42 protein-coding genes, 5 tRNA genes and 1 pseudogene (1 of these 48 only partly in view) are annotated in these 43871 nt (G+C 37.0%); 33 read left to right on the plus strand and 15 right to left on the minus strand.

The genetic code is table 11. The features are described 5' to 3' along the window. From BUL40_RS14835 to BUL40_RS14845, 3 genes are all read left to right on the plus strand, one after another. A protein-coding gene (locus tag BUL40_RS14835; protein WP_080319889.1) for an RluA family pseudouridine synthase crosses the window boundary here: on the plus strand, window positions 1-1028 show its 3' portion. The gene continues 1 nt to the left of window position 1, outside the view; only the last 1028 of its 1029 coding nucleotides appear in the window; only part of the start codon is in view: it crosses the left edge, with 2 bases visible at window positions 1-2; its stop codon occupies window positions 1026-1028. Between the two features lie 89 nt (window positions 1029-1117). Then, a complete protein-coding gene (gene yaaA / locus BUL40_RS14840) occupies window positions 1118-1879 on the plus strand; it encodes a peroxide stress protein YaaA (protein ID WP_080319890.1) in 762 nt (253 codons plus the stop codon). A gap of 45 nt (window positions 1880-1924) precedes the next feature. Next, window positions 1925-2284: a hypothetical protein gene (locus tag BUL40_RS14845; RefSeq protein WP_080319891.1), complete on the plus strand. Its 360-nt coding sequence runs from the start codon at window positions 1925-1927 to the stop codon at window positions 2282-2284. Here the strand turns inward: BUL40_RS14845 and BUL40_RS14850 are convergent, their stop codons facing one another. Beyond that, entirely contained in the window at window positions 2285-2413 is a 129-nt protein-coding gene (locus tag BUL40_RS14850; protein ID WP_010519843.1) for a 30S ribosomal protein THX, read from the minus strand. A gap of 65 nt (window positions 2414-2478) precedes the next feature. On the opposite strand from BUL40_RS14850, the gene BUL40_RS14855 reads away from it, so the two are divergent. Both BUL40_RS14855 and BUL40_RS14860 read left to right on the plus strand, forming a co-directional pair. Continuing rightward, window positions 2479-3138, plus strand: a complete 660-nt coding sequence (locus BUL40_RS14855; RefSeq protein ID WP_080319892.1) for a uracil-DNA glycosylase family protein — start codon at window positions 2479-2481, stop codon at window positions 3136-3138. A 197-nt stretch (window positions 3139-3335) separates the two neighbouring features. Continuing rightward, entirely contained in the window at window positions 3336-5882 is a 2547-nt protein-coding gene (locus tag BUL40_RS14860; protein WP_080319910.1) for a phosphoenolpyruvate carboxylase, read from the plus strand. A 60-nt stretch (window positions 5883-5942) separates the two neighbouring features. Here BUL40_RS14860 and BUL40_RS15780 read toward each other — a convergent pair whose 3' ends face one another. From BUL40_RS15780 to BUL40_RS14925, 13 genes are all read right to left on the minus strand, one after another. Continuing rightward, window positions 5943-6086 carry a hypothetical protein gene (locus tag BUL40_RS15780; RefSeq protein ID WP_010519840.1) on the minus strand — a complete coding sequence of 48 codons (144 nt, stop codon included), beginning with the start codon at window positions 6084-6086 and terminating at the stop codon, window positions 5943-5945. Between the two features lie 153 nt (window positions 6087-6239). Continuing rightward, window positions 6240-7742 carry a M20/M25/M40 family metallo-hydrolase gene (locus BUL40_RS14865; protein WP_080319893.1) on the minus strand — a complete coding sequence of 501 codons (1503 nt, stop codon included), beginning with the start codon at window positions 7740-7742 and terminating at the stop codon, window positions 6240-6242. A 277-nt stretch (window positions 7743-8019) separates the two neighbouring features. After that, window positions 8020-8781 carry a tryptophan synthase subunit alpha gene (gene trpA / locus BUL40_RS14875; RefSeq protein ID WP_080319895.1) on the minus strand — a complete coding sequence of 254 codons (762 nt, stop codon included), beginning with the start codon at window positions 8779-8781 and terminating at the stop codon, window positions 8020-8022. A 74-nt stretch (window positions 8782-8855) separates the two neighbouring features. Next, on the minus strand, window positions 8856-10037 hold the full coding sequence (trpB, locus tag BUL40_RS14880; protein ID WP_080319896.1) for a tryptophan synthase subunit beta: 1182 nt from the start codon (window positions 10035-10037) through the stop codon (window positions 8856-8858). Further along, window positions 10018-10647 carry a phosphoribosylanthranilate isomerase gene (locus tag BUL40_RS14885; protein WP_010519836.1) on the minus strand — a complete coding sequence of 210 codons (630 nt, stop codon included), beginning with the start codon at window positions 10645-10647 and terminating at the stop codon, window positions 10018-10020. The genes trpB and BUL40_RS14885 overlap by 20 nt, the downstream gene beginning before the upstream one ends. Window positions 10648-10650: 3 nt before the next feature. Beyond that, a complete protein-coding gene (gene trpC / locus BUL40_RS14890; RefSeq protein WP_080319911.1) occupies window positions 10651-11439 on the minus strand; it encodes an indole-3-glycerol phosphate synthase TrpC in 789 nt (262 codons plus the stop codon). Between the two features lie 95 nt (window positions 11440-11534). Then, the gene (trpD, locus tag BUL40_RS14895; protein ID WP_010519834.1) at window positions 11535-12527 is read right to left on the minus strand and encodes an anthranilate phosphoribosyltransferase; all 993 of its coding nucleotides are present in this window, start codon (window positions 12525-12527) and stop codon (window positions 11535-11537) included. Between the two features lie 119 nt (window positions 12528-12646). Then, complete coding sequence (locus BUL40_RS14900) at window positions 12647-13213, minus strand: anthranilate synthase component II (protein ID WP_010519833.1); 567 nt, start codon at window positions 13211-13213, stop codon at window positions 12647-12649. Between the two features lies 1 nt (window position 13214). Then, a complete protein-coding gene (locus tag BUL40_RS14905) occupies window positions 13215-14615 on the minus strand; it encodes an anthranilate synthase component I family protein (protein ID WP_080319897.1) in 1401 nt (466 codons plus the stop codon). Window positions 14616-14822: 207 nt separating this feature from the next. After that, the gene (locus tag BUL40_RS14910) at window positions 14823-15320 is read right to left on the minus strand and encodes a hypothetical protein (protein ID WP_010519831.1); all 498 of its coding nucleotides are present in this window, start codon (window positions 15318-15320) and stop codon (window positions 14823-14825) included. Window positions 15321-15500: 180 nt separating this feature from the next. Further along, window positions 15501-16070, minus strand: a complete 570-nt coding sequence (locus tag BUL40_RS14915) for a YceI family protein (RefSeq protein ID WP_080319898.1) — start codon at window positions 16068-16070, stop codon at window positions 15501-15503. Window positions 16071-16097: 27 nt separating this feature from the next. Then, on the minus strand, window positions 16098-16730 hold the full coding sequence (locus tag BUL40_RS14920) for an NAD(P)H-dependent oxidoreductase (protein WP_080319899.1): 633 nt from the start codon (window positions 16728-16730) through the stop codon (window positions 16098-16100). A 1-nt stretch (window position 16731) separates the two neighbouring features. Next, window positions 16732-17178, minus strand: a complete 447-nt coding sequence (locus BUL40_RS14925; RefSeq protein WP_010519828.1) for a MarR family winged helix-turn-helix transcriptional regulator — start codon at window positions 17176-17178, stop codon at window positions 16732-16734. Between the two features lie 160 nt (window positions 17179-17338). Here BUL40_RS14925 and BUL40_RS14930 point away from each other — a divergent pair, with 160 nt between their 5' ends. The 27 genes from BUL40_RS14930 (at window position 17339) to BUL40_RS15060 (ending at window position 40878) form a co-directional block, all read left to right on the plus strand. Beyond that, window positions 17339-17836, plus strand: a complete 498-nt coding sequence (locus tag BUL40_RS14930) for a TlpA disulfide reductase family protein (RefSeq protein WP_080319900.1) — start codon at window positions 17339-17341, stop codon at window positions 17834-17836. Between the two features lie 17 nt (window positions 17837-17853). Continuing rightward, window positions 17854-18471 (plus strand): thioredoxin family protein, encoded by a 618-nt coding sequence (locus BUL40_RS14935; protein WP_010519826.1) that lies wholly within the window; start codon window positions 17854-17856, stop codon window positions 18469-18471. A gap of 56 nt (window positions 18472-18527) precedes the next feature. After that, window positions 18528-18839 (plus strand): rhodanese-like domain-containing protein, encoded by a 312-nt coding sequence (locus BUL40_RS14940; RefSeq protein ID WP_010519825.1) that lies wholly within the window; start codon window positions 18528-18530, stop codon window positions 18837-18839. A 51-nt stretch (window positions 18840-18890) separates the two neighbouring features. Beyond that, window positions 18891-20171 carry a DUF2851 family protein gene (locus BUL40_RS14945; protein ID WP_080319901.1) on the plus strand — a complete coding sequence of 427 codons (1281 nt, stop codon included), beginning with the start codon at window positions 18891-18893 and terminating at the stop codon, window positions 20169-20171. Between the two features lie 8 nt (window positions 20172-20179). Beyond that, a complete protein-coding gene (locus BUL40_RS14950; protein WP_010519823.1) occupies window positions 20180-20407 on the plus strand; it encodes a PspC domain-containing protein in 228 nt (75 codons plus the stop codon). Between the two features lie 2 nt (window positions 20408-20409). Continuing rightward, window positions 20410-21420 carry a potassium channel family protein gene (locus BUL40_RS14955; RefSeq protein ID WP_080319902.1) on the plus strand — a complete coding sequence of 337 codons (1011 nt, stop codon included), beginning with the start codon at window positions 20410-20412 and terminating at the stop codon, window positions 21418-21420. 94 nt (window positions 21421-21514) lie between these two features. Then, entirely contained in the window at window positions 21515-23584 is a 2070-nt protein-coding gene (locus BUL40_RS14960) for an amino acid carrier protein (RefSeq protein ID WP_010519821.1), read from the plus strand. Window positions 23585-23707: 123 nt separating this feature from the next. Continuing rightward, window positions 23708-24472, plus strand: a complete 765-nt coding sequence (locus BUL40_RS14965) for a ComEA family DNA-binding protein (RefSeq protein ID WP_244901886.1) — start codon at window positions 23708-23710, stop codon at window positions 24470-24472. Between the two features lie 10 nt (window positions 24473-24482). Beyond that, entirely contained in the window at window positions 24483-25652 is a 1170-nt protein-coding gene (locus BUL40_RS14970) for an acyl-CoA dehydrogenase family protein (RefSeq protein WP_080319904.1), read from the plus strand. A 92-nt stretch (window positions 25653-25744) separates the two neighbouring features. After that, window positions 25745-25939 carry a 30S ribosomal protein S21 gene (gene rpsU, locus BUL40_RS14975; RefSeq protein WP_010519818.1) on the plus strand — a complete coding sequence of 65 codons (195 nt, stop codon included), beginning with the start codon at window positions 25745-25747 and terminating at the stop codon, window positions 25937-25939. Between the two features lie 75 nt (window positions 25940-26014). Further along, complete coding sequence (locus tag BUL40_RS14980) at window positions 26015-26899, plus strand: tyrosine-type recombinase/integrase (protein WP_176465496.1); 885 nt, start codon at window positions 26015-26017, stop codon at window positions 26897-26899. Window positions 26900-26951: 52 nt separating this feature from the next. Then, the gene (gene hpf, locus BUL40_RS14985; RefSeq protein ID WP_010519816.1) at window positions 26952-27254 is read left to right on the plus strand and encodes a ribosome hibernation-promoting factor, HPF/YfiA family; all 303 of its coding nucleotides are present in this window, start codon (window positions 26952-26954) and stop codon (window positions 27252-27254) included. 102 nt (window positions 27255-27356) lie between these two features. Beyond that, window positions 27357-27430 (plus strand) — tRNA-Thr (locus BUL40_RS14990). A gap of 26 nt (window positions 27431-27456) precedes the next feature. After that, window positions 27457-27538: transfer RNA gene (locus BUL40_RS14995), tRNA-Tyr, on the plus strand. Window positions 27539-27608: 70 nt separating this feature from the next. Beyond that, window positions 27609-27681 (plus strand) — tRNA-Gly (locus BUL40_RS15000). 76 nt (window positions 27682-27757) lie between these two features. After that, a tRNA-Thr gene (locus tag BUL40_RS15005) sits at window positions 27758-27829 on the plus strand. Between the two features lie 47 nt (window positions 27830-27876). Continuing rightward, window positions 27877-29064, plus strand: a complete 1188-nt coding sequence (gene tuf / locus BUL40_RS15010; RefSeq protein ID WP_010519815.1) for an elongation factor Tu — start codon at window positions 27877-27879, stop codon at window positions 29062-29064. A 68-nt stretch (window positions 29065-29132) separates the two neighbouring features. Then, window positions 29133-29205 (plus strand) — tRNA-Trp (locus BUL40_RS15015). Window positions 29206-29221: 16 nt separating this feature from the next. Next, on the plus strand, window positions 29222-29521 hold the full coding sequence (secE, locus tag BUL40_RS15020) for a preprotein translocase subunit SecE (RefSeq protein ID WP_010519814.1): 300 nt from the start codon (window positions 29222-29224) through the stop codon (window positions 29519-29521). Between the two features lie 5 nt (window positions 29522-29526). After that, on the plus strand, window positions 29527-30078 hold the full coding sequence (nusG, locus tag BUL40_RS15025) for a transcription termination/antitermination protein NusG (RefSeq protein ID WP_010519813.1): 552 nt from the start codon (window positions 29527-29529) through the stop codon (window positions 30076-30078). A 67-nt stretch (window positions 30079-30145) separates the two neighbouring features. Beyond that, entirely contained in the window at window positions 30146-30583 is a 438-nt protein-coding gene (gene rplK, locus BUL40_RS15030) for a 50S ribosomal protein L11 (RefSeq protein ID WP_010519812.1), read from the plus strand. Window positions 30584-30600: 17 nt separating this feature from the next. Further along, the gene (gene rplA, locus BUL40_RS15035) at window positions 30601-31290 is read left to right on the plus strand and encodes a 50S ribosomal protein L1 (protein WP_010519811.1); all 690 of its coding nucleotides are present in this window, start codon (window positions 30601-30603) and stop codon (window positions 31288-31290) included. A gap of 25 nt (window positions 31291-31315) precedes the next feature. Beyond that, the gene (gene rplJ, locus BUL40_RS15040; RefSeq protein ID WP_010519810.1) at window positions 31316-31831 is read left to right on the plus strand and encodes a 50S ribosomal protein L10; all 516 of its coding nucleotides are present in this window, start codon (window positions 31316-31318) and stop codon (window positions 31829-31831) included. Window positions 31832-31883: 52 nt separating this feature from the next. Next, complete coding sequence (rplL, locus tag BUL40_RS15045) at window positions 31884-32264, plus strand: 50S ribosomal protein L7/L12 (RefSeq protein WP_010519809.1); 381 nt, start codon at window positions 31884-31886, stop codon at window positions 32262-32264. Window positions 32265-32394: 130 nt separating this feature from the next. After that, on the plus strand, window positions 32395-36204 hold the full coding sequence (gene rpoB / locus BUL40_RS15050) for a DNA-directed RNA polymerase subunit beta (RefSeq protein WP_010519808.1): 3810 nt from the start codon (window positions 32395-32397) through the stop codon (window positions 36202-36204). 61 nt (window positions 36205-36265) lie between these two features. After that, the gene (rpoC, locus tag BUL40_RS15055) at window positions 36266-40564 is read left to right on the plus strand and encodes a DNA-directed RNA polymerase subunit beta' (RefSeq protein ID WP_080319906.1); all 4299 of its coding nucleotides are present in this window, start codon (window positions 36266-36268) and stop codon (window positions 40562-40564) included. Between the two features lie 2 nt (window positions 40565-40566). Beyond that, window positions 40567-40878 carry a DUF3467 domain-containing protein gene (locus BUL40_RS15060; RefSeq protein ID WP_080319907.1) on the plus strand — a complete coding sequence of 104 codons (312 nt, stop codon included), beginning with the start codon at window positions 40567-40569 and terminating at the stop codon, window positions 40876-40878. A 46-nt stretch (window positions 40879-40924) separates the two neighbouring features. Here BUL40_RS15060 and BUL40_RS15065 read toward each other — a convergent pair whose 3' ends face one another. Then, entirely contained in the window at window positions 40925-42511 is a 1587-nt protein-coding gene (locus tag BUL40_RS15065) for a peptide chain release factor 3 (protein ID WP_080319908.1), read from the minus strand. 416 nt (window positions 42512-42927) lie between these two features. On the opposite strand from BUL40_RS15065, the pseudogene BUL40_RS15070 reads away from it, so the two are divergent. Then, window positions 42928-43871, plus strand: a pseudogene (locus tag BUL40_RS15070) (hypothetical protein); the annotation flags it as partial.

Genomic DNA, 43871 nt, shown 5'->3' on the forward strand with positions numbered 1-43871 from the left:
TGGAGACAGAAGCATTTGGTCCGTCTCAAGAAGACGACTTATTTGAACACCATAAATTTGTTGCTTCTAAAGGGCAAGAACCGTTAAGGGTAGATAAGTTTTTAATGAACTTTATTGAAAACGCTACACGTAATAAAATTCAACAAGCCGCAAAAGATGGCCATATTTGGGTAAACGGTGCCACGGTAAAACAAAACTATAAAGTTAAGGCTGGTGATGTGGTTAAAGTTTTGTTTGAGCATCCACCCTACGAGTATTTGCTTACCCCAGAAGCTATTCCTTTAGACATTGTCTATGAAGACGACCATTTAATGGTTGTGAACAAACCGGCAGGTATGGTGGTGCACCCCGGTCATGGTAATTATTCGGGTACCTTGGTAAATGCCTTGGTGCATCATTTTGAATCTTTACCTAATAATAGTTCTGGTAGGCCTGGTTTGGTGCATCGTATAGATAAAGATACTTCAGGTTTATTGGTTATTGCCAAAACAGAAGAGGCTATGACACACCTGGCCAATCAATTTTTTGAAAAAACCTCTAAAAGAGAATATATTGCCTTGGTGTGGGGTAATATAGAAGAGGATGAAGGGACCATAGAGGGCCACCTGGCCAGAAATCCTAAAAACCGCCTGCAAATGATGGTTTTTCCTGATGGTGACCAAGGGAAAGAAGCAGTAACCCATTTTAAAGTATTGGAGAGGCTAGGTTACGTAACCTTGGTGTCTTGTAAATTAGAAACAGGAAGAACCCACCAGATACGTGTTCATATGAAATATATAGGACATACTTTATTTAATGATGAACGTTACGGTGGCGATAAAGTACTTAAGGGTACTACCTTTACCAAGTACAAGCAGTTTGTAGAAAATACCTTTAAAGTGTTGCCTAGGCAAGCATTACACGCCAAAACACTTGGTTTTGTGCATCCAGTTACGGGAAAAGAACTCAATTTTGATTCTCCAATACCAGAAGATATGGTTGCAGCTATTGAAAAATGGAGAGGTTACAGTCAACATTTAAAAGCATAAGAAAATTTAATCGTACTATTTAAAACAGCATTAGAAGTAAGTTTCTAATTGATGCTTTATCCGTTATTTTTGATTAAAAATAATTTCCAATGAAAATTGTTATTTCTCCAGCTAAATCTTTAGATTTTGAATCTAATTTGCCAACTACGCATTACAGTCAACCGCAATTTATAGCACAGGCAGAAAAAATAAATAAGACTTTGGCCAAGAAAAAGCCAAAGGCCCTAATGGAGTTGATGTCTATATCCGATAATTTGGCGCAATTAAATTGGGAACGAAACCAACAATTCAGCACTCCGTTTACTACAGAGAATGCAAGGCCCGCGGTTTTTGCTTTCAATGGAGATGTGTATCAAGGTTTAGATGCCTACAGTTTACAAGATATTCAGATAGAACAATTACAAGATAAATTAAGAATCCTTTCTGGTCTGTATGGAATATTAAAACCGTTGGATTTAATACAACCTTATCGTTTAGAAATGGGTACGCAATTAAAGGTGGGCAGGAATAAGAACCTATATGAATTTTGGAAGAAAGAAGTAACCAACCATCTAAACTCAGAACTTGAAGAAGATGAATTGTTCATTAATCTGGCAAGTAATGAATATTTTAGTGTTCTGGATAAAAAAGCTTTAAAAGTACCTGTAATTACGCCTGTTTTTAAAGATTGGAAGAACGATAAATTAAAGGTTATTAGCTTTTTTGCCAAAAAAGCGAGAGGCGCTATGGTACGCTATATTGTAGATAACAACGTAGATACCATGGAAGGATTGAAGTCTTTTGATTATGACGGTTATGAATTTAGCCAAGCCCATACTGTTAAAGCTAATGAGCCTGTCTTTATTAGATAGAATAAATGGAGCGATAAAGCGTTAGAAGATAAAAGCGTATTTGGTATGAAAAAGCTACTCTTGTTCCTCATTGTTTTATCAACAATTTCTACTTCTTGCAATGACCGTGACGATAACCTAGAATCGGTAAACATTCGTGTTGAAAATGTTTCTGCAATAAATTTTAATACGGTCACGGTGGGCGATGAGGCCCTTTTATTTGAAAACGTAGCAGCAGATAGTTACTCAGGTTATCAAGAGGCGGTTACTGGGTTTATGGAAGATATTATTACGGTAGAGGCAGATTCAACTTCTTATACCTACAAACCAGAAATGCGTACAGATTCTTTACCTATAGGTTTGTATACCTACAAATTATCCATAACAGAAGAGGGCGCTTTGGAAATGGAGTTTATTATTGATTAATTACTTAGCCCTTTCCAACCCAATTTTTTCTTCTGGGGTTGTATGCTTTTTAATTTTTCGTTTGCGTCTGGCACCATAAGATTTGTTGGCTATTTTGCCTCGCTTACTTTTTACATCACCTTTACCCATATCAATTAATTTTACTAGAAGGTACTAATTTTTAAAAATGCTAGCAAAAGCTATCTTTGTTAACTATGTTTTTGCACACCCATCCGTATCCACCTTATTTATATCCAGGAGTAGAAAAATTAATTGTTGGCACATTGCCACCTCCAAGGTTCACGATAAAACAATTAAAGGAGGGCGATGTTGATTTTTGTTATGGAAGTAGGGACGGCCAACTGTGGCCAATACTGGACCGTATTTTTAATCTAGAATTACTTTACGAAACTACAGAAGCAGCCATTGCGCAACGCAAACTTTTTTTAAAGAGTAGAAATATTGGCATCTGTGATATTGTAGATAGTGCAGAAAGAGAAAAAATAGACGCATCTGACTTAGGCATGCAACATGTTAAACTTAGAAATATCTTTGGGTATTTAGAACAATACCCTACCATACATACTTTACTGTTTACTGGCGGCAATAGTAAAAACGGACCAGAATATTTTTTTAGAAAATTAGCTAGAGCGCACTCGGTCATTTATACTGCAGTAGAAACTTCGGTGCCAAGAATTCATCAGTTTGCACATCCTAAAACCAAAAAAATAATTTCTACCATTAGTTTAACCGCACCAAGCGGGGCAGCAAATAGGGCGGTAGGTAGTTTAATGGAATACAAAAGGCTAAAATCTAAAAACCCAAATTTTAACACGCTAGATTTTAGGGTTAAGCAATACAAGCCCTTTTTCTAATTTCATTTCCTAATAAGAAGATAAGTTATGCTTTCAATTTATTAGGCAAAGCAATGGTTAGGTTTATAACCAATACTTATTTTGTTAGGTTTGTATTTCGGTCAATATAAATTGTGATAGGATTATTATCAGTAGTTTTCTAGCGCTATATTACCGAGATTTGAAATTCATCTAGAAAAAAGAGCTTAATGAACAAAATGCAACAAGTAAAACGTCTGGCAGAGTTTAAAAAGTCTGTCACCAATAGGTACAACATCTATAACAGTTTGTTCCTTAGTCTGCCCTATGCAGATATGGAAAACGTTGCCACCTTGGTTCCTTTATTATTTGAGCAGTGCGAAAAAGGTTTAAATGCTGGTAAAAAACCTGAAGAAATATTAGAGAATTTCTTTACCAGTGTAGCAGGTATAGAAGATGAGAAACAGCGTATAGATTTCATGTTTCGAATTATACAATACGTAGAACGCCAAGTGGTGTTGTATGATAGTGTAGAAGATGCCGCATTTCCAAAATTGCAAAAATATACCAACTCTCTTGGGATTAAAGATTACTTTGAATTGGTAGACCAAAATAAAAATTGGGACAAGATTTCTAAAAAGCTATCTACGTTTAGTGCAAGAATAGTACTTACGGCGCACCCAACCCAATTTTATACACCTGCGGTTCTAGATATCATTTCAGAATTAAGAAGAATGATAGAGGATAACCGCATCAATGATATTGATACCACCTTACAACAATTGGGTTTAACATCTTTGGTGAATTCAAGGAAACCAACCCCGTTAGACGAAGCAAAAAACATTATCCATATTCTAAGAAATACATATTATGATGCTATAGGAGATTTGTTCTTAGACATAAAGCGTAATATTAGGGACGAGAAATTTGATAATTACGACATAATTAAACTTGGTTTTTGGCCCGGTGGTGACCGTGATGGTAACCCTTATGTTACGGAAGACATCACCAAAAAAGTGGCAGACGAGTTACGCCTTACCCTTATGAAGTGTTATTACAATGATATAAAGGCCCTTCGTAAAAAATTAACGTTTAGAGGTTTGTCTGAGCCATTGGAGTTGTTGAGCGACAAACTATACAAAGCTATGTTCCAAACAGAGTTTTTGGTTACTTATGAAGAAATCATCGAAAGCTTGGAGCAAGTAAAAGAAATTTTGGTTGCGGATTACCATGGTCTGTATTTAGAAGATTTAAATAACATGATAGACAAAGTGCATATTTTTAAAGTGCATTTTGCAACCCTAGATATTCGCCAAGACCACAGTAAACACTATTTAACGGTTACAGAAGTGCTTAAAAAGCAAGGTGTAATTAAAGATAATTTAGAAGAATTATCCCAAGAGAACTTAATCGATTGTTTACTACATAAAGATATATCTGTTAACGCTACAGACTTTGATGAAGATATTGTAGTACAAACCTTAACCAATATTTCTAGATTAAAAGAAATACAAAGAAGAAACGGTGAGGCTGGCTGTAATCGTTATATTATAAGTAATAGTGAGGATATCTATTCGGTACTTTTTGTATTTGGATTGTTTAGGTGGTGTGGTTGGAAAACCGAGGACATTACTTTTGATATTGTACCACTATTTGAAACCATGAAAGGTATGGAGGCCGCAGAAGAAGTAATGCAAGCTCTATTTGATATACCAATGTACAAAGAACATCTAGCACGTAGAAAAGATGTACATACTATTATGTTGGGCTTCTCTGATGGTACAAAGGATGGCGGGTATTTAAAAGCCAACTGGTCTATTTTAAAAACCAAGGAAACTTTAAGTAAAGTGTGCAAGAAAAACGGTATCAAAGCTATTTTCTTTGATGGTAGAGGTGGACCGCCAGCACGTGGTGGTGGTAAAACACATCGTTTCTATGCCGCACAAACCAAGGATGTTGCCAACCATGAAATTCAATTAACCGTACAAGGACAAACCATTACCAGTACGTTTGGTACCAAAGAGCAATTTAAACACAATGCGGAACAATTACTTACCGCTGGGCTAAGCAATAACCTGTTTGGAAAAGAACACAAAATTTCTGGAGAGCAACGTAGGTTAATAGAAAAACTTTCTCAGCTTAGTTTTAATAAATATGACGCGTTAAAACAACATGAGAAGTTTATACCTTATTTGGAGCATAGAAGTACGTTAAAATATTATACCAAGGCAAATATTGGTAGTAGACCAGGAAAACGTGGTAATAAAAAGCAACTGACCTTATCTGACCTTAGGGCGATTTCCTTTGTTGGCTCTTGGAGCCAGTTAAAGCAAAATGTACCAGGCTATTTTGGTTTGGGTACGGCCATTGCACAGCTTAAAGAAGAAGGTAAGATGAACGATGTGAAAAAACTGTTCAAAGAAGTGCCTTTCTTTAGAGCTTTGATGATGAATAGTATGATGTCTCTGGCAAAAACCAACTTCAATTTAACCAGTTATATGAAGGAGGATAAGGAGTTCGGTGATTTTTGGAAGATTCTACACCAAGAGTTTGAACTGTCTAAAAAGATGCTATTGCAAATTTCTGGACATAAAATCTTAATGGAAGACGAGGCGGTTTCTAGAGAATCCGTTAAGATTCGTGAGAAAATTGTTCTGCCGTTATTGGTAATTCAGCAGAATGCGCTCTTCCATATAACCAAAGATTCTGAATTTAAAGAATTGTATGAGAAGATAGTGACGCGCAGTCTCTACGGTAATATTAATGCCAGTAGAAACTCGGCTTAAATAATAGAAAAAGCCCCTGAGAAATCAGGGGCTTTTTTATGCTTATAAAAAGAGATATTATTATCCTTTATTTTGTTGCTTTTTAACGGTATCCTCGTCAATATCAAAATCGTTGGTTTTGATGTTGGTATTCCCAGTTGGGTTGGTAGGATTGGTTTGTTCTACTTTTCTTTTAAACTTCTTCTTATCTTCAATAATTCCCATAGTTTCTTTTTTTAATTATTTACTAGTAAGATACAGATTGCTATAGGCAAACTTCGTTAATAGCCTACTAAAACTATGTTATTGGTTGTTAATGCATTACCAATAATTGCTTTAGCGCTAAGCTTAGGCAAGATTCAACGCTTTAAAGCCTATTTATTTCTGCAAGGGTGTGCTTAGTATGTTGTAAAAAGCACGAATTCCGTAGGCCAATTGTCCAATTTTTAAATTCTCATTTGGGCTATGCTGGTTGTTATCCGGATTTACCATAGGAACAATAAAAGCAGGAATCTTTAATTCGTTTATAAATGGAGAAATAGGAACAGTACCACCCATTATGCGTATTTGTACCACATCTTGCCCAAAGGTGCTTTGTAGGGTATTGGCTAGGAACACCCCGTAAGGATTGTCTAAATCTGTACGAAAAGCATCGGTAACCCCACGTTCGGTAATGGTAATCAATTTGTCAAATTGTAAACGCTCCGCATTTGTAGGTACGTGGTCTAGTACTTTAAAGCCTTGTTTGGCAATGTGTTCTTTTACTAATTTTTTTAGTCGGTTGCCATTGCTCTCTGGTACTAAGCGTAAGTCCAATTCGGCCGTAGCACTTTCTGGGACAATAGTTCTGGCGGCATCGCCTGTCCATCCAGAGCTTAGGCCACGAATGTTTAAACTAGGGAACTGTAAAGACTCTTGATAATAACTGCCAACTTTTTCCGCTGTTTTAAACTGAAGTTTTTCTTTGATTACAGCATCGTCATCCGGCACTTTTTTCAAAACCGCTTGGATGTCATCATTTATAAAAATTCCATCATAGTACCCAGGAATGGTCACTTTGCCGTCCGTATCCTTCATACTTGCTAATAAATGGGCTAACCGGAATCCAGGATTGGGAGCATAGTTTCCATAATGGCCACTATGTTGGGGTTTTATTGGTCCGTAGGTAGTTAAACTTAATGTGGTTATACCGCGGCAACCGTAAACCATAGTAGGTAATCCAGAGCCATGGCTTGGCCCATCTGAAATCACTAAAAAATCGGCAGCCAGTAGTTCTCTATATTGCTTTACCGCGTTAGGAAGGCTTTTGCTACCTTTTTCTTCTTCGCTATCTAAAATAATTTTGATGTTGTACGGAAATTCCTTGTCATCTTTTTTAAGTAAATCCAAGGCATGCAAAAACATCACTATGGGTCCTTTATCATCAGAGGTAGAACGGCCAAACAGGCGCCAATCATAATTTATATCCTCATTTAGCGCAGAAAAATCTACAGTTTCAAAACCATTCTCAACAGGTTTCTTAAGAACCGTATTGTACGGATTTGGTTGGTCCCACTTACTGGCGTCAACACCTTGGCCGTCTAAATGCATATAAAATAAGATTGTGGTTTTACCATCTTTCATTGGGGTGTTGGCAAAAAATAGCGGTAAACCTTCTGTGTCTAAGATAGCCGAATTAAATCCGCGTTTATCAAACTGTTTTTTTAACCAAAAGAGATTGTTGTCTATATCATCTGGGATTAGGGCATCATTGGGTATGGCTACAAATTCACGTAAATCTGTAATGGCAAGGGCAACCTCAGATTTTACTTTTGTAGAATCTTGGGCGGCTAATGTTGATGAAACACCAATGACAAGTAAGGCTAAAATAGTTCTGAACATGAAGAATAAATTGGTTAGTGAAAAATATCTCAAATTGTAACCTTATCCAATTTATCCTGACTTTTTCTTTACAAGAGTAAGTGCAATTCTTCTTAGGAGTAACAAAAAAGGAAATCCGTGTAGCAGAATATCAAACCAATCCATGAATTTCATTCCTATGCCACCGCCTGAAACCCATTTAATTTTACCCCAAAGATGTGGTTCAGGAAAAAACGGGGCTAGCCCAAGCGTTAAGCATAGGAGTAATAGAATACGGAAATCGTCAATCCATTTCATATTACCTAATCCCCTTCACAAAAGAATCAATTTCAGTAGTGCCGTGAGTGGTTAAATGTTTTATGAAGGCCGAGCCAATAATAGCCCCTTTAGCTCTAGAAGTGGCAGCTGTAAACGTTTCGTTATTGCTTATGCCAAAACCAACTACTTGAGGGTTTTTAAGCTTTAATCCATCAATTCGTTCAAAGTATTCTGTTTGTTCGTTTCCAAATCCGCTTTTAGCACCCGTGGTACTTGCAGAACTTACCATGTAAATAAATCCTTCAGAAGCTGCATCTATCTGGCGAATCCTAGCTTCGCTGGTTTGTGGTGTTATTAAGAACACATTGATTAAACCGTGTGCTTTAAAAATTGCTTCATATTCTTCCAAGTATACATCCAAAGGTAAATCTGGGAGTATGAGTCCATCAATCCCCAGCTCCTCACATTTTTTACAGAACGCCTCTACACCATATTGCAAAACTGGGTTAAAATACCCCATAATAATCAGAGGAATGGAAACCCTTTTTCTGATATCCTTTAATTGCTCAAAAAGTTTGCTCGTAGTCATACCGTTTTTAAGAGCAGCGGTAGAGCTTTCTTGTATGGTAGGGCCGTCTGCTAAGGGGTCGCTAAACGGTAGTCCAATTTCTATCATGTCTACCCCGGCTTTTTCCAGTTCTTCAATAACCGTTACGGTATCCTCTAATTTTGGATAGCCAGCAGTGAAATATATAGAAAGTAACTTTTGTTCTTCTTGTAATTTTTGGTTTATTCTATTCATCTAAAATAGTTTTAGGTATGAAGGTTTGCCTTTTTATTCCTAAGTTTTTGTTCCCGAAATCTTAAGTGGGATAACTACAGTTTAAAATAATCTATATACGTCTGTAAATCTTTATCCCCACGTCCAGATAAACTAATGACCACAACATCATCGGGTTTAAACGTTTTATACTTAAATAGTGCTAAGGCATGAGAGGTTTCTATAGCGGGAATGATACCCTCTAGTTGGGTTAATTCTAAGCCCGCTTCCATGGCTTCATCATCTGTAGCCGAGTAAAATTCGCCCCGTCCAGATTTGTACAAATGCGAATGTAAGGGCCCAACTCCGGGATAATCTAGACCTGCAGAGATAGAATAAGGTTCTGTAATTTGCCCGTCTTTCGTTTGCATTAATAGTGTTTTACAACCGTGAATAATACCTTCTTTACCCAATTTGGAAGTAGCGGCACTTTCACCAGAATTTACACCTTTGCCAGCCGCTTCTACTGCAATAATGCCTACTTCTTTTTCATCTAAAAAGTGATAGTACGTGCCAGCAGCATTACTACCGCCACCAATACAGGCTACTACATAGTCTGGAAGTTCGCGTCCTTCTTTTTCTTTTAATTGCCATTTTATTTCTTCGGATATTACCGATTGAAATCTGGTAACCATATCCGGGTAAGGGTGTGGACCAATGGCAGAACCAATTATGTAGTGGGTGTCTACTGGGTTGTTAATCCAATCTCTAATAGCTTCATTGGTAGCATCCTTTAAGGTTCTACTACCAGACAATGCAGGTTTTACCGTAGCGCCAAGCATTTTCATACGGGCTACGTTGGGTGCTTGTCTTGCAATGTCTATCTCTCCCATATACACCACACAATCAATCCCCATTAGGGCACAAACCGTTGCCGTAGCTACCCCATGTTGGCCAGCGCCAGTTTCTGCAATGATACGTTTTTTACCCAGTTTTTTGGCCATTAAAATCTGACCTATGGTATTGTTAACCTTGTGTGCCCCGGTATGGTTTAAATCTTCTCGTTTTAGATAAACCTTACAATTGTATTTTTCTGATAAACGATTGGCGAAATACAATGGACTAGGACGGCCCACGTAGTCTTTCAAAAGCTGATGAAATTCTTTTTGAAAATCATCTTGGTACATCAACTTTAAATAATTTTGGCGTAGCTCTTCTACGTTAGGGTAGAGCATTTCTGGAATAAATGCGCCGCCAAAATCCCCGTAATATCCGCGGTCATCTACGTGATACTTCATCGTCAATTCTTTTTTTAAATGCTATTAGTTTTTCAATGTCTTTTTTTCCAGGTTTGGTTTCAAACCTACTGTTCACATCTATGGCATAACAGTATTTGGCCTCTGGCCGATATAAAAAAGTTAATACTTCATCTATATTTTCTAATCCTATACCGCCGCTTAAAAAATAGGGTTTGGTAGACGGATAGTTCTCCAAGACTTCCCAATCAAACGTGTAACCGTTGCCTCCTGGATTTTTCCCTTTGGTATCAAAAAGGTAATAGTCGCACACGTCCTCGTACGGTTTCAATACAGAAAAATCAAAGCTATCTGCAATACCAAATACCTTAATTACTTTAATGTTGAGGTTGCTTATGCGCTCACATAATTCTGGTGGTTCTTGACCATGCAATTGCACCATTTGCAACCCATGTAGGCTTACTTTTTTTAAAATTTCTTCTATGGATGCATTTACAAAAACACCTACTTTGCTCACCTTTCTGGTGATTGTGGGGATAACCCCAACAAGATTACGAGGCGATTTATCATAGAATATAAATCCCATATAGTCTGGCGCTATAGCCGCTACTTCTTTGGGGTTATATTTCATTCCGCAAACCTTTAGTTTCATGGCCTACACGTTTTGTAAAGCATTAATAAAATCTAGGGCGCTTTGCCCTGGATTTTCGGTTTTCATAAAGTTTTCACCTATTAAAAAACCTTGGTAACCGTATTGTTTTAGCTCATTTATGGCAGCTACGGAACTAATACCGCTTTCAGAGACTTTTACAAAATCGTCTGGTATTTGTGTAGCAAGTTCTTTACTGGTTTCTAAGCTAACCTCAAAGGTTTTTAGGTTACGGTTGTTTACGCCCAACATATCTAAACTAGGCATGATGGATTTTTGTAATTCTGCCTCATTATGTACTTCTAGCAATACGTCCATTCCTAAACTTTTTGCCAGTTCTGATAGTGATTTAATTTCTTTTTGCGAAAGCACTGCAGCTATTAAAAGAATAACATCTGCGCCGTGTGCTTTGGCTTCTAGCACTTGGTATTCATCTATCATAAATTCCTTGCGAAGCAGTGGCATGGTAACACATGCTCTAGCCAATAACAAATCTTCAATAGAACCTCCAAAGTATTTAATATCCGTAAGTACACTCATACCACACACGCCAGCATTTTCATAACCTTTGGCAACCATTCCTACATTGGTACTTTGGTTTATTGTCTGCTTGCTGGGCGAGCGTCTTTTGTGTTCTGCAATAATACCAGATTGGCTATTTCTCAAGGCGGTAGACAAGGATGCACCGGTTCTATTAAAAAGAACGGATTTTTCCAATTGGGTAGTAGGAATCAACCCTTTTTTTAAATCAACTTCTTTTTTTTTGTCAGCAACTATTTTATCTAGGATGTTCATGTTTTCTTTATTTATTTCTTCTTTTTCTATGGACGAAAAAGAATTTGATAATCTAGCTTTATTAAACAATTATTTAAAGCATCAACCAGTAATCACTAATTACTCAATGCCCTTAACTTGTTTAAAGCCAAAAGTCCCTTGCCGTTTAAAAGCGATTCTTTTGCTTTTTCAAAACCTTCTTTAGGCGTGCAATTCTCTACCGTAGCAATGGCCACGCCTGCGTTGGCGCAGACTACATTATTTTGTGCTTCTGTACCTTTGCCATTTAGTATATTCAGGAAAATTTGAGCAGAATCCGCAACATCATCGCCACCAACAATTTCAGAAGCTTTTACCGCTTGTATGCCAAAATCTACGGGTTCTAGCATGCTTTCTGTACCATTAGAAATGGTCTTGGTAGCACCTGTTAAACTAATCTCATCATAACCGTCTAACGCATGTAATACGGTAAAATTCTTATCTGTGTTTTGATACAGATAGCCGTACATACGCGCTAGCTCTAGGTTAAAAACCCCTACCATTTGGTTTTTAGGAAAGGCAGGATTTACCATAGGGCCTAGCATGTTAAAAAAAGTTTTAACGGCCAATTCTTTACGGATTGGACCAACATTTTTCATGGCTGGGTGAAACAATGGGGCATGGAGCACGCAAATACCCGCTTCCTCCATGGATTTTTTAAGAAAATCGGCTTCATTGCTAAATTTAATACCTAAAAACTCCATGACATTACTACTTCCACATTTGGAAGAAACCCCATAATTACCATGTTTGGTTACATGAATACCCGCACCAGCGGTAACAAATGAGGCTAGAGTAGAGATGTTAAATGTGTCTTTGCCGTCTCCGCCTGTTCCACAAAGGTCTATGGGATTGTAATCGCTTAAATCCACAGCAACGCACAATTCTAACAAGGCGTCTCTAAAACCTTCTAATTCCTCTATTGTGATGCTACGCATCATGTAAACAGTTAGGAAAGCCGCTATCTGACTGGTGTTATAATCGCCCTTGGCAATATTGACCAGGATTTGTTTGGCATCGTCCTTAGACAGGATTTCGTGATTAATTAATCTATTTAGTGTCTCTTTCATTCACTTTACTTTTTTTCCGCTAGGCCGGAACTTGCTTTTAGCTATTTCTTCAATTGTATGTCAAAACTTGGAGTTACGTAGCTCCTTTAAAATGACCTTATTTATATCTTTTTACCTTGCTATGAACCTACTAACCAGTTCTGCAACATTTGTTTACCTTCTGGAGTTAAAACGGATTCTGGGTGAAACTGAACCCCTCTAACATCATGGGTTTTATGTTTTAGGGACATAATTTGACCATTTTCATCAAAAGAGGTGGCTTCCAAACATTCTGGTAATTCTTTGTTCACTACCCAAGAATGGTACCTGCCAACTTGTATTTTTTTAGGTAATCCTTTAAAAATATAGTCTTCTCCCGTAATTTCTATTTCTGTAGCAATACCATGGTAAACTTGGTCTAGATTCACTAAGCTACCACCATAAACTTCTCCAATGGCTTGTTGCCCCAAACAGACCCCAAATATTTTTTTGGTGGCCCCGTACGTTTCAATAATAGGTTTTAACAAACCAGCCTCGTCTGGGATACCAGGACCTGGAGAAAGCACAATTAATTCATAATCAGCAACCTCTTCCAGGGTTAATTGGTCATTTCGTTTTACAATTACCTCGCAATCCAATTCTTCTAGATAGTGCACTAGGTTATAGGTGAAACTATCGTAATTGTCAATCATTAATACTTTCTTCATCTTAGATAGTTTCTGCAATTTCTAAGGCTTTATTTAAAGCGCCAAGTTTGTTGTATGTTTCTTGTAACTCGTCTTCTGGGTTAGATGCAGCAACCAAACCGGCACCAGCTTGGTAATACAATTCGTGATTTTTGCTTAGGAACGTTCTAATCATAATAGCATGATTAAAGTTGCCGTTAAAATCCATGAATCCAATTGCACCACCATAATAGCCTCTACTGGTTTTCTCATATTTTTCTATGAGCTGCATGGCCATATGCTTGGGCGCGCCACTTAAAGTACCTGCTGGGAAAGTGTCTGCAACTATTTTTAAAGTTGGTATATCTTCCTTTTTCATCCCAGTAACCTTGGAAACCAAATGGATAACGTGAGAAAAGTATTGTACCTCTCTATAGGTTTCTACATTTACCGTATTGCCGTTTCTACTTAAATCGTTACGGGCCAAATCTACTAGCATTACATGTTCGCTGTTTTCCTTGTCGTCTGCTGCTAGCTTTTTGGCTAGTTCTGCGTCTCTTTCATCGTTGCCTGTACGCTTGTACGTACCGGCTATGGGGTGAATTTCTGCTTTGCCATCTTTAACGATAAGCTGTGCTTCTGGGCTACTTCCAAAGATTTTAAAATCGCCATAATCAAAAAAGAAAAGGTACGGGGATGGATTTATGGAGCGTAGCGCACGGTATACGTTAAACTCATCTCCCTTAAATTTTTGGGTGAACCGTCTTGATAGAACCAATTGAAAAACATCTCCTCTTTGGCAATGTTTTTTGGCTATCTCTACATGCTTTTTGTACTCAACGTCTTCTAGATTAGAGATAGGAGCGCCAACTCGATTAAAATTGTACGAAGCAAAAGTTCTGATGTTGAACAAACGCTCAATCTCTTCTAAGTTGTTTTCAGATTCGTAACAATGGGCAAATAAATAGGCTTCGTTTTTAAAGTGGTTAATGGCAATGATATTCTGGTATACCGCATAGTAGATATCTGGAATATTTACGGAATCATCTTTTTTTCTAAGTGCTAAATCTTCAAAATATCTTACAGCATCATATGCCATAAAGCCAAACAGCCCGTTGGTTATAAATTTGAAATCATGTTCTGGCGCCTTAAAACTTTTTGCGAAAGCATCTACTTCTGCTACAACATCTGTTTCTGGGGTAATATTGGTTACGGAAATGGTGCCATCTGGATATTGTTTTTCCAAAACTTCATTTTCTACCTTAATATGTGCAATAGGGTTGCAGCAGATGTAAGAAAAGCTATTATCGTTGGCGTGGTAGTCACTACTTTCTAATAATATGCTATTAGGAAACTTATCCCTAATTTTTAAATACACACTTACCGGCGTAATGGTGTCTGCCAGTATTTGCTTGTAGTGTGTTTTAAGTTCAAATTGTTTCATTTTTAGGGTTCTTTGCGGTATGCTGTTAAAATTTTAGTTGTGATGTAAAATGGAAAAAGGCCTGTCGTGATGACAAGCCTTTTTCTAATATTATTATAGGTAGGACTAGCTCACGACGTTATTCGTAAGATACTCCACCACCAATTATTTTTTGTAAACATTTTCATTGCCGTAAATATAGGAATGAAAATTTAATTGACCAATAAATTAATTTATGGAACGCAACTGAAATTTATCTTCTATTGTATTTAATGCTTCGTCATGATTAGGTTTTTCTAAAAATACGAGTAGGTCTGCATTGTTTTGCCAGTTCTCGTCTCTAGCTAATGCTACTTCTACTTTTCTAATAGATTGTATTTCTTCAAAGTTTAAGTTTATCATGGCATCTTGTAAATACCAATGGTATTCGATATTACCATTGTCATCAAAAATGGCAAATGCTTTTTTTATGTTGGTAGAACGTGTAATATTTAAACTTAGATATTCTTCAATTTGTGCTTGTATGTCCATTTCTTCCCTAAAACTTTCTAGTTTAAAAGGAGAGAAGTTAGAAGAAACGGTAAATTTTAAGTGCCAAGGAAAGTTTTGTCTTAAAGATGTCTCCAAAGAATCTTCATAGGTGGCAAAGAATACCGGAGCTTTATTTTCTTTTAAAGTTTGATTGATTTGATGATAGTCTTGTGCTAGATTATTGTCTTGGAGCATGATTTTTAAATTTATTTACCCCAAAGATGCATATGGAGAATTAGTTTTTAATGGCTTGTAAGATTAATGCAGGTTCACTTTAGTTAAAATTGAATTATCTGTAGGTGAGTTGTTTTCATAAAAAAACCTGCTCTTTTAAGAGCAGGTTTTCTAACACTAACCAATTTAGTTGTATATGGATTAGAATTCCAAATCAACAACTAAGTCAAATTCGTCATAAATGGTTTTATCACCTAAATTGTCAAAAAAGCTTCCAGAACCATAACGAATATCGTATGCGGCTCTATCTACTTTTAAAGATGCAGTAGCTTTGCTGCCATAAACAGACATTTCAAAAGTTATTGGTTTTGTAGTTCCTTTAATGGTTAAATCTCCAGTAACTTCATAAGCATTTTTTCCTTTTGCCTTTACATCGGTAATTTTTAAAGTAGATGTCTTGTGTTCTTCTACTCCAAAGAAATCTGCAGAATTTAAATGGCCGTCTAATTTTCCTTTCATATCGCCAGAAAGGTCTGTTGTATTAATGGTAGTCATATCTACTACAAACATCCCACCAGTTAATTTTTCCCCTTCAAAATCTAAATAACCTTCTTTTAAAGATATTGTGCCTTCGTGAGAGCCGGTTACTTTGTAGCCTTTCCAAGTTACTTTACTTTTTTCTACGTCTACTGTTTTTTTCTCATCTATTGGATTGGCAGAAACTACACCAAAAACAAGAGCAAATGCTAAGCTGAATAATTTAGTTTTCATGATTTTAAAAATTTAAAGTGTTTAGATTTATATAAATGTAAATAGTTCTTCTTTTGACTTACGCACCTTTGCGTAGTGTTGTGTTTGGTCTTCTTCTGAGCGGTATCCAATAGGTAATACCACAGCAGCATTTAGTCCTTTTTCGGTTAGTCCCAAGATTTCATTGTAGGCCTCACTTTCAAAACCTTCCATGGGGCAGCTATCTACTTCTAGTGCTGCGCAAATATCCATGGCATTGCCCAAGGCAATATAAACCTGTTTGGCTGCCCATATGCTCTTTACCTCTTGCGATAATTCCGTTATTTTGGATTTCATAAAATCACCATAACCGGACAACGCTTCTGGTGGTAAATTTCTCGTATTGCCTACATTTTCTAAGTAGGAATCAATATAAGCACTGTCAACATTTGTTTTATTGGCAAAAACCAACAAATGGGAAGCGTCTACAATTTGTGTTTGCCCCCAAGATACGGGTTGTAATTTTTCTCTAATCGCATTGTCTGTAATTACAAATACTTCGTAAGGTTGAAGTCCGTAAGAAGAAGCACTTAATTGTATTGCCTCCAAAATTTTATCTAAGTCCTCTTTAGAAACTTTTTTGGTGCTGTCAAATTTCTTTACAGCGTAGCGCCATTTCAAAGGCGATAGTATATCACTCATCTTAAAATTTATCTAATATTTGATTTAACTTTATTAATTCTTGATCCGTTAGGTTTGCGGTTAATTCATTTTCTGCCTGTAACATTGCTGCATCCATATGCTCTAGGGCTTCTATTCCTTTTGTAGTTATTGAAATTTCTACCTTTCTCCGGTTTTCTGGGCAAATTTTACGTTCTACGTATTCTTTGGCAAGTAACTTATCTACTAGTCTTGTGGTATTACTCATTTTACTTACCATGCGTTCACTTATAGTAGATAAATTTGCGGGTTTGCCATTTTGACCTCTTAAAATGCGTAGAACGTTAAACTGCTGGGTGGAAACATCAAATGGCTTTAAAACCGCAGTTATTTTTTCAGATACACTATTGACTATTAGTTGCATGTGTATTAATGTTCGTGGTCTTAACGGTATTTCCTTTTTTGTTTTTATAATTTTCTCTACATTCATGTTTCTACAACAATTGTATATACAAATGTATATTTATTTTGATTGTAAACGTTTATATCAAGGCTAATTTTTTGTTAAAGATTCACAGTCACACTTGTACTAACCTTAATTTTAAAATTGAAATACCTTGAATATGAGAATATTGTTGACTCTTATAGTGATGTCATTTTTAATATCCTGCAAACAGGAAAAAAAGCAATTAGTAAAGACGAATGTAGATGAACCAGTAAAAGAGGAAGAATTTAAAGCCTTTCCCGTATATGATTTTCAGGGGTTAAAACCACTATTGAGTAAAAATAACGATACGGTTTATATCGTAAATTTTTGGGCCACATGGTGTAAACCTTGCATTGCAGAATTGCCAGATTTTGAAAAAACCTATGCCGAAAGAAAGGAGAAAAAAGTAGAATTGGTTTTAGTTAGTCTAGATATGCCCAACCTATGGGAGAAGAGATTAGTGCCATTTGTGAAAGAGAAAAATTTAAAAGGTAAAGTTGTAATTTTAGATGACCCCAAGATGAATAATTGGATACCACAAGTTGATGAAAATTGGGGAGGTGGGATTCCGGCTACTTTAATTTACAATAGGAACAAGCGATTGTTCTTTGAAGAAGGACTCACTTATGAAAAGCTTAATGAAGCATTAAATACTTTCTAATAATAAAAAATGGAACTATGAAAACACGTTTAACTTTAAAGGCAATTGGCATTCTTGGTTGCTTTATTTTGTTATTTGCAGGTAAAGTTTCTGCACAAGAAGGCCTCAAAATAGGGGATATGGCCCCTGATTTTAAACTAAAAAATATTGATGGCAAATTAGTATCCTTGGCAGACTATAAAGATGCCAAGGGATATTTAGTTGTTTTTACCTGTAATACCTGCCCCTACGCACAGGCCTATGAAGACCGCATTATAAAATTACATGCTAAATACGAGTCGCAAAATGTGCCTGTTATAGCTATTAACCCAAACAATCCTACGGTTAAGGCAGGAGATAGTTATGAGGCAATGATGGATAGGGCCAAGGATAAAGGGTTTAAGTTTCCTTATTTAGTAGACGAAGGCCAAAAAGTGTATCCTAAATATGGAGCTACTAGAACACCCCATGTTTATTTGTTGCAAAAAACAGCTAAAGGGAATAAAGTGGCTTATATAGGTGCTATTGATGACAACTACCAAGATGCGTCACAAGTAGAAGACCGTTTTGTTGAAGATGCGGTAGATGCTATGCTTAATGGAACACCAATAAAAGTTACTACTACAAAAGCTATTGGGTGCTCTATAAAGGCGTAATAAATGATATTATTTAGGCGTAATGCTTAAGTTTGTGCAGCTTTAAAAAAATAAATATGGCAGATTTATCTCAAGAAGAATGGGCAGAAAAATTAAAAAACGATTCCAATTCTTTTTTACTAGATGTTAGAACACCAGAAGAAGTAGAAGATGGTTATATACCAGGTGCAACCAATATAGATATTTATTTGGGTCCAGAATTTTTAACTGAAATTGAAAAACTGGATAAAAGTAAGAACTACTATGTGTATTGCCGTTCTGGGGCCAGAAGTGGCCAAGCTTGTGCAATAATGAATAATGCCGGTTTTGAAACCACTTATAACTTAGAAGGCGGTTTTATGAATTGGGATGGAGAAGTTGCAGAATAACCTTCTGTAGACTATTGGTTACTTTTTTAGAATATTTTCTAAATTAGTTCCATGCGAGAGGACTTTCTCCACTACGTTTGGAAAAATTTTAAGTTCAAGGGTAACACTTTGAATACACATCAGGGCGAGCTAATTGAAGTACTCCATTTGGGTACACATAACAAATTAGCTGGCCCTGATTTTTTTAATGCTAAACTAAGAATAGGAGGCCAGCTTTGGGCCGGTAACGTAGAAATACATATAAAATCATCAGATTGGTATTTGCATGGTCATGAAAATGATGTTAACTATGATAATGTTATACTTCATGTAGTCTGGGAACATAATGTAGAAGTCTTTCGAAAAGATGGCAGTATAATTCCTGTTTTGGAAATTAAAGATTTGGTGTCCCCATCTTTACTAAATTATTACAAGCAATTACTTGCTAAATCGGGTAGTCGGTTCATCAATTGTGAAAATGATATTTCGGAAATAGATGACTTTCTATGGGAAAATTGGTTAGAGCGTTTGTACATAGGTCGCCTAGAAAAAAGACACCTCGAAATAGCTGGTTTATTAAAATCCAATCAAAACGATTGGGAAAAAGTGTTGTTCATCTTACTTATGAAAAATTTTGGTCTCAACATAAATGGGCCTAAGTTTTTTCAATTTGCACAAGCATTACCGTTTTCTATTGTCCGTAAGGTATCTAACCAACCAATGCAATTAGAAGCTTTGTTATTTGGCGGATTGGGTTTATTGTCAAAAGATTCTAAAGATAATTACGAGTTAAGGCTATTACAAGAATTTACGTTTCTAAAACAAAAGTTTAGTCTAGAGCTTAAAACAGGGCAAAAAGTAGATTTCTTTGGCTTGCGCCCCATGAATTTCCCTACTATTAGATTGGCGCAAATAGCAGCTTTGTATAGTCATCATCAGAATTTGTTTTCGGTTTTAATGCGGTTAAGAACTATTGAAGAGTTAAATACTTTAGTTAAGGTAAAAACAAACAAATACTGGGATAATCATTACAACTTTGGTAAAGAAAGTGCTTACAAGAAGAAAACTGTTTCTAACTCGTTCATAGCGTTATTGGCCATCAATACCCTAATCCCCCTAAAGTTTTCCTATCAAAAAAGTCAAGGAAACCCAGATGTAGAAAGATTGCTAAAATGGGTTATGGAACTTTCAGAAGAGAAAAATAATGTTACAAAAGGGTTTAAGGCCTTAGGTAAAAAAGTAGATAATGCTATGCATAGCCAAGCAATATTAGAATTAAAGAAAAATTACTGCGACAAAAATCAATGCCTACAATGTGCTATAGGTGGTAAGCTATTGAATAGAATTAAGTAATTTTGGGTATGGATTGGTTCTACAACCTTTTATATTATTTTCAAAAGCGTGGCTTTGAAGTTTGTGAACGTATTGCGGAACGTATCGGTATACGGGCTAGGGTAGTGCGTACCACTTTTATATACTTAACTTTTGTAACGTTAGGTTTTGGCTTTGCATTATACCTCTTTATAGCTTTTTGGTTAAAAATAAAGGATTTAGTGTATACAAAAAGAACCTCTGTATTTGATTTATAAGAATGGAAAGGATATTTAAATCCCGTTTGGCAATAGCACTTTCGCTTATGTTATCCATTTTTGTAATTGGGGTCTTTGGATACCGTTTGCTAGCCAATTATTCTTGGATAGAAGCCGTTTATATGACTATCATAACGGTTACCACCGTTGGTTTTTCTGAAGTTAGACCGCTGGATGCTAATGCTAAGGTGTTTACCGTTTTTTTAATTGTTACCAGTGTATTTATTTTTGGTTTTGCCATATCGGTAGTTTCTGAATATATTTTAAGTAGAAATTCCCTTCAACTCCTAAAGAAAAAGCGTGTGAAAAATAAAATTGATAGTTTGGAGAACCACGTAATTGTATGTGGGTACGGGCGTAATGGGCAGCAAGCAGCAGAAAGGTTGCAGGCTTACAAGAAACCATTTGTGGTTATCGAAAAAGAAAAAAGCATCATAGAAGCTAATGAAGATGCGGTGCTCTTTGTTGAAGGCGATGTAAACGACGACGAGATTTTATTGGCAGCGGGCATACAAAAAGCCCAATATTTAGTAGCGGCCTTACCAGATGACGCTTTAAACCTGTTTGTAGTTTTATCTGCAAGACAATTGAACAAAAAGTTATTTATAATAAGTAGGGCTTCATTGGTAAGTTCTGTAAAAAAATTACAGTTTGCTGGGGCGGATAAAGTTATAATGCCAGATAAAATTGGAGGTGATCATATGGCTTCATTGGTTGTAATGCCAGATTTAATCACTTTTATGGATAAACTTTCTATTGAGGGTGAGAATACTACCAATTTAGAAGAAGTAGAAATTACGGATTTTACGGACCAAATAGATTGCCAATCCATAAGGGATTTAGATTTAAGGCGCAAAACAGGATGTACCATAATTGGTTACATAGATCCCGTAGGTAATTATATAATTAATCCAGAAGCAGATCAACAATTAGAACCTAAAGGAAAGGTAATAGTTTTAGGTAGACCTGAGCAAATACAAAAACTAAATCAAATGTTCCAAATAGGAGAGTAATCCTCAACAAAATTTGATTGACTTGTATTTTTTTAAGATATTGGCACCTTAACGATTATTTAATCTTAAGATACCAAAAACCAATAATCAAAATATGAAGAGAATAATTAGTGCATGTTTCATGCTGCTGGGTATAATGGCAAGTTCCCAAGACCTAACGGTAAAGCCGGGGATTTATAATCCGTCTAAACAGATTAATGATGGGGTTATAGATTTACAAGTTTTGGGTGGTACACCTCCATATAGTTATAAATGGAGTAATCAAAGTACCCCGCTATCTTCAAAGAGAGCTACTGGTTTGGTAGAAGGAATACCCTATACCGTTGTGGTATCAGATGCGAATGGTAATTCGGTCACAAAAGTATATAAGGTAGAAACAAGTACAATTGCTGAAGTTTTTAATGGAACCATGACACCTGCAGTACAGGCGCTTGGTTCTGTTTTGTTTTGGGACCCATTTGCCGCAATAGGCATTTATGATCCTGTGGCATACGCAGATAAAAAGTTGGTTAGTACCCCAGGTTGGTCTGCAGAAGTAGAAGATAAATTTGTACTAAAAGAATGGCTCAAAAAAGAAGGGCAAAATGTTGCCAAAGGAGATCAAATTGCAATTATCTCTAGTGAAAAGAATGGAGACCAAACGGTGATTGCTTCTGCTACTGGTACACTTAACTATTTGGTAAAAGAAGGAAATGTTATTTACAACTCTGACAATGCCGAACATGTTATTGAACAAGGAGCCCACTTCTTGGCAGAAATAGTTTACGATGATCCAATTGTTATGACACATCCAAATGGGGATCCGTTAACAAAAGGAATTCCATTTATTGTTATATGGTTGGTGTTGGGAGCATTGTTCTTTACCATTAGAATGGGCTTTATAAACATAAGAGGTTTTAGACACTCAATTGATTTAGCTAAAGGTAAGTATGATGACCCGGATGCTCCAGGGCAGGTAACCCATTTTCAAGCATTGGCAACAGCAGTTTCTGGAACCGTTGGTCTTGGAAACATTGCAGGTGTTGCTGTTGCGGTTTCATTAGGTGGTGCAGGTGCTACTTTCTGGATGATCGTTTGTGGTTTGCTTGGTATGTCTTCCAAATTTGTAGAATGTACGCTTGGGGTAAAATACAGGGATATATTACCAGATGGTCGGGTTTTTGGCGGGCCTATGAACTATTTAAGATATGGTCTTGAAAAAAGAAATCTAAAGGGCTTTGGTAAAGTGTTGGCAGGTGTTTTTGCCATCTTGGCAATTGGTGCCTCTTTTGGTGGTGGTAACATGTTCCAGGCCAATCAATCTTTTGAGCAATTGGCAGGGCAATTCCCGGCTTTAGCAGGAAATGGTTTTTGGTTTGGTGTGGTAACGGCTGTATTAGTAGGTGTGGTTATTATTGGAGGTATAAATAGTATTGCAAAAGTAACGGGCCGTGTTGTTCCAGTTATGGCTTCTGTTTATATTATTGCTGCATTGGCCGTTATTCTAATGAATATACAAAATATTGGCCCTGCATTTTCTGCAATAGTAGAAGGTGCTTTTAGCCCATCTGCACTAAAAGGTGGTATTGTAGGGGTCTTGGTTGTAGGTTTTCAAAGGGCGGCATTCTCTAATGAAGCCGGTGTGGGTTCTGCAGCTATTGCACACAGTACGGCAAAAACAAAACATCCGCCTTCGGAGGGTTTTGTGGCTTTATTAGAACCTTTTATAGATACGGTTGTGGTTTGTACCCTAACAGCTTTGGTACTTATATTTACCGGAATGCACGAGGTAGAAGGCCTTGCAGGTGCACAATTGACTTCTGATGCTTTTGGTAGTCAAATCTCGTGGTTCCCTTACGTGTTGGCATTGGCGGTTTTCTTATTTGCTTTTTCAACTATGATTTCATGGTCTTACTATGGAATGCGTGCCTGGACTTATTTATTCGGTAAAAGCAAAAAATCAGAAATGATTTATAAAATCTTATTCCTAGTTTTTGTGGTAATAGGAGCCTCTGTTAGCTTAGGTGCTGTATTGGATTTTTCTGATATGATGATTTTGGCTATGTCTTTCCCTAACATTATTGGATTATATATAATGTCTGGTGAGGTTAAAACAGACTTGAATGAATACTGGAAAAAATTAAAGTCCAACCAATTATTTAAAAAGCAGCGTTTGGCTAAATAATTTATTCCTAAAATGAAATCTTCAAAATCCCGCTTTGGCCTTAATAAACAAGAACAAAGCGGGATTTTTATTGTGTTCCTTTTATTGGCCATATATTTCATAACAAGATTTAGTTTGAGTTATATGGATAAACCTACTGATTCTGAAATTCAATTAGATGTTGAAGCGCAATCTTTTGTAGATAGCTTGGTTCAGGTAAACTCTGCTAAAGCCAGTTATCAGTTTAAACCGTTTAATCCAAATTTTATTTCAGACTATAAAGGGTATCAATTGGGTATGTCTACATCTCAAATAGATGCTTTGTTGCTGTACAGGTCTTCTGGTAAATACGTTAATACCGCAGAGGAGTTTCAAAAGGTAACCGGTGTGTCAGATTCAGTATTACAATTAATGGAGCCATATTTTAAATTTCCAGATTGGGTTGCCAAAGGGAAGAAGCCACAATCACAAAGGATTGGGGTTATAAAGGCGGATAAAGAAAAACGGTTAAAACAGATTGATATTAACAGTGCAACAGCTGCCGATTTTCAAATGATTTCAGGTATTGGAGAAAAGTTGTCGGCAAGAATTGTAAAATTTAGAGATAGACTTGGCGGGTTTCTAACAGAAAAGCAATTAGTGGACGTTTATGGTTTGGATCACCAAATAGCAAAAAAAGCCATGCAGGTTTTTGTAGTTAAAAATCAACCAAAAATTATAAAAATCAATATCAATCAAGCTACTGCCGAAGAACTTAAAAATTTGGTTTACATCAATTGGAATTTAGCAAATGCAATTGTGGCGCACCGAGAATTAAATGGAGCCTTTACCTCAATACAGGATTTAGATAAAGTAGCTGGGTTTCCTACAGAAAAACTACACAGAATAGCCTTATATTTGTCTATATAAAAAAATTGCTATGAACAATATGTACTTCACTGAAGAACATAGGTTATTTAGGCAGAGCCTAAAAGATTTTCTACAAAAAGAAGTTGTACCCCACATTGAAAAATGGGAGCAAACTGGCCAAATAGACCGTTTTATATGGGAAAAGTTTGGCGAAATGGGATATTTTGGATTAATGACACCGGAAGAGTATTCTGGGTTAGGTTTGGACTTATTCTATACGGTTATCTTTTTAGAAGAATTGCAATGTATTCATTCTGGAGGTTTTGCTGCGGCTATGTGGGCTCATGAATATTTGGCAATGACTTATTTAAATAAGTTGGCCAACGCCCAACAAAAGAAAGCTTATCTGGAACCTAGTGTATTGGGTAATAAAATTGGTTGCCTAGGAGTATCAGAGCCTTTTGGAGGAAGTGATGTTGCTGCTATGCGCACTACGGCAATAAAGAAAGGAAATGTCTATATTGTGAACGGTTCAAAAACGTTTATTACCAATGGCGTATACGGGGATTACATTGTTCTAGCGGCAAAGACAGATGCTACCGCAGGCCACAAGGGTATTAGTATGTTTATAGTTGATAGGAACGCAAAAGGGGTAACCGCAAATAAACTTAATAAACTAGGTTGGAGGGCATCTGATACGGCAGAGCTTGCGTTTGATAATGTTGAGGTGCCTGAAGAAAATCTGCTGGGGGATGAAGGAAGCGGATTTGTATATATAATGGAAGCTTTTGCCTTGGAACGTTTGGTCATGGGAGTAAATGCACACGCACGGGCAGAATATGCGTTAGAGTATACCCAGCAGTATATGTCAGAAAGGGAAGCATTTGGTAAATCCATTAATCAGTTTCAAGCGCTTAGGCATAGAATGGTAGACTTATATTCAGATATGCTATTGTGTAAGGAGTTTAATTACAGTACCATTGCTAAAATGCAACATGGAGAATATGTGGTTAAGGAGGCGACAATCTCTAAATTAAAATCTACTAAAATGGCAGATGAGGTAATGTATAATTGTTTGCAATTTTTAGGAGGTTATGGTTATATAGAAGATTATCCGTTGGCTAGATTAAGCAGGGATAGTAGGTTGGGGCCAATAGGTGGTGGTACGTCAGAAATTTTAAAAGAAATTTTGGCAAAGATTATAATTGACAAAAAGCAATATAAAAAACCGGTAAAGTAATTTCTATTAAAAAATTCATTATTTCTTTTTACATTAAAAAATAATTGTACTTTTGCCATCCCAAAATACTAAAAGAAAGGAGGTTGTAGCCAATGTTAATTATACCAGTAAAAGAAGGAGAAAACATCGATAGAGCTTTAAAGCGTTTCAAGCGTAAGTTTGATAGAACCGGTGCTATGAGACAGCTAAGAAGCCGTCAACAATACACAAAGCCTTCTGTAAGGCGTAGAGCAGAAATCCAAAAAGCTCAATACATACAAGGACTTAGAGATAAAGAGGAATTGTAGTAGTTAAAAAACTAGGAATAAAAATCCCGCCAATTGGCGGGATTTTTTTATTTTCAGTGGTATCCAAATAATAGTATGGCTGTAAGCGCATTTTTAGACTATTTGCTTTTAGAGAAGAAGTATGCAAGAAATACTGTTCTTGCTTATGAAACCGATATTTTATCTTTTCAGAAGTTCTTAATGGCAGAAGAGGAGGTTTTAATACAAGTTTCTTATCCTGCTATACGAGAATGGATTGTTTTCTTAATTGAAGCGGGCAACGAAACTAGGACGGTAAATAGAAAGATAGCTTCCTTAAAGGCTTATTACGCTTTTCTATTAAGATCAGGTGCAATAGATAAAAATCCCTTCTCTAAGCATAAAACCTTAAAGGAAGAAAAAAAAGTACATATACCTTTTTCTGCAGCAGAAATGGAAAATGTTTTAGATTTAATTGGTTACCCAGCAGATTTTGAAGGTATAAGAGATCGACTGATAGTTTATTTGCTTTATACAACCGGAATAAGGCGGTCAGAACTTATCAATCTAAAATTTTCTAATGTAGATTTTGTGACTCAAAATATTAAAGTGTTAGGAAAAAGAAACAAAGAACGAATAATTCCCATGCTGTCTGGTTTGGCCAATCAAGCCATGCTTTATATAGAGGAGCGAAATAAATTGAATAACATTCAAGATAATGAATACTTTTTCTTGACTAAACGAGGGGTTAAATTATACGAAAATCTTGTTTATAGGGTTATTAATAAGTACCTTAGTAAGGTATCGCCCAAGGTAAAAAAGAGTCCGCATATGCTAAGGCATACCTTTGCTACGCATCTTTTGAACCAAGGGGCAGACCTTAATGCTGTGAAAGAGTTGTTAGGGCATTCTAGTTTGGCTGCAACACAGGTTTACACGCACAATAGTATAGCGGAACTTAAAAAAGCACACAAATTGGCCCACCCAAGAAACAAGAATTAAAATTCTTGATTGTTTAACCGTCTGTTTACATACAGACCTAAATCTTTAATTTATGAAGGTGAACTCACAATCCGTTAATTTCGATGCAGATCAAAAATTGTTAAATTTTGTGCAAGGCAGAATGGATAAATTAGAATTGTTTTACGATAAAGTAATCAGTTCAGATGTTTATTTGAAGGTTCAAAACACCAGTTCAAAAGAGAACAAGATTGTGGAAATTAAAGTGCAAATTCCAAGAGATCAATTGATTGTAAAAAAGCAATGTAAATCTTTTGAGGAAGCAGTAGATAGTGCATGTAGTTCATTAGAAAGGTTGTTGGTTAAAAAGAAGGAGAAATTGAGGGCGCACGCCTAAATAAAATTTTTTGCAAAAAGTTTTGAATAAATAAAAATATGTCTACATTTGCAGTCCGTTAGAAATAGCGGGCTTTTTTTGTGAGAAAAAAGACGGTTAAAAGCCGATATAGCTCAGCTGGCTAGAGCAGCTGATTTGTAATCAGCAGGTCGTGGGTTCGAGTCCCTCTATCGGCTCTGAAATACTGAAAAAAACACAAGGCGGGGAGATACTCAAGCGGCCAACGAGGGCAGACTGTAAATCTGCTGACTATGTCTTCGCAGGTTCGAATCCTGCTCTCCCCACTAAAGCCTTTTGTGAAGTTATGAATGTGTAATTTGCAAGAGGTGATATTGAAATTTTGAAATGAAAATTGCGGGAGTAGCTCAGTTGGTAGAGCGTCAGCCTTCCAAGCTGAATGTCGCCGGTTCGAACCCGGTCTCCCGCTCTAAGTCAAACCTGAAATTCGGGTTACTCTTCCGTTATGGGAGGCTATTTAAAAAGTAGTTGTTTCAACACTTTACGCCGGTGTAGCTCAGGGGTAGAGCGTTTCCTTGGTAAGGAAGAGGTCACGGGTTCAATTCCCGTCATTGGCTCAAACGATTTTGACACTAATATAAACTAAGATTAAAAATCATTTAAAATGGCTAAGGAAACTTTTGATCGTTCCAAACCACACCTTAATATAGGTACTATTGGACACGTAGACCACGGTAAAACAACTTTAACTGCTGCTATTACTACAGTATTGGCTAATGCAGGTCTTTCTGAGCTTAGAAGCTTTGATTCTATTGATAACGCTCCTGAGGAGAAAGAAAGAGGTATTACTATTAATACGTCTCACGTAGAGTATCAAACAGCTAACCGTCACTACGCACACGTTGACTGTCCTGGTCACGCGGATTACGTAAAGAACATGGTTACTGGTGCTGCTCAGATGGATGGTGCTATTTTGGTTGTTGCTGCAACTGATGGTCCTATGCCTCAAACTCGTGAGCACATCTTATTAGGTCGTCAGGTAGGTATTCCTAGAATCGTTGTTTTCTTGAACAAAGTTGACATGGTTGACGATGAGGAGTTGTTAGAGTTAGTTGAAATGGAAGTTAGAGAATTGCTTTCTTTCTATGAGTATGATGGAGATAACGGTCCTGTTATTGCTGGTTCAGCTTTAGGTGCTCTTAATGGTGAGCAAAAATGGGTGGACACTGTAATGAGTTTAATGGAGGCTGTAGATGAGTGGATTGAGCTTCCTGCTAGAGATGTTGATAAAGATTTCTTGATGCCAATCGAAGATGTATTCACAATTACTGGTCGTGGTACTGTTGCAACAGGACGTATCGAAACTGGTGTTGCTAACACTGGTGATCCTGTAGATATCATCGGTATGGGTGCAGAGAAGTTGTCTTCTACTATTACGGGTGTTGAGATGTTCCGTAAAATTTTGGATAGAGGTGAAGCTGGTGATAACGTTGGTCTTTTGTTGAGAGGTATTGAAAAGTCTGATATCAAAAGAGGAATGGTTATCTGTAAGCCAGGTTCTGTTAAGCCACACGCTAAATTTAAAGCGGAGGTTTATATCTTGAAGAAAGAAGAAGGTGGTCGTCACACACCTTTCCATAACAACTACCGTCCTCAGTTCTATGTTAGAACAACTGACGTAACTGGTAATATCAACCTTCCTGATGGAGTGGAAATGGTAATGCCTGGTGATAACTTGACAATTACTGTTGATTTGATTCAACCAATCGCATTAAGCGTAGGTCTACGTTTCGCTATCCGTGAAGGTGGTAGAACAGTAGGTGCTGGTCAGGTTACTGAAATTTTAGATTAATTATTTTATTATAAATAAAAGTTTATACTGAGGGTGTTCGTCTTAGACGAATACCTTTCAGTGTAAATACGGGTGTAGCTCAGTTGGTAGAGCACTGGTCTCCAAAACCAGGTGTCGGGAGTTCGAGTCTCTCCTCCCGTGCTTAAAGTTATTTCTTATGTTGACTTACGTTAGAGAATCTTGGGAAGAACTAAAGAATAATGTTACGTGGTTAAACCGCGAACAGGCTTCCAATTTAATGGTGGTAGTAGCAGTTTTTTCTATATTATTTGCACTTGCAACTTGGGGTGTAGATATGTTCTTTTCTGATTTGATTACCGGAAAGTTGTTTGATGTGGATACGTATCAAAACTTCTGGAGCACTGGCTTTTTTGGTGTGCTAAGGATTGTATGGTATGCTTTCTTAGTATTTGCTATTGCTGTTGGGGTAAACTCATTCTTTGGTAAGAAAAAATAAGGTCAATGTCAGAAATTTTAGAGAAAAAGTGGTATGTGGTTCGTGCGGTAAGCGGGCAAGAAAATAAGATAAAAGGTTATATCGAGAACGAGATTGAGCGTGCTGGGTATGGCGATTATTTAGAAGAAGTATTGGTGCCTACTGAAAAAGTGGTTCAGATACGAAATGGAAAAAAAATAAATAAAGAGCGTACTTACTTTCCTGGATATATTATGGTTAAAGCTAATCTAGGTGGTGAGATGGTACACTTGATAAAGTCTATAACTAATGTAATTGGTTTTCTTGGTGAAACCAAGGGTGGTGATCCCGTGCCATTGAGAAAATCTGAAGTGAATAGAATGTTAGGGAAGGTAGATGAGTTAGCTGTTAATACAGATAACGTTGCTATACCTTATGTTCTTGGGGAAACGGTAAAAGTTATAGATGGTCCTTTCAATGGGTTTAATGGAACTGTTGAAAAGATTAATGAAGAAAAGCGTAAGCTTGAGGTAATGGTGAAAATTTTCGGTAGAAAAACACCGTTGGAATTAAGTTATATGCAGGTAGAAAAAATTTAGAGCAAGAGCTGTTACAAATATAAATTGTGTGCTTCCAAATACACAATTCAAAATTTAATTAGACAAAATGGCAAAAGAAGTAGATAAGGTTGTAAAACTACAAGTTAGGGGAGGTGCTGCGAATCCATCGCCACCGGTTGGACCCGCCTTAGGTGCTGCTGGTGTTAACATCATGGAGTTCTGTAAGCAATTTAATGCTAGAACACAGGACAAACAAGGTAAAGTATTACCTGTTGTTATCACCGTTTACAAAGACAAATCTTTCGAGTTTGTTGTAAAAACACCACCTGCGGCCGTTCAATTGATGGAAGCAGCCAAGATTAAAAAAGGATCTGGCGAACCTAATCGAGTTAAATCAGGGTCTGTAAGTTGGGACCAAGTTAGAACAATTGCAGAGGAAAAGATGGTAGACTTAAATGCGTTTACTGTAGAATCTGCAATGATGATGGTTGCTGGTACAGCACGTTCCATGGGTCTTAAAGTATCTGGAACTAAACCTTTTTAATCTAAAAGCAATTTAGAATGGCAAAATTGACTAAAAAGCAAAAAGAAGCTCAATTAAAAATTGATAGGAATAAAATGTATTCCTTGGAGGAAGCTTCTGCTTTAGTAAAAGAAATTACCAATGTAAACTTTGATGCCTCTGTGGACCTAGCGGTGCGTTTGGGTGTTGATCCTAGAAAAGCAAACCAAATGGTTCGTGGTGTGGTTACATTGCCACACGGTACGGGTAAGGATGTTAAGGTTTTAGCGTTGGTGACACCAGATAAGGAAGCTGAGGCTAAAGAAGCTGGGGCAGACTTTGTTGGTTTAGATGAGTACCTTGATAAGATTAAAGGTGGATGGACAGATGTTGATGTGATTGTTACTATGCCTAGTGTTATGGGTAAGTTGGGTCCATTGGGTAGAATCTTAGGTCCTAGAGGTTTAATGCCTAACCCAAAAACTGGAACAGTAACTATGGATATAGGTAAGGCTGTTGCAGATGTTAAGGGCGGTAAAATAGACTTTAAAGTTGATAAAACAGGTATAGTTCATGCTGCTATAGGTAAAGTTTCATTTTCTGCGGACAAAATTGCAGGTAATGCAAAAGAGCTTATAGATACGCTTGTTAAACTTAAGCCAGCCGCTGCTAAAGGTGTATACATGAAAAGTATCTACCTAAGTAGCACTATGAGTCCTAGTGTTCAACTTGATCCAAAAGCAGTTTAATAGCGAGTAGCTCAAATTCAAAACAATGACAAGAGAAGAAAAAGCAACCGTAATTGAAGATTTGACTGCTCAGTTAGCGGATAGTTCTACCATTTATTTGGCAGATATTTCTGGTCTTGATGCAACGCAAACTTCAGATTTAAGAAGAGCTTGTTTTAAGGCTAATATAAAATTAGCAGTTGTAAAAAACACATTGCTTGCAAAGGCAATGGAAGCTTCAGAAAAAGAGTTTGGTGAGCTTCCTGGTGTACTTAAAGGTAATACGTCTTTAATGTTGTCAGAAACTGGCAATGCACCAGCAAAACTTATCAAAAACTTTAGAAAGAAAGCAGAAAAACCAATTTTAAAAGGTGCTTTCGTAGAAGAGGCAGTGTATGTAGGTGATGAAAACCTAGATGCGCTAGTTAATATCAAATCTAAGGAGGAAGTTATTGGGGATATCATTGGATTGTTACAATCTCCTGCCAAAAACGTTATCTCTGGACTTAAGTCTGGTGGTGGTAAATTGGCCGGTATCCTTAAAACCTTATCCGAGAAATAATTTGTACGCACAATAACCTTTATATTTTAAAATTTTATTAAACGATAGAAAAATGGCAGATTTAAAAGATTTTGCAGAACAGTTGGTTAACCTTACCGTAAAAGAGGTAAATGAATTAGCTGACATCCTTAAAGAAGAGTATGGTATAGAGCCTGCTGCTGCTGCAGTAGCTGTAGCTGCTGGTGGCGGTGCTGCTGGTGGTGGTGAAGCTGCAGAAGAGAAAACTGAATTTGATGTAATCCTAAAAGCTGCTGGTGCTTCTAAATTAGCTGTAGTTAAGTTGGTAAAAGAACTTACCGGTCTAGGATTAAAAGATGCTAAAGAAATCGTTGATAGTGCACCTAAAGCAATTAAAGAAGGTGTTTCTAAAGACGAAGCTGAAGGAATCAAAAATTCTTTGGAAGAAGCAGGAGCAGAAGTTGAGCTTAAATAAGAGCAGTAACTATAATTTAAGGGTTAAGGTCTTACCGATTATCGGTTAAGACCTTAGCCCGTTTTATAAAGCAACGTGTAATGGTGCACGTATCCCATTTAGAGATTTCACTATAAAAACTCGTCCATAGATGTTCAATAATCAGACTGAAAGAGTAAACTTTGCATCGGCTAAGAACATACCGGATTACCCGGATTTCTTGGACATTCAGATTAAATCTTTTCAAGACTTTTTTCAACTTGAGACTAAATCTGACGAAAGAGGCAACGAAGGTTTGTACAATACCTTCATGGAAAATTTTCCAATAACTGATACAAGAAATCAATTTGTTTTAGAGTTCTTGGATTACTTTATAGATCCTCCAAGATATTCTATACAGGAATGTATAGAAAGAGGTCTTACTTATAGTGTGCCGCTTAAGGCAAGATTAAAATTATACTGTACCGATCCTGAACACGAGGATTTCGAAACAATTGTACAGGATGTTTATTTAGGTACTATCCCATACATGACGCCTAGTGGTACTTTTGTTGTTAACGGGGCGGAACGTGTGGTTGTATCTCAGTTGCATAGATCACCAGGTGTATTCTTTGGTCAATCTTTCCATGCTAATGGTACAAAGTTATATTCAGCAAGGGTTATACCATTTAAAGGTTCTTGGATAGAATTTGCAACAGATATCAATAGCGTTATGTACGCTTATATTGATAGAAAGAAAAAATTACCGGTTACAACCTTATTCAGAGCAATAGGCTTTGAAAGGGATAAGGATATTTTAGAAATTTTTGATTTATCTGAAGAGGTTAAGGTTTCTAAAGCTGGACTTAAAAAAGTATTAGGACGTAAGCTTGCTGCTAGGGTATTGAACACCTGGCACGAGGATTTTGTGGATGAGGATACAGGTGAAGTTGTTTCTATTGAAAGAAATGAAATTGTATTAGATCGTGATACCGTTCTTGAAAAAGAACATATTGATGAAATCTTGGACGCTGATGTTAAGACTATTCTTTTGCACAAGGAAAATAATAGTCAATCAGATTACGCCATTATACATAATACGTTACAAAAGGACCCTACCAACTCCGAAAAAGAGGCGGTAGAACATATCTATAGACAATTACGTAATGCAGAACCGCCAGATGAGGAAACTGCACGTGGTATTATAGATAAATTGTTCTTTTCTGATCAACGTTACAACTTAGGAGAAGTTGGTCGTTATAGAATGAATAAGAAATTAGGTTTGGATATTGGAATGGACAAACAGGTTTTGACCAAAGATGATATCATAACCATTATAAAATATCTAATCGAGTTAATTAACTCTAAAGCGGAAATCGATGATATTGATCACTTATCAAATCGTCGTGTTAGAACCGTTGGTGAGCAATTATCTTCTCAATTTGGTGTAGGTTTAGCTCGTATGGCACGTACCATTCGTGAGCGTATGAACGTTCGTGATAATGAGGTATTTACGCCTATCGATTTGATCAACGCAAAGACATTGTCGTCGGTTATCAATTCATTCTTTGGTACCAACCAATTGTCTCAGTTTATGGATCAAACCAATCCATTGGCAGAGATAACGCATAAAAGACGTTTATCTGCACTAGGACCAGGAGGTCTTTCAAGAGAAAGAGCCGGTTTTGAGGTGCGAGACGTTCACTATACACATTATGGTAGACTTTGTCCTATTGAAACTCCTGAAGGACCAAACATTGGTTTAATTTCTTCTTTGGGGGTATTTGCCAAGGTAAACCAAATGGGCTTCTTGGAAACTCCTTATCGTAAGGTAGAAGATGGAAAAGTAGATGTAAAGAACCACATTTACTTGAGTGCGGAGGAAGAAGAAGGAATGAAGATTGCGCAAGCCAACATTCCTCTGAAAGAAGATGGTTCTATAGATACGGACAAAGTTATTGCAAGAGAAGAAGGTGATTTCCCTGTAGTTGAGCCAACGGATATTCAATATACGGATGTTGCGCCTAACCAAATCGCTTCAATTTCTGCATCGCTTATTCCATTCTTGGAGCACGATGATGCGAACCGTGCTTTGATGGGGTCTAACATGATGCGCCAGGCTGTACCATTATTAAGGCCTGAGTCTCCAATTGTAGGTACTGGATTGGAAGGACAAGTAGCTAAAGATTCTAGAGTATTGATAAATGCTGAAGAGGACGGCGTAGTAGATTATGTAGATGCACAGAAAATTGTGTTGAAATACACCCGTTCTGAAGAAGAGCGTTTAATCAGCTTTGATGAGGATTACAAAACGTATGACCTTATTAAGTTCCGTAAAACAAACCAAGGAACATCTATCAACCTTAAACCAATTGTAAGAAAAGGTGATAAGGTACAAAAAGGTCAAGTTCTTTGCGAAGGTTACGCAACACAAAAAGGAGAGTTAGCCTTAGGTAGGAATATGAAGGTTGCCTTCATGCCTTGGAAAGGTTATAACTTTGAGGATGCAATTGTAATTTCTGAGAAGGTAGTAAAAGAGGATATCTTTACTTCTATACATATAGATGAGTATTCTTTAGAGGTTAGAGATACCAAGTTGGGTGCAGAAGAATTAACCAATGATATTCCTAACGTTTCGGAAGAAGCAACTAAAGATTTGGATGAATATGGTATGATCCGCATTGGCGCGGAGGTAAAACCTGGAGATATCTTAATTGGTAAGATTACTCCAAAAGGTGAATCCGATCCAACTCCAGAAGAAAAATTATTGCGTGCCATCTTCGGAGATAAGGCCGGAGATGTTAAGGATGCATCTTTAAAAGCTTCTCCTTCACTTAGAGGTGTGGTAATAGATAAAAAACTATTCTCTAGGTCTATTAAGGATAAGCGTAAGCGTTCAGAAGATAAGGAGGCTATAGCTAAATTAGAGTTGGAATATGAAGTGAAATTTCAACAACTAAAAGATGTGTTAATTGAAAAATTATTCACATTGATTAATGGTAAAACATCTCAAGGCGTACAAAATGATTTGGGAGAAGAAGTGCTTCCAAAAGGTAAAAAGTATACCATTAAGATGTTGAATTCAGTGGACGATTTTGCCCACTTGGTTAGCGGTACTTGGACTACTGATGATACAACCAATACCATGGTTGCAGATTTGCTTCACAATTATAAAATTAAATTGAACGACCTTCAAGGTAACTTAAGGAGGGATAAATTCACAATTTCAGTTGGTGATGAACTTCCTGCAGGTATCATGAAATTGGCCAAAGTATATATTGCTAAAAAGCGTAAGCTTAAAGTAGGTGATAAAATGGCTGGTCGTCACGGTAACAAAGGTATCGTTGCAAGAATCGTTCGTCAAGAAGATATGCCATTCTTAGAAGATGGAACCCCTGTGGATATTGTATTAAACCCACTTGGTGTACCTTCTCGTATGAATATTGGTCAGATTTATGAAACTGTATTAGGTTGGGCCGGTCTTAAATTGGATAAGAAATTCGCAACGCCAATTTTTGATGGTGCATCTTTAGATGAAATCAATAGCCTTACAGATGAAGCGGGTATTCCTCCATTTGGTCATACGTATTTGTATGATGGTGGCACGGGAGAACGTTTTGATCAACCAGCAACAGTGGGTGTAATCTATATGTTGAAATTAGGACACATGGTAGATGATAAAATGCACGCACGTTCTATCGGACCATACTCGCTTATTACGCAACAGCCACTTGGAGGTAAAGCACAATTTGGTGGTCAGCGTTTTGGAGAGATGGAAGTTTGGGCACTTGAAGCTTATGGTGCTTCTGCAACCTTACGTGAGATATTGACAGTGAAGTCCGATGATGTAATCGGAAGGGCTAAAACTTATGAGTCAATCGTTAAGGGTGAGACCATGCCAGAACCTGGGTTGCCAGAATCTTTCAACGTATTAATGCACGAGCTAAAAGGTTTGGGCTTAGATATTAGATTGGAAGAATAATTTAATAGTTGCACAACTATTTATAAGAGAACATAGTTAAACATTTCATCTTTATAGCATCATGGCTAGAGCAAAAGATAATAATACACAAAAAAGGTTTAATAAGATTTCCATAGGTCTGGCTTCTCCAGAATCTATTTTGGCAGAATCTAGAGGTGAGGTCTTAAAACCTGAAACTATAAATTATAGAACGCACAAACCTGAGCGAGATGGGCTTTTCTGCGAACGTATCTTTGGTCCTGTAAAGGACTATGAGTGTGCTTGTGGTAAGTACAAGCGTATTCGTTATCGCGGTATTGTTTGTGATCGTTGTGGGGTAGAGGTTACGGAGAAAAAAGTACGTAGAGATAGGGTTGGTCATATCAATTTGGTAGTACCTGTGGCTCATATCTGGTATTTCCGTTCTTTACCAAACAAAATAGGATACCTATTAGGATTACCATCCAAGAAATTGGATATGATTATCTATTATGAAAGATATGTGGTAATTCAACCTGGTATCGCAAAAGGACCTGAAGGGGAGGAGTTAAACAAGATGGACTTCTTAACAGAGGAAGAATACTTAAACATCTTGGAGTCTATTCCTGTAGAAAATCAATATTTAGAAGATACAGACCCTAATAAGTTCATCGCTAAGATGGGTGCGGAATGTCTTATTGATTTGTTAGGTCGTATCGATTTGGAGCAGTTATCTTACGAGTTGCGCCACAAGGCAAACACGGAGACTTCAAAACAACGTAAAACAGAAGCTCTTAAAAGACTTCAAGTGGTGGAAGCGTTGCGTGAATCTCAAGAGAATCGTGAGAACAGACCAGAATGGATGATCATGAAAGTAATTCCGGTTATACCGCCAGAATTACGTCCATTAGTTCCGTTAGATGGAGGTAGATTTGCTACTTCAGATTTAAATGACCTTTATAGAAGGGTAATTATCAGAAACAATCGTTTAAAACGATTGATGGAAATTAAGGCTCCAGAGGTAATTCTTAGAAATGAGAAAAGGATGCTACAAGAGGCCGTTGATTCTTTGTTTGACAACACCAGAAAAGCATCTGCTGTTAAAACAGAATCTAATAGGCCGTTAAAATCCTTGTCAGATTCCTTAAAAGGTAAGCAAGGTCGTTTTCGTCAGAACTTATTGGGTAAACGTGTAGATTATTCAGCACGTTCTGTTATTGTTGTAGGTCCAGAAATGAACCTATACGAGTGCGGTTTACCAAAAGATATGGCGGCTGAGTTATACAAGCCATTTATCATCAGAAAGTTGATTGAGCGTGGTATTGTTAAAACGGTAAAGTCTGCTAAAAAGATTATTGATAAAAAAGAGCCTGTAGTTTGGGATATTTTAGAAAATGTATTGAAAGGCCACCCAGTTCTATTGAACCGTGCCCCCACATTACACCGTTTAGGTATCCAAGCATTTCAGCCTAAATTAATTGAAGGTAAGGCAATACGTTTACACCCATTGGCATGTACCGCATTTAACGCGGATTTTGATGGGGATCAGATGGCGGTTCACTTACCATTAGGACCTGAGGCTATACTAGAAGCACAATTATTGATGTTGGCTTCGCAAAACATATTAAATCCTGCAAACGGTTCGCCAATTGCAGTACCTTCCCAGGATATGGTTTTGGGTCTTTATTATATGACCAAAAAACGTGTTACGGATGATACGTATACGGTTAAAGGTGAAGGCTTAACTTTTTATTCTCCGGAGGAAGTAGAAATAGCTTTTAACGAGAAACGTGTTGAGTTAAATGCTGGAATTAAGGTAAGAACAAAAGACTTTAATGAAGAAGGCGAATTGGTTACCCAAATCGTTGACACTACGGTAGGTAGGGTCTTGTTCAACCAAATGGTTCCAGAAGAAGCCGGATTTATAAATCAGGTTTTAACCAAGAAAGCATTAAGAAATATTATTGGTGATATTTTAGCTGTAACAGATGTTCCTAGAACAGCCGCATTCTTGGATAAAATCAAGACTATGGGATATACTTTTGCCTTTAAAGGTGGTCTATCTTTTAGTTTAGGTGATATTATTATTCCTGCAGAGAAACATGATATGATTGCCGAAGCCAATGAACAGGTAGATGGTATTATGATGAATTATAACATGGGTCTAATCACCAATAACGAACGTTATAACCAGGTGATTGATGTATGGACTTCTACAAATGCAATGCTGACCGAATTAGCTATGAAGCGTATTCGTGAAGATCAGCAAGGATTCAACTCCGTGTTTATGATGTTGGATTCCGGAGCAAGGGGTTCCAAAGAACAAATTAGACAGCTTACCGGTATGCGTGGATTGATGGCGAAGCCTAAAAAGTCTACAGCCGGAGGTGGTGAAATTATTGAAAACCCAATTCTTTCTAACTTTAAAGAAGGGCTTTCAATTTTGGAATACTTTATTTCAACGCACGGTGCGCGTAAAGGTCTTGCGGATACCGCTTTAAAAACGGCAGATGCAGGTTACCTTACAAGAAGGCTTGTAGATGTTTCCCAAGATGTAATAATAAATTCTACAGACTGTGGTACATTAAGAGGTATTGAGGTAGAGCCATTACGTAAGAACGAAGAGATTGTAGAATCTTTAGGAGAGCGTATTATTGGTCGAGTTTCTTTACACGATGTGTATAATCCATTGAACGAAGAGTTACTTGTAGCCGCTGGTCAGGAGATTTCAGAGGAAATTGTGAAGAAGATTGAAGCTTCTCCAATTGAGAAAATTGAAGTACGCTCACCATTAACTTGCGAGGCAGAAAAAGGTATTTGTGCTAAATGTTATGGTAGAAACCTGGCAACCAACAAAATGGTTCAAAGAGGTGAGGCAGTAGGTGTTGTAGCTGCGCAATCTATTGGGGAGCCCGGTACACAGCTTACCCTGCGTACATTCCACGTAGGAGGTATTGCAGGTAACATATCTGAAGAAAATAAACTTGAGGCTAAGTTCTCTGGTAAAGCGGAAATCGAAGATTTACGTTTAGTTCAAGGAGAGAATGGGGAAGGTGAAAAAGTTGATATTGTTATCTCTAGAACATCCGAAATTAAAATTGTAGATGAAAAGACCGGTATTACGTTAAGTACTAATAATATACCTTACGGTTCTGTCCTACAAATCAAAAATGGTGCAAAAGTTTCTAAAGGAGATACTATTTGTACTTGGGATCCATATAACGGTGTAATTGTATCTGAATTCACTGGTGAGATTGCTTATGAGAATATTGAGCAAGGTGTTACTTACCAGGTAGAGATAGATGAGCAAACAGGTTTCCAAGAAAAAGTAATTTCTGAATCAAGAAACAAAAAATTAATTCCAACCCTTTTAATAAAAGATGGAAAAGGCGAAACTTTAAGGTCTTATAACTTACCAGTAGGGTCTCACATAATGGTGGACGATGGTGAGAAAATCAAAGAGGGTAAAACTTTGGTAAAGATTCCACGTAAATCTGCGAAAGCGGGTGATATTACTGGTGGTCTGCCAAGGGTGACAGAATTATTTGAAGCACGTAATCCATCTAACCCAGCAGTGGTTTCAGAAATTGATGGTGTAGTTTCTTTTGGTAAGATAAAGCGTGGTAATCGTGAGATTATCATTGAATCTAAATTAGGAGAAATTAAGAAATACCTAGTAAAATTATCTAATCAGATTCTTGTTCAAGAAAACGATTATGTTAGAGCTGGTATGCCGTTATCTGATGGGTCTATTACCCCAGAAGATATTCTTAAAATCAAAGGGCCATCTGCTGTACAGCAATATTTGGTAAACGAAGTTCAGGAGGTTTACCGTTTACAAGGTGTAAAAATCAACGATAAGCACTTTGAGGTTGTGGTTAGACAAATGATGCGTAAAGTAAGAATACAAGATGCAGGTGATACTATTTTCTTAGAGAACCAATTGGTACATAAAGGAGATTTCATCAAAGAAAACGATGAGATTTTTGGAAAGAAAGTGGTAGAAGACGCAGGTGATTCAGATAACTTAAAGCCAGGTCAAATTGTTACAGTAAGACAGTTAAGGGATGAAAATTCATTGCTTAAACGTTCTGATAAAAACCTTGTAACCGCTCGCGATGCAGTAGCAGCAACGGCAACACCAATTCTACAGGGTATTACCAGAGCGTCACTACAAACTAAATCGTTCATTTCTGCAGCTTCCTTCCAAGAAACTACAAAAGTATTGAATGAGGCAGCCGTTAGTGGAAAAGTTGATGGTCTTGAAGGACTTAAGGAGAATGTTATTGTAGGTCATAGAATACCAGCTGGTACCGGTATGAGGGACTATGACAGCATAATCGTTGGTTCTAAAGAAGAATACGATGAAATAATGGCTCGTAAAGAAGAGTTTAAATTTTAATTATGGCTGAACAGGATAAAAAGCAACAACAAATAAATATAGAATTGGATGAAAAGATGGCTGAGGGTACCTATTCAAATCTGGCCATTATCAATCATTCGGTATCTGAATTCGTTGTTGATTTTATAAGTCTAATGCCAGGAGCGCCTAAAGGTAAGGTTAAGGGTAGAATAATTTTAACTCCCCAGCATGCCAAAAAGTTCTTAAAAGCATTAAACGATAATGTTCAGCGATTTGAAAACGCTCACGGAGCTATTAAAGATTATGAGCAACCTCCCATTCCATTGAACTTTGGACCTACGGGAGAGGCCTAATAAAAAAGCCCGCAGTTTAAACTGCGGGCTTTATTTTTTAGAATATTTATTCATATTCTGAGGTAAAATGTAGTTTTACGTTGGGGTATTTTTGTTGGGTCATTTGTAACGAGAATTGCGAATCTGCCAAGAAAACTAATTTATTGTGCTTATCTCTCGCTAAAAATTTTTGTTTCACCCTTTTAAATTCTTTAAACTCCTCATCCTTTTCATTTCCTTCTACCCAGCAAGCCTTGTGTACGGGTAAATTTTCATAGGTGCATTTAGCCCCATATTCGTGTTCTAAACGGTATTGAATTACTTCATACTGTAGTGCTCCTACCGTGCCAATTACTTTTCTATTGTTCATTTCTAAAGTGAATAGCTGTGCAACACCTTCATCCATTAATTGGTCAATACCTTTATTCAGTTGTTTTGCCTTTAAGGGGTCTGCGTTGTTAATGTATCTAAAATGTTCTGGTGAAAAGCTGGGAATACCTTTGTAGTGTAACTCTTCCCCGTTAGTTAAGGAGTCGCCAATTTTAAAGTTTCCCGTGTCATGTAACCCCACTATATCACCAGGAAAGGAAATGTCTACAATTTCTTTCTTTTCAGCAAAAAAAGCATTTGGACTAGAAAATTTTAGTTTTTTACCATTTCTTACATGTAAGTAGGGTGTGTTTCTTTCAAAAGTTCCCGATACAATTTTTATAAAGGCCAAACGGTCTCTGTGCTTAGGGTCCATATTGGCGTGTATTTTAAAGACAAAACCAGAGAAGTCTTTTTCATTGGCTTTTACTAAACGTTCTTCGGCCATTTTAGGTCTCGGTGCCGGTGCTATTTCTATAAAGCAATCTAGGAGTTCTCTAACGCCAAAATTATTTAAGGCAGAACCAAAAAATACAGGTTGTAATTTACCGTTTAAATAAGCTTCTTTTTCAAATGGAGGATAAACACCGTCAACTAATTCAAGGTTCTCACGTAGAGAAATTGCAGCTTTTTCACCTATGATTTTTTCAAGTTCCGGACTATCTATGTTATCAAAGGCAATAGTTTCTTCAATATTTTGTTTGCTGTTTCCACTGAACAAGTTGATATTCTTTTCATAAATGTTGTAAATACCTTTAAAATCGTATCCCATACCAATTGGAAAACTTAAAGGAGTGACTTGTAGTCCAAGCTTTTGTTCTACTTCATCCAATAAATCAAATGCATCTTTACCCTCACGATCCAATTTGTTTATAAAAACAATCATGGGAATATTGCGCATACGACAAACTTCAACTAGCTTTTCAGTTTGTTCTTCAACGCCCTTCGCAACATCAATAACCACTATAACGCTATCCACGGCGGTTAATGTCCTAAAGGTGTCCTCGGCAAAATCTTTGTGTCCTGGGGTATCTAGAATATTAATTTTTTTATCCTTGTATATGAAGGCCAAAACGGAAGTGGCTACGGAAATTCCTCTCTGTCTTTCAATTTCCATGAAATCACTGGTAGCAGATTTTTTTATTTTGTTGCTTTTTACCGCTCCTGCTTCTTGTATGGCACCACCGAAAAGGAGTAACTTTTCCGTCAATGTGGTCTTACCTGCATCGGGGTGCGATATAATTCCGAAGGTCCTCCTTCGGCTTATTTCTTTCTCAAAATTCATTCTAAAAATTTGAGCAAAAATAGTTTAAAAATCTGACTGTCTTTTAAGGAGTCTAATAGGACAATTGTTAATATCTCTTTTAGATAAAAATTATAATTTGATTGTTAGGAAGTAAAAAGAAGTTATAAATTCGCTTTAACATTAACTATAAAAATATCTTTCCCCCAATCCGTTTTATGTGTAGGTGTTAAATCAACGTAATTACGAATACTTAATCGATAAAAATGGGAAAATAATAGGAATAACAATACATATGCACAAGATTAGTCCCAATATCTTGCCTACTAAATAATACCTATAAGACTATGGTAATATTGATTTAATATTATCATTGTATGACAAATTTATACTATAAATATTCGAGACATCTTCATAAAAGTCTGTTACTTGGTTTTTTCGTTTTTCTTTTTTCAATTATGTCATATTCTTCTTCGATTGAGAAAGGGGTTTTTATTGAGAATACAATTAGAATAACAGAAGATTATGATGGCGATGGTATTTCTGATAATCATGATGTTGATATAGATGGTGATGGAATTACCAATATAATGGAGGATAGAAATGAAGACGGAGATAATTGTTATTGGACATATCCCTCTGATACGGATGGCGATGGTATTCCAGACTATATTGATATTGATTCAGACAATGATGGAATATTGGATAATTTGGAGAGTCAAAATTGGCATTATTATTTTGCGCCATCTGGTGTTGATAAAAATGCAAATGGATTAGATGATGTCTACGAAAGGAATGGTCTTTTTGGTATAATTCCTGATGATAGTAGGGATAGGGATGGAATACCCAATCAATTGGATTTAGATTCTGACAATGATGGAATTCCTGATAATGTTGAAGCACAAGCTACAAACGGGTATATTAAACCTAGTGGAGTTGATTTAGATAATGATGGACTGGATGATTCCTATGAAGGGATTGGAAATAGTGGTTTAACTCCAGTTAATACAGATGGTTTATGGAAGCCAGATTATTTAGATTACGATTCTGATGAAGATGGGGTACCCGATAGTAACGAGGGACACGACTTCGACTATGACGGCGAGCCGGACAACACGTACACGGGAGTGGACACGGACAACGACGGTCTGGACGATGGCTATGAGGGCAGTGACGTGGACGACGGCTATGACGTTAACGATGAGATAGAGGACCCAGCGAACGATCTACCGGATACCGATGGAACGGAGGACGTTAACTACCGTGATTTGGACGATGACGGAGACGGCATAGATACCCCGGACGAAGATGCGAACGGTGACGGCGACCCGACCAATGACGATACGGACCAAGACGGCACCCCGGACTATCTGGACCCGGACAACGGCCCTGATACGGATGG

The organism is Croceivirga radicis (genome assembly GCF_002072105.2).
Classification (GTDB): domain Bacteria; phylum Bacteroidota; class Bacteroidia; order Flavobacteriales; family Flavobacteriaceae; genus Croceivirga; species Croceivirga radicis.

Coding starts and splice junctions, on each gene's coding strand:
- yaaA (WP_080319890.1), top strand. CDS start 1,118: ATGAAAATTGTTATTTCTCCAGCTAAATCTTTAGATTTTGAATCTAAT.
- BUL40_RS14940 (WP_010519825.1), top strand. CDS start 18,528: ATGGCAGATTTATCTCAAGAAGAATGGGCAGAAAAATTAAAAAACGAT.
- BUL40_RS14950 (WP_010519823.1), top strand. CDS start 20,180: ATGGATTGGTTCTACAACCTTTTATATTATTTTCAAAAGCGTGGCTTT.
- BUL40_RS14860 (WP_080319910.1), top strand. CDS start 3,336: ATGCAACAAGTAAAACGTCTGGCAGAGTTTAAAAAGTCTGTCACCAAT.
- rplA (WP_010519811.1), top strand. CDS start 30,601: ATGGCAAAATTGACTAAAAAGCAAAAAGAAGCTCAATTAAAAATTGAT.
- BUL40_RS14905 (WP_080319897.1), bottom strand. CDS start 14,615: ATGAAACAATTTGAACTTAAAACACACTACAAGCAAATACTGGCAGAC.
- nusG (WP_010519813.1), top strand. CDS start 29,527: ATGTCAGAAATTTTAGAGAAAAAGTGGTATGTGGTTCGTGCGGTAAGC.
- BUL40_RS14935 (WP_010519826.1), top strand. CDS start 17,854: ATGAAAACACGTTTAACTTTAAAGGCAATTGGCATTCTTGGTTGCTTT.
- BUL40_RS15065 (WP_080319908.1), bottom strand. CDS start 42,511: ATGAATTTTGAGAAAGAAATAAGCCGAAGGAGGACCTTCGGAATTATA.
- trpD (WP_010519834.1), bottom strand. CDS start 12,527: ATGAAAGAGACACTAAATAGATTAATTAATCACGAAATCCTGTCTAAG.
- BUL40_RS14970 (WP_080319904.1), top strand. CDS start 24,483: ATGAACAATATGTACTTCACTGAAGAACATAGGTTATTTAGGCAGAGC.
- trpB (WP_080319896.1), bottom strand. CDS start 10,037: ATGAAGTATCACGTAGATGACCGCGGATATTACGGGGATTTTGGCGGC.
- BUL40_RS14980 (WP_176465496.1), top strand. CDS start 26,015: ATGGCTGTAAGCGCATTTTTAGACTATTTGCTTTTAGAGAAGAAGTAT.
- tuf (WP_010519815.1), top strand. CDS start 27,877: ATGGCTAAGGAAACTTTTGATCGTTCCAAACCACACCTTAATATAGGT.
- rpsU (WP_010519818.1), top strand. CDS start 25,745: ATGTTAATTATACCAGTAAAAGAAGGAGAAAACATCGATAGAGCTTTA.
- BUL40_RS14920 (WP_080319899.1), bottom strand. CDS start 16,730: ATGAGTGATATACTATCGCCTTTGAAATGGCGCTACGCTGTAAAGAAA.
- BUL40_RS14850 (WP_010519843.1), bottom strand. CDS start 2,413: ATGGGTAAAGGTGATGTAAAAAGTAAGCGAGGCAAAATAGCCAACAAA.
- rplJ (WP_010519810.1), top strand. CDS start 31,316: ATGACAAGAGAAGAAAAAGCAACCGTAATTGAAGATTTGACTGCTCAG.
- BUL40_RS14865 (WP_080319893.1), bottom strand. CDS start 7,742: ATGTTCAGAACTATTTTAGCCTTACTTGTCATTGGTGTTTCATCAACA.
- rpoB (WP_010519808.1), top strand. CDS start 32,395: ATGTTCAATAATCAGACTGAAAGAGTAAACTTTGCATCGGCTAAGAAC.
- rplK (WP_010519812.1), top strand. CDS start 30,146: ATGGCAAAAGAAGTAGATAAGGTTGTAAAACTACAAGTTAGGGGAGGT.
- BUL40_RS15060 (WP_080319907.1), top strand. CDS start 40,567: ATGGCTGAACAGGATAAAAAGCAACAACAAATAAATATAGAATTGGAT.
- trpC (WP_080319911.1), bottom strand. CDS start 11,439: ATGAACATCCTAGATAAAATAGTTGCTGACAAAAAAAAAGAAGTTGAT.
- BUL40_RS14915 (WP_080319898.1), bottom strand. CDS start 16,070: ATGAAAACTAAATTATTCAGCTTAGCATTTGCTCTTGTTTTTGGTGTA.
- BUL40_RS15780 (WP_010519840.1), bottom strand. CDS start 6,086: ATGGGAATTATTGAAGATAAGAAGAAGTTTAAAAGAAAAGTAGAACAA.
- BUL40_RS14960 (WP_010519821.1), top strand. CDS start 21,515: ATGAAGAGAATAATTAGTGCATGTTTCATGCTGCTGGGTATAATGGCA.
- BUL40_RS14965 (WP_244901886.1), top strand. CDS start 23,708: ATGGATAAACCTACTGATTCTGAAATTCAATTAGATGTTGAAGCGCAA.
- rplL (WP_010519809.1), top strand. CDS start 31,884: ATGGCAGATTTAAAAGATTTTGCAGAACAGTTGGTTAACCTTACCGTA.
- BUL40_RS14945 (WP_080319901.1), top strand. CDS start 18,891: ATGCGAGAGGACTTTCTCCACTACGTTTGGAAAAATTTTAAGTTCAAG.
- BUL40_RS14885 (WP_010519836.1), bottom strand. CDS start 10,647: ATGAAACTAAAGGTTTGCGGAATGAAATATAACCCCAAAGAAGTAGCG.
- BUL40_RS14910 (WP_010519831.1), bottom strand. CDS start 15,320: ATGCTCCAAGACAATAATCTAGCACAAGACTATCATCAAATCAATCAA.
- hpf (WP_010519816.1), top strand. CDS start 26,952: ATGAAGGTGAACTCACAATCCGTTAATTTCGATGCAGATCAAAAATTG.
- secE (WP_010519814.1), top strand. CDS start 29,222: ATGTTGACTTACGTTAGAGAATCTTGGGAAGAACTAAAGAATAATGTT.
- rpoC (WP_080319906.1), top strand. CDS start 36,266: ATGGCTAGAGCAAAAGATAATAATACACAAAAAAGGTTTAATAAGATT.
- BUL40_RS14930 (WP_080319900.1), top strand. CDS start 17,339: ATGTCATTTTTAATATCCTGCAAACAGGAAAAAAAGCAATTAGTAAAG.
- BUL40_RS14925 (WP_010519828.1), bottom strand. CDS start 17,178: ATGAATGTAGAGAAAATTATAAAAACAAAAAAGGAAATACCGTTAAGA.
- BUL40_RS14845 (WP_080319891.1), top strand. CDS start 1,925: ATGAAAAAGCTACTCTTGTTCCTCATTGTTTTATCAACAATTTCTACT.
- BUL40_RS14855 (WP_080319892.1), top strand. CDS start 2,479: ATGTTTTTGCACACCCATCCGTATCCACCTTATTTATATCCAGGAGTA.
- BUL40_RS14900 (WP_010519833.1), bottom strand. CDS start 13,213: ATGAAGAAAGTATTAATGATTGACAATTACGATAGTTTCACCTATAAC.
- trpA (WP_080319895.1), bottom strand. CDS start 8,781: ATGAATAGAATAAACCAAAAATTACAAGAAGAACAAAAGTTACTTTCT.
- BUL40_RS14955 (WP_080319902.1), top strand. CDS start 20,410: ATGGAAAGGATATTTAAATCCCGTTTGGCAATAGCACTTTCGCTTATG.